This window comes from Tissierella sp. (assembly GCF_031460495.1).
Classification (GTDB): Bacteria; Bacillota; Clostridia; order Tissierellales; family Tissierellaceae; genus JAVKTS01.
Genome location: NZ_JAVKTS010000007.1, coordinates 57,672 through 115,342 on the forward strand (window position 1 = coordinate 57,672; position 57,671 = coordinate 115,342).

The window sequence follows — 57,671 nt, forward strand, 5'->3', positions numbered from 1 at the left end:
ATGGGCTCAGAAGATATGTCCTACTATTTCCAACATGCTAAAGGTGTTTTTGCATGGCTTGGATCGGGAAATAAGGAAAAAGACTGTATATATTTCCCACACCATGAGAAATTTAAAATTGATGAAGATTGCTTAAAGTACGGAACAGCATTATATACACAATTTGCTATAGATTTCTTAAATGACAAATAGAACAAAACAAAAGCTGTAACAATAATAGATTGTTATAGCTTTTGTTTTGTTCTAAAAAAATTGTGGTATAATATTAATATTAAATATAGGCTGGTGATATGATGGGTTTGACTATTAGAGAAATGCTGAAGGCTGAGTTTTTTAAGGATTTTAATGTTGTAGCAGGCCATGAAGGCTTAGATAAACAGTTGCAAGGAATCGCAATTCTAGATGCTCCAGATGGATATAAGTGGACAAGAGGCAGAGAATTTGTCATATCTTCAGGCTATATATTTAAACAACATCCAGAACTATTTGAAGAGTATGTAAAAACGGATACTTTTAAAGAGATATCTGGAATGGGATTAAAAATAGATAGATATATAAAGATAATTCCAGAGCATATTATAAATATATTTAATGAATACAATATTCCCTTAATAAATATTCCAGTAGGTCCATCCTGGATGGACATCATGAATCAGCTTAATGTATTGGTAATGAATAAAAACATTAGGCAATTTAGAATAGGGACTATTAATCCAAGGAGTTTTTCCAAATTAAGCTATCAAGCAAGAAAGATAAATAAGATATTATCCCAAATTGAAGGTGAAATGAATTTTCCTGCTATGTTATATGACTTATCATCTGAAAAACCTTATTATAGCTCAAATGCATTTATGGAGCTTATTGGAGATTTGAAGATAGAAGATTTTTGGAATCCACCCTTTGATTATACACAAGAAGTATTATGCGATAATTTAAGTATGATAAGATATAGATTTATAGATGATAAATATGATAGACCTTATAGCTGGATTACTGTGCCTATTACAGTTGGAGATAAGATAAAAGGATATTTTGTAGTCTTGGAAGCTACAGGTCTTATAGATTACTTTGATCAATTCGCCCTACGAATAGGATTTCTACTTCTTCAATCCCTATATGAGCAAATATTAGTAGCTCAAAGCATTGGAGATGTAGGTTTTGAAAAATTTACTTCTGATATCATAGTAGGAAATCTAGTAGGTGATGAAGCTATATCTAAAAAAGCAGATAATTTAGGCTTGGATATAAACATAAACTATTATCTGATTTTAATGAAACCAGAAAAGGAAAATACTCATCTACTAAGCTATAAGGATGAACTTAGAGAGGTTGTAAATAGTAGTATATCTCAGACGGAGGCTAGAATGGCCATGATAGACGATAGTAGTTGTATCTTTTTGATCCCTGTAGATAATAAGATTTCAGAAAAAGAGAATCTAGAACTAATAAAAAAGGCTTCTAATTCTTTTAAAAAGAGAATAGAGTCAAAGATAGAGAATATAAATATAGTTTTTGGAGTTTCCGATAATGGAAGTACAATACTTGATCTAAGAAAAAATTATGTAAGATGTAATCAAGCCATAAGAATTGGCCAGTTATTATATCCAAATGAATCTTATTTAAAATATTCTGATTTAGGAGTTTTTGCTTGGATGAATATGAAGGAAGATGAATTGGGAATAATATCAAAGGATATTAAGACTTTAATTGAAAATCCTGAACATAAAGAACTCATAGAAATACTAAGGGCTTATTTAGAATGTAAAATGAATTATAGTCTTACAGCAAAGCAACTTTTCTTACATATAAACACTGTTAGAAAAAGGGTAGAGGAGATAAAAGATCTCATAGATCTAGATTTAGAAGACCCTATGAGCAGATTAAAGCTTGAGATTTTATTAAAGTTGATTAATTAAAGAAGTTATGACTAATCACGATTTTATTAATCTAGACATGGTCTTAGATTTGGTATAAAATAATAATAACTATAAATATGAAGGAGGTAATTTGATGAACCCAATGACAGCAGAAAATTTAAGATCCGCTTTTGGTGGTGAATCTCAAGCTCATATGAGATATAGAATTTGGGGAGATAAAGCAAAGAAAGATGGATTCCAAACAGTCTACAGATTATTCATGGCTACATCAGATGCTGAAGAAGTGCATGCAACATTACATTTCAAAGCATTAAAAGACATGTCAGGTGATTTCTTAGTAGCATCAGGGGGAGGATTTGGATTAGGCACTACTTCTGATAATCTTCAAGGAGCAATCAATGGAGAATTACATGAAGTTAATCAAATGTATCCAGCATATATAGCGGTAGCAGAGATGCAAGGAGAAAAAACAGCTATATCAGCTATGAAATTTGCTATTGATGCTGAAAGAGTACACGCAGAGTTGTTCACTAAAGCAAAAGAAGCTGTAGATGCTGGTAAGGATTTAGAAGCAAAAGTTGTGGAACTTTGTCCAGTTTGTGGATTTATCACATTAACAGGCGAAGAAGACAAATGTCCATTATGTAATGCTAAGAAAGAACTATTTGTTGCATATTAATAGTTTTGCTGTGATGCTAGACACAAATGTGTCTAGCTTTCTACTTTATGATTAAACAACTTCAGTTTATTTGAAGTTTACAATAATTTTCAATTGTGAATTGTGAAAATGAGGTGTTTTACCATGGTAATTGAAACTATGACATTATCTTTGCTACTCGGGAAACTTGCAGGTGGTAAGATAAGAAATTTAGAATATTTATATATAAAAGGATGGTATCTATTCGCTATATCTTTTCTAGTAGAAATTGCTTCTTTGTTAATAGTTTCTAAAAGTATTGGAAACTTAAGTATTATTATTGAAGATAAATTTTATTATATCCATATATTTATCTATCTTCTATTAATTATTGGATTATCTATGAATTTTGATGAAAATGGATTTAAGATAGTACTATTAGGTTCTATATCAAATTTTATACCTCTTGTTTTAAACAACGGAAGAATGCCAGTTTCAGTTAATGCTCTTAAATATTCAAAGCTATATAATCAATTGTCTTTATTAGAAGAAGGGCGAATATTAACTCATACATTAACTAGTGAAACTACTAAGTTCTTATATTTATGTGATATAATTCCAATTCCAGATCCATATATTTTTCCCAAAATAATAAGCATAGGAGATATATTCATAGCTCTAGGACTTTTTGTTTTGATTTTTTCTTATATGAAAAGAAAATATAAAAATCATGAAATAACCATAGATTACTATAAATCCTAATATTGTTAGGGTTTATTTTTTTATATCTTGGTAAACTAAATGAAAAGACATAAGGAGGTAATTTTTTGGAACTTAGACTTTTCATTATCGCCATAATACCTGCAGCTATAATTATCCTAGGTATTTATTTATCTGATAGACATGATAAGGAACCTATGAAGGTTTTGTTGTTTACTTACATCTTAGGTGCATTATCTGTGATTCCAGCTATTTTAGTTGAAGAAGTCTTGATAAGATTTAATATATTTACTGGAGTATTAGGTGCATTTTACAATGCATTTATAGTAGCAGGTTTGACAGAGGAATATCTCAAGCGATTAGTCGTATTAAAATATCCTTATAAAACAAAGTATTTTAATGAGAAACTAGATGGTATCGTATACTCAGTATTTTCTACCATGGGTTTTGCTACAGTGGAAAATATAATATATGTTGCCTATAGATATACTAACAATCCCTTTATTGGGCTATATAGAGGATTATTCTCTGTACCTGCCCATGCAGTATTTGGTATCACCATGGGATACTATCTATCTCTAGCAAAATTTGATACAAATTTGGAAAGAAGAAGAATGAACTTAAGAAAATCTTTATATATGCCTGTTATAATGCATGGAATGTTTGATTTCATACTTATGGCCAATATACCACAATTGACTTTAATCTTTGTACCATATGTATTGTTATTATGGGTTTTAAATCAAAGAAAATTAGCAAGCTATATGTATGATTCAAAGAATAGACTAATTGGATTAAAAAGAAAAGAATAATTCTTATTGTATAAACAATTAAGAAAGTATAATATAGGAGATAGAGGAAACTCTATCTTTTATCTTTAGTACAAGCATAGTTCTATTAAGGGGGAAAACAATGAAAAAAAGGTCATATATTTTAGTATTGTTTTTAGTTATATCAATAGGTTTATTGGGATTTACCATAGGTAAAAATACACTTAATATGGAAAGAACTACAGTAGAAGAAGATTTTGATGCACATGAAGAAATCGTAAAAGAAGTAGTATCTGAAGAAATTATTGAAACAATAGAAGAACCAAAGATAATTGCAATCAACTTGCTAGCAGCAGGAGATATTATGTTTCACTCTCCCCAATACAAAGCTGCATACATAAAAGAAAGTGATTCTTATGATTTTATACCAACATTCCAGCATATAAAAAGATATGTTGAAGATGCGGATATAGCCTTAGCAAATTTTGAAACTGTCACAGCGGGTAAAGAAATTGGATATAAAAGCTATCCAAGATTTAATACACCAAAAGAATCTATTTTAGCAATTAAGGAGACAGGCTTTGATATTTTGTCTACTGCAAACAATCATAGCTTAGATCATGGCAAAAAAGGAATTATATCCACCATAGATAATATAAATGAATATGGTATGAAAAACATTGGTACATATAAGGAAGCTAATACACCTATACTCATAGAAGACATCAAGGGTATCAATATAGGATTTCTCTCCTATACCTACGGATTAAATGGTTTAGATTCACTTCTAAATGAAGAAGAACTATCATATATGGTAAATAGAATAGACGAAGATAAGATAAAAAAGGATATTATAAAGACCAAAGACTTGGGTGTAGATATGACAGTGGTATTTGTTCACTGGGGAAATGAATATCAAAGAGATCCTTCTCCTTATCAAATAGAACTAGGTGAAAAAATGGTTGAATGGGGAGCAAATATTATATTAGGAAGTCACCCCCATGTAATCCAAAATTCTCAAATAGTTGATAAAGATGGTAAGGATAATTTTATTATTTATTCCATGGGTAATTTTTTATCAAACCAGAGAAAAGAGACTCTAAATAATTCCTATACAGAAGATGGGGTTATGATAAATTTAGAAATAGAAAAGAACTTTTCCACTGAAGAAACTATAATAAAAAATATATCTTATATACCCACATGGGTTCACAAATATAGGGAAAATGATAAATTGCATTATGAAATATTACCTGTAAAAGAAATCCTAGGAGGAAGTTTAGACATAATGGTATCAGATACTGTAAAATCAAGACTTGAAAAATCCCTTGCAGATACAATGGACAAGATGGTGGAAAATTAAGTATTATCAGAATTATATTATATTTCATATCTCAAAAGAATTAGTTCAATTAAATTCTCATATGTTATATAATATAAATAATAAGAAAAATACGATAAAAGGCGTGGTATACCTTGGAATTTATAAGTAGATTATTTTCGGATATTAGGATAGGAGACATAGTTGATATTCTTATTGTATCAGCAGTTTTTTACAAGTTATTTACTCTAATTAGGGAAACTAGGGCAGAGCAGCTGACAAAGGGGATTTTTGCTTTATTTGTTTTTGCTAAGCTTAGTGGTTTTCTAAAACTCTATACCATTAACTGGATATTAGAAAATGCAATGACTGTGGGAGTTATAGCCATTCTAATTGTATTTCAACCTGAGCTTAGGCGCGGATTGGAATATATAGGAAGGTCTAGATTCTTTACCAAGTCTTTTTTAGAAATAAAAGGTGAAAGCTTATCAAAGACAGTAGAAGAAATAGTAGAGGCTTGTGCATCTTTATCTAGACAAAAAATAGGAGCATTAATAGTTTTAGAAAGAGAAACAGGACTTAATGAAGTTGCTGATACAGGAACAAAAATAAATGGCTTAGTATCTAGTAATTTGCTTATCAATATCTTCATTCCCAATACTCCATTACATGATGGAGCAGTAATTATAAAAGATGATGTGGTTAAAGCCGCAGCTTGTTTTTTACCCCTTACAGAAAATACCAATGTGAGTAAGGAACTAGGCACTAGACATAGAGCAGCACTAGGTATCTCTGAGAAATCCGACAGTTTATCCATAATAGTTTCAGAGGAGACTGGTTCTATTTCCATTGCAGAGAATGGAACCATAGCAAGACATTTAGATAGTAAGACATTAAAGCAGATATTAACAGATATGTATAAGCCAAAGGATTCAGCAGAATCATTTATAGTAAAATGGAGGCGAAAAGATGAAAAAGATGAAAAATGACTTAGTTTTGAAAATCTTAGCCTTTGTTATAGCTATAGTTTTATGGGCTTATGTTATGGATGAAGTAAATCCAGAATGGCCTACAGAATACAAAAATATTAAAGTAACATTTAGTAATACAGATGCCCTAGATAAGCAAGGACTTGTTGTTATGGAGCCAAATGAAGTTACCATATCCGTAAAAGTTACAGGTAGAAGATCCGATATGGGAAATTTCTCACCGGAATCAATCAAAGCACAAGTAGATTTATCTGGATATAAGGAAGGACAAGTAAAAGTTCCCATAGATGTTTGGTTAGAGCAAACAAGCAATGTAAGAGTAGATAAATATGAACCAAAGGAAATACTATTTAATTTTGACAAAATAATATCAAAAGAAAAAACGGTAACTATAAGAACTAGTGGAGACCTTGCTTCAAATTATGTGTTGGGAGATATAGTAACCAAAACCCCATCAGTTTTCTTAAAAGGGCCTCGAACATGGGTTAATGAAGTTGCAGAAATTGTAGGGGAAATAAAGTTAGATGGTAGAAAAGAAGATATTAATATTAGCGTACCTCTAAAAATCCTTGATGATCAAGGCAATGATGTTATGGGAGTTGTAAATGAACCTAGTGTAATTGATGTAAGGATACCAGTTTATAGAACCGTTACCTTACCTATTGAACTACAATATACAAATACACTACCTGAAAATTATGAGATCACTGCAATTAATATTATGCCAAATCAAATTGGCTTGAAAGGTAAGGATAATATTGTTAACTTATCATCCATTCTAACTAAGCCAATAGATATAAATGCATTAATGGAAGGAAATGAGGTTGAAGTAGAACTTGATCTCCCACGAAATGTTTCACTTCTAAATCCAGATGAAAAAGTTAAGGTGTCATTAAATATTGAAGAAGCTTTTACGAAAACCTTTGAATACAATTTATCAGAAATAGATATTAGAAATTTATCTGAAGATTTAGCTTTAAGTGAAGAAGATTATTCTAAAAACATTGTGATAACATTAAAGGGAAGCAAAGAAATTATTGAAAGTTTAACTAAGGAAGATTTAGTGGTTTATTTGGATTTAGGTTTATTTAAAGAAGGCACTTGGAATGCATATATAGGATTTACTGTAGTTGATGGTCTTACAGTCAAAGATATAACACCGCAGCCTATTGAGTTAAATATAATTAATCACTAAGGGGGAACAGAATGGAAAGGAAATATGTATTAGCAATAAACCCGGGATCCACTTCTACTAAGGTCTCTATATTTGAGGGAGAAAATGAAATAAATACCGTCAAAATAGACCATAACAAAGAGGAACTAAAAAGCTACAAGCGTGTGTCTGAACAATATGATTATAGGCTGAGTCTGATACAAAATTGGTTAGAAAAAGAAGGGCTAACTCCTAATGATTTTATTGCAGTGGTTGGTAGAGGTGGGCTATTAAGACCTATGCCGGGAGGAACTTATATTGTTACTGATGTAATGATTGAAGACCTGAAAATAGGAATATCAGGTGAACATGCATCTAATTTAGGTGGGATGCTGGCTAAGGGCCTGGCAGATGTGGGAGCTATCGCTGCTTATATAGTAGACCCAGTAGCTGTAGATGAATTTACTGAAGTAGCTAGGATATCAGGGTTAAAAGAAATTCCTAGAAAATCTTTGATTCATGCATTAAATATAAAAGCTGTATCCCATAGAAGGGCTAATGAGATAAACAAGGACTTGAAGGATCTAAATCTAATAGTAGCTCATCTAGGTGGTGGAATATCAATTGCTCCAGTAGAAGGTGGAAAATTAATTGATGTAAATAATGCAAAAGAGATGGGACCTTTATCACCAGACAGAACAGGTAGTTTACCTATAGGTGACCTTGTTAAAATGTCCTTTTCAGGAGATTATTCTTTGGATGAGATGAAGACAAAAATCAGTGGTGAAGGCGGATTATTTTCCTATTTAGGAACTATGGATGGTAGAGAAATCCAGGAGAGAATAGATAATGGGGATAAGTATGCAGAGCTTATATATTATGCTATGGCTTATCAAATTGGTAAAGAAATAGGCTCCTATGCTACAGTCTTGAAAGGGAAAGTTGATAATATAATACTTACTGGTGGACTAGCTTACTCTAGTTATCTAGTAGATAGAATAAAAGAAATGATTAGCTTTATCTCTGAAGTAATAGTATATCCTGGTGAGGATGAAATGGACGCCCTGAACAAGGGTGCTTTAAGAGTAATAAAGGGAGAAGAAAAAGCTAAAATTTATGAAGATGAGGTGGTTATAAATGGCTAAGTCTTTTAAAGCATTACTTGAATTAGCTCAAAAAAAGGGACCAAAGAAAGTAGCAGTAGCTGTTGCACAAGATAGAGATGTTCTTTCAGCAATAAAAAATGCAACTGATTTAAATATTGCAATACCAGTATTAGTTGGAGATAAAGATCAAATATTAGCTGTAGCAAATGAGCTTAGCTTTGATTTAACCAATATAGAGGTGATCCACGAAGTAGATACTACTATGGCTTGTAGAATTGCAACAGAGCTGGTAAGTAGTGGCAAAGCTGATGTGTTAATGAAAGGCCTTATAGATACTTCTGTAATAATGAAACAAGTACTGGATGGGGAAATTGGTCTTAGGACTGGAAATGTAATATCTCATGTTGCTGTATTTGATGTTCCTACTTATCACAAGGTGTTTATTGTAACAGATGCAGCTATGAACATATCCCCTGATCTTAAGCAAAAGAAAGAAATAATTGAAAATGCTGTAGTCTTGGCAAAATCCTTAGATATAGAAACACCAAAAGTAGCAGTTTTAGCAGCAAAGGAAAAAGTATCACCTAAGATGGAGGCAACAGTTCACGCTAAAGAATTAGCTGATATGAACAGAAGAGGAGAAATCACAGGCTGTTTAGTAGATGGGCCTCTTGCATTGGATAATGCTGTATCAAAGGAATCAGCTATATTAAAAGGCATAGATAGTGAAGTTGCAGGAGATGCAGATATATTACTTACACCAGATATTGATGCTGGTAATGTTTTATACAAAGCTTTGACATTCTTAGGTAATGCAAAGTCCGCGGGACTTATTGTAGGTACAACAGCTCCTATAGTTCTTACTTCTAGAGCTGACAATGAAGAAGCTAAATTAAATTCAATTGCCCTAGCAGTATTAATGGCATCTAGATAGGAGGACAAGAATGGAAAATATTAGATTGTTAATAATAAACCCAGGTTCTACATCAACTAAGATAGCAGTATTTGACAATGAAAAGATTACATTTGAAGAAACTCTTCGTCATACGGTTGAAGAATTATCAGTTTTTTCAAGGATATACGATCAATTTGAGTTTAGAAAAAATATTATTGTAGATGCTCTTCAAAAGAATAATATATCTCTTGATTCCCTTAATGGGGTAATAGGAAGGGGAGGACTTCTCAATCCTATAGAAGGCGGTACTTATGAAGTAAATGATAAAATGATAGATGATTTAAAAGCTGCAAATAGAGGAGAGCATGCCTCAAATCTAGGTGGTATATTGGCTCATGAAATAGCAAAGGAAATAGGAAAAAGGTCATTTATAGTAGATCCAGTGGTAGTAGATGAACTTTCAGATGTTGCTAGGATCTCAGGAATGAAGGAAATAGAAAGAATATCTATCTTCCATGCTTTAAATCAAAAAGCAGTGGCTAGAAGATATGCAAATAGTATAAATAAATCATATGAAGACTTAAATCTAATAGTTGTTCACTTAGGTGGAGGAATATCAGTAGGTGCCCATGAAAAGGGAAGAGTAATAGATGTACCAAATGCTTTAAATGGAGAGGGAGCTTTTTCTCCAGAAAGAGCGGGAGGCCTTCCTGTTGGAGACTTGGTAAAACTTTGTTATTCTGGCAAATATACAGAAGATGAAATAAAGAAGATGATAACAGGAAAAGGTGGAATTGTCTCATATCTAGGGACTAATGATGCTAGAGAAGTGGAAAATAGAATAAAAAATGGAGATAAGTATGCTGAATTAATATACTATGCCATGGCTTATCAAGTAGCAAAGGATATTGGAGCAGCAGCTGCAGTTTTAAAGGGCAATGTAGATAGAATAATTGTAACTGGTGGTATTGCCTACGATAAGCTATTTACATCATGGATAGACGAAAGAGTTAAGTTTATTGCTGATGTAACTATATATCCAGGTGAAGATGAACTTACAGCCTTAGCTGAAGGTGGACTTCGTGTACTAAGAGGAGAAGAGGAAGCGAAACTATATAAATAGGATTTGGTGATTATGATTAATGACAAAAGAATTAGGGTTATAATAGGACATTATGGATCTGGAAAATCTGAATTTAGTGTTAATTATGCTGTTAAATTAGCAAACATGGGCAAAAAAGTAGCCCTAGCTGATTTAGATATAGTGAATATGTATTTTAGATCTAGAGAAAAGGCAAAGGAAATGGAAGCACTAGGAATAAGAGTAATTGGCAGTCAAATCAATGCCCCTGCAGTAGAGGTGCCATCTATATCAGCAGAGGTATATGCACCATTACAGGATGAATCATATGATCTTGTATTAGATGTAGGTGGAGATCCAGTAGGAGCTAGAGCTTTGGGTAGATATGTTGAGTATTTCAAAGAAGGTAAATATGATATGTTCTTTGTATTAAACGCTAATCGCCCTGAAACTCAAACTCTAGACAAGGTTCTTGAATATATGACTAAAATTCAAGATGTTTCTAGAGCTAAGATAACCGGTATTGTAAACAATACCCATTTACTTAAGAGTACAACTGCTGAAGATGTACTAAGAGGTCAAGAATTGGCCTTAGAGGTGGCAGCAAGAACCAATATAAAGCTAAGATACATTTCCGTATTAAAAGAAGTAGTCCCAAGCCTTCCTAAGGATTTAGAAGGCGAAATATTCCCTCTAGAGATGTTTATGAGGGATGAATGGATGCTATAACAGAATAAGGAGGGGTAAAGAATGGCTAAAGGTAAAGTAACATTTAAAGAAGACATTTGTAAAGGATGCACTCTTTGTACTACTGTATGTCCTGTGAAAATAATCACTATGGACAAGACTAAGATAAACGCAAAAGGATATCATCCTGCCACAACTACAGAACTAGAAAAATGTATTGGATGCGCCAACTGTGCAACTATTTGTCCAGATTCAGTTATTACTGTAGAAAGATTCTAATTAATTATTAAAGGAGGGTTCAATTATGGCAAAGGTTCTCATGAAAGGGAATGAAGCTATAGGAGCAGCAGCAATTGCAGCTGGTTGTAAATATTTCTTTGGATATCCTATAACTCCCCAATCAGAATTACCAGAATATATGTCAAGAGAGTTACCAAAAGCAGGAGGGGTGTTTTTACAAGCTGAATCAGAAGTAGCAGCCATTAACATGGTTTATGGTGCAGCAGGTGCAGGTGCAAGAGTAATGACTTCATCCTCAAGCCCTGGAATGTCACTAAAACAAGAAGGAATATCTTACCTTGCAGGTGCTGAATTACCTTGTCTTTTAGTTAATATTATGAGAGGTGGACCAGGATTAGGTAGTATTCAACCATCACAAACAGACTATTTCCAAGCTACTAGAGGTGGTGGAAATGGAGACTATAGAATGGTAGTATTTGCTCCATCCAATGTTCAAGAATTAGTAGATTTAATAATTGAAGGTTTTGATATAGCAGATCAATACAGAAATCCAGTTATGATTCTTGGAGACGGTATGATTGGTCAAATGATGGAGCCAATAGAATTTAAAGCTCCAATTAAAAGAGAATTACCAGTGAAGGACTGGGCTACAGTAGGTACTGGAGGAAAAAGAAAGCCAAATATTATAAACTCTTTATATATAGCAGCAGAAGCTTTAGAAGAACACAATATTAAACTCCAAGCAAAATATAAAACAATGAATGAAACTGAACAAAGAGTAGAGTCCTATAATATAGAAGATGCAGATGTAGTTATTGCAGCTTATGGAACTACATCAAGGATTGCAAAAACAGCCATAGCAAAATTAGAAAAAGAAGGATATAAAGTAGGATTAATTAGACCAATTACATTATGGCCTTATCCATATAATGAATTTAAAAAAATAAATCCAAATTGCAAAGGCATACTTACTGTTGAAATGAACAATGGACAAATGATAGATGATGTGAAAATTGCAGTAGAAGGCAAATTCCCTGTTTCATTCTATGGAAGAACAGGTGGAATGATTCCTACTCCAGATGAAATAGTAGAAAATGTAAAGAAAATCTATGGAGGTGAAAAATAATGACTGTAGTATTTGAAAAGACAAAAGGCTTAACAGATGTGCAAACTCACTACTGTCCTGGATGTACCCATGGTATAATTCATAGATTAGTAGGAGAAGTGTTAGAAGAATTAGGAATACTAGACAATGCTATTGGAGTTGCACCAGTAGGATGTTCAGTATTTGCTTACAACTATTTTAACTGTGATATGCAACAAGCAGCTCACGGTAGAGCACCTGCAGTAGCTACAGGAATTAAAAGAGTACATCCAGAGAACTTTGTATTTACTTATCAAGGTGATGGCGATTTAGCTTCTATTGGTACAGCTGAAATCGTTCATGTTGCACATAGGGGAGAAAAAATATCTACAATATTTGTTAATAATGCTATCTACGGAATGACAGGTGGACAAATGGCTCCAACCACATTAATTGGACAAAAAGCAACAACAGCTCCTTTTGGAAGAACTGAAGAACATAGTGGTAGACCAATAAAGATCAGTGAAATGTTATCTACAATACATGGCGCTGCATTTGTTGAAAGAGTAGCAGTTAATACACCTGCAAATATTAGAAAAGCAAAGAAAGCTATAAAAGAATGCTTCCAAATACAACTTGATGGCAAGGGATTTGGAATAGTAGAAGTATTGTCTACATGTCCTACTAACTGGGGGTTAACAGCTCCAGAATCAATGAAATGGTTAGAGGAAAATATGATTCCTTATTATCCTCTTGGAAACTTTAGAAGACCAGGGGAGGATGAATAAAATGGAAGAAAGAATAGTAATTGCTGGTTTTGGTGGACAGGGAGTAATGGCTCTAGGTCAACTTCTCACATATTCAGGAATGATAGAAGATAAATCTGTATCATGGTTGCCTTCATATGGACCAGAAATGAGGGGAGGAACTGCCAACTGTAATGTTATTATATCTTCAGAAGCAGTAGGTTCTCCAGTAGTTGTAGAGTCAACTGCAGCTATAGTAATGAATAGACCTTCCTTAGATAAATTTGAAAAAACAGTAGTACCAGGAGGAAGACTTTTCATCAATTCATCATTAGTAGATAGAAAATGTACTAGAGAAGATATAGAAGTATATTATATCCCAGCTAATGAGATTGCAAATGATTTAGGTAACCCAAGGATAGCTAATATGGTGCTACTAGGAGCATTCCTTGAAGTTACAAAAGCAGTTACAATTGATTCTATACTAAACAAAGCTTTCACTGCAGTATTTGGTGAAAACAGAGCCCATTTAATGCCAATAAACAAAGAAGCATTAGAAAAAGGTGTAGAATTAGCGAAAGAGCAAAAGGAATAAATATTTGATATAAAAATAAAGCCAGACTTTTGTCTGGCTTTATATTGCATTTTAACTATTAATATTAATATTAATATTAATATTAATCTTCATTTTCATTTTCATCTGCTGTATAGCAAGGTGGGCTAATTGTGCCTCCAATGGATGGAATTTCAACCTGTCTGTTTTGTAAAACTTTAAGTGTAAGTTCTATAACCATTTTTTCTTCCACCTTTTTAAAGAATTTTTCTTCAAAAGGAAGTTCAGCATCGTGAGGACGCTCTCGATTAATGAATTCATCGAATTCAAAAATTCTTGCCCTAACTAGTTCACAGAACGGAAGTTCGTTGAAATTTTCTGTCATGAATTGATTAATTTCTGATAAATCTCCTGATAATAGGTCATCTTTTTCAGCAAAATGTTTATTTGGTAAATCGCTTACTTTAAAAAACTCAAACTCTGACTTAGAATTCACAGCAAGAGTTGCAGGTGGTGTGAAAAAACTAACCGGTGTTGAACATTCAAAAGGAACATCTACAGTACAATGGCGAAGGTCACCACATACTCCTTTCCAGTTTGAACATTCTCCTGTAGAATAGTCTATATTTTTACGAACAAAGCCTTTGATAAATAGAATGTTTGTAGGTTGAAGCAGCGTACATTGGGTAATCTTTAGTCTTTTTTTAATATCTTTAATCTCAAGTGCTGGCTCAGGTAAACGAATAAATGCATTAACATTAAATCGAATGGTTAACTCAGCTAATACTACAGGTATTTTTACAATAACACCCGTTCTTATACCACCTGGTGTTACTGGGGTATTTGCACAATTATCTAAAACGGTACTATCAACATCAACACAAAACTTGTCATGTGGTGAACTAACGTTACACTGTTTAGCAGGGCTTTGTGTGTTTTTTTTAGATTGTCCATAACTACTATCTATTAGACGTACATTACTAACATTTAATCCTTCTACATGGTGATTCATACTATATTCCTCCTCGATATATTTTTGATGAATAGTTTTTTATGTCATGTCCATACTATAATATATTCTTGAGATTGAATTAGGTGAAAACATATTTTGTCATAAAGTGAAATAAATTGTATAAATATTCTTTGGCAAATAATTTTGTAAAAATACGGATAATATGGTATAATGTATCTAGTCTAACAAAAGAATAATCGCTGAATTCATTTGAAGCGGGGGAACCAATATTTTGGGGTGAATCCTTTATAGGACGGGCAAAACCCTTTAGCCCGAACCCGACAGCTAACCTCGTAAGCGTATTAAAGGGGGCGTGAAATTGTACTGATTTCAGGACTATGGAACCCCATAGTTTTTTTTGTCCCTCAAAACTGGTTGACATAAAGTATATAAAACTATATTTGAGAGGAGAGATGTTATGAGAAGAGATTTAAAATTTAGCATCATTGGAGCAGGAAACGGTGGTATGGCCATGGCTGCATATTTGGCAATGATTGGGTATGAGGTAAATTTATATAATAGAACCTTAGAAAATATATTCTCATTGATTAAAAGTCCTATAGTATCATTGACAGGAGAAAAAGAAGGGTTTGGAGTATTGAACAGAGTAACAAACATAATGAAAGAAGCTATAGAAGGTGTAGATATCATAATGGTTACAGTCCCAGCAATGGGTCATTATCAGATGACGATGGAAATGGCACCTTATCTAGAAGACGGTCAGGTAATAGTACTAAATCCAGGACGAACAGGAGGAGCTTTAGAAGTATATGAAACCCTCAGAAAGCAAAATTGTGAAAAGCAAGTAATAGTAGCAGAAGCTCAGTCTTTTATTTATGCTTGCAGATCTACATCAACTAATAGTGCCCATATATTTAAGATGAAGAAGGAAGTTACAATAGCAGCAATTCCATCATATAAAACAGATTATGTAATTAACCTACTAAAGCATGCATATCCACAATTTATTCCAGCAAAAGATGTACTTGAAACAAGCATCAACAATTATGGAGCAATATTCCATCCTGCACCAACATTATTAAATAGCGGACATATTGAAAGAGGCGCACCTTTTGAATATTATACAGAGGGGATTACTCCTTCCATAGGAGAATTCCTAGAAAAGATGGATAATGAGAGAATGGAGATTGGAAAGATTTTAAAGGTAGAGACTTTGTCAGCCAAGGATTGGCTATATGAAACATATGGAGCTAGTGGAAGTAATTTATATGAAACAGTGCAAAATAATCCGGCATATAAAGGTTTACAGGCGCCAAAGGGGTTATCCATCAGATACATATATGAGGATGTGCCATATAGCTTAGTACCTATGTCTTCATTAGCTAGGGAATTAGGGATTAAAACTCCAGCTATTAACTCAATAATTAATGTGGCAGAACTCATGACTGGTCGGAACTTTTTTGAGGAAGGTAGAACTATCGAGAGATTAGGACTAGACGGTTTATCTATATATGAAATGCATAGAATTGCACAGGTAGGCAAGTTAGATAAGAAGGAAGAGGAGGTAGTTGCCTAGTGAAAAAAATTATTGCAGGAACTTTAGGTAATTGCGTTCATGTAGCAGGGACTATGAATTATCTAAACTTAGCAGAAAAAGAAAATTATGCTACTGAGTTTATAGGCATAGGTAAATCTGTGGATGAATTAATAGAGTTTATACATGAAAAGAAGCCAGATATAGTGGCCTTATCATATAGATTAACACCTGAACCACTGAATAAAATATTAGAGGAATTAAAGATTAAGATAGAAAACAATAAAATAACAGGTATCACTTGGTTATTTGGTGGAACAGAGCCTACAGCCATAGTTGCAGGAAAATATAAAATATTTGACAAGATATTTTATGGAACAGAAGATATTGATGAAGTTATTGCATATTTAAAGGGTAAAGACTACTCCAATGAAGAATCCTATCCAAAGGAAATAATATCAAGAATAAAATCTAAGTATCCATATCCAATATTAAGACATCATTTAGGATTACCTACCATAGAGGAAACAGTTGAAGCAATAGAAAAGGTTGCAGATGCAAAGGTAATAGATATTATATCAGTTGCACCTGACCAAAATGCACAAGAATTCTTCTTTGATCAAGAGAATATGGATGAGAGATTAAATGGAGCAGGGGGAGTACCCCTTAGAAGTAAAGAAGACTTTAAGAAACTTTATACAGCAGCTCAAAGAGGTAATTATCCATTATTACGATCCTATAGTGGAACAAAAAATATAATAGAATTTGCAGAAGTATTAAATGAAAGCATAGACAATGCTTGGTGTGCAGTTCCCTTATTTTGGTATAGTGAATTAGATAAAAGAGGGCCAAGGGAATTGAAAGATGCCATAGCTGAAAACCAACAGGTCATGAAATGGCATGGAGAAAGAAATATTCCAGTGGAAGTCAACGACCCACATCATTGGAGTTTAAGAGATGCCCATGATGCCATATCTGTGGCAGTAGCATATATAGCAGCATACAATGCAAAAAAAATGGGTGTAAAGGATTATATAGCACAATATATGTTCAATGTCCCAGCAACTATATCACCTGAGATGGATTTGGGCAAGATGTTGGCAAAGATAGAGTTAATAGAAAGCCTTGTGGATAAGGATTTTAATGTATATCGTCAAGCTAGAGCAGGTCTTGCAAGCTTCCCAACCAATTTATATCAAGCTAAAGGCCAATTAGCAGCATCTGCATATCTATCTATGGCAATAAAACCACATATATACCATGTAGTAGGATTCTGCGAAGCTCATCATGCAGCAAAAGCAGATGACATAATTGAATCTGCTATGATAGTAAGGGGAATAATTAAGAATGAATTCCTAGGATCTGTAGATATGGCAAAAGATAAGAATGTCTTAGAAAGAAAAAATGTATTAATCAAAGAAGCTAAGATTATTATAGATGCAATTAAATCACTAAATCTAAAAGTAGAAGATCCATTATCAGACCCAGAGACTTTAACAGAAGCAGTAAGAGTAGGGATATTAGATGCCCCTCAATTAATAGGCTCTAAAGTGGCCAAAGGACAATTAAAGACCAGAATAGTTAGTGGTGGCTTATACTGCTATGATGAAAAACAAGGTAAGATAATCACAGAAAAGGAAAGAATAGATATACTTACTAAAGAAACCTTAAACAGATAATAAGAAAGACAAGGGGACGCTCCGGTTGTCGTAAAAGACAACCGAAGCGTCCCCTTGCCTTGTTATTCGAGTTTGTTCAATAAATATGGCAAAAACAATTGAGATAATAACCCTTATTTGATATAATCAACATAATGAAAAAACTAATGATTAATACATCTTTGAAGATGTACAAACTAAGAGGGGGGAGAATGGTTTGTCAGAATTACTTGATTGTTTTGTAAAAATTGCTCCATATATTAATAGTCTAACAATAGATGACATTGGTGTTACTGTCTCAGATACGAAAAAATACTTAACTTTTGTTAAGGGTGAACATGTACCACAGCTAGTTGAAGCAGGTCAATCTATTCCGGAAAGTACAGTTGTAGCAAAGTGTATGAAAGCAGGAAAAAAGGTAATTGATAAGGTAGGTGCAGAAGTATTTGGATTTCCATATATTGCCTGTGGTATTCCGATAAGGGAAGATAATAATATAGTAGGTGCTGTTTCTTTCGTTATTTCAATAGAAAAACAAGAGAAATTATTATCTTTAGCAGAAGAACTATCAGGTGGACTTGAGGAACTGACTAGTATATCTCAATTAATTGATGAAGACTCTGATAAACTCTTTAATATTTCAAGTGAATTACTAATTAAATCAAATGAATCTAAACTTCATATAGATGAAACTGATGGGGTTTTAAGATTTATTCAAAACATAGCTAAACAAACAAATCTACTAGGGCTAAACGCTTCAATTGAAGCATCAAGGGTTGGTCAAGAAGGAAGAGGATTTGGTGTAGTTGCACAGGAAATTAGAAAGCTTGCAATTAATAGCTCAGACTCAATTCAAAAAATAGAGGAAATTTTAAAGGGAATTAAAGAAACCTCAAGGGAGCAGGATAGTATAATTACTGAAATTAGTTCTATTACAAAGAATCAAGCAGAAGCCATAAAAAGTATTAACGGAAGTATACAACAATTATATGCCTCGATTAATATATTAGTTGAAGACGCTAAAAATTTGACTAATTAGCAAATAAATGAAGAAAGACAAAGGGACGCTTTGGTTGTCTTAACAACCCAAGTGTCCCTTTGTCCTGTTATTCAATAGCAAATAAAAATTCTCCTTCACAGGCAAGCTCATCTTCTACATAGGCTTTTCCTTCACCAACTCCTATAGAACCTCTTATCCTAGTCAATACTACTTCCATCCTAAGAGTATCTCCTGGTACTACTTTTCTCTTAAATCTCACCTTGTTTATTCCAGCAAAATAAGGAGTTTTTCCTTTATACTTTTCATCAGATAAAAGTATTACTGCTCCAACTTGAGCCATAGACTCAACAATCAAAACTCCTGGCATTACGGGCATCCCTGGAAAATGACCTTGAAAATACGGCTCATTCATGGTTACATTTTTATATCCGATACCCCTTACCCCTATTTCTTCTATCAAAACTTTATCTATAAGGAGAAAAGGATATCTATGAGGAATAATCTCCATTATATCTTCTATATTCAACAATTTATTCATTAAACCACTCCTATTTAAAATAATATAACCAAATTTTAATGATTGATTATTTGTTTATATTCATATATACTAATTCATAAAGTTCTATTCACAGTATATTAATAATAATATAAAGAAAGTTATTTTGCAAACAATTTTAAAGGGGGTGGTAAATGATTAAGTAAGGCGAAAGTCACAACTAAATATGGAGGTGGAAAATGAAAGATATTTATGTAGGAATTTCTGGTGTAGGTAGTTATTTACCCGAAAAGGTTCTTACAAACCACGACTTATCCAAAATAGTAGATACATCTAATGAGTGGATAGTGGAAAGAACAGGGATACATGAGAGACGAATAGTGGAAGATAATATAGCAAACTCTCATATTGCAACTATGGCAGCCAGAAATGCCTTGGAAGATGGAAAAATTAACCCAGAGGATATTGACTTAATAATAGTAGCAACTGTAACAGGAGACCATGCTTTTCCATCAACTGCGTGTATTGTGCAGAAAAACATTGGTGCAACAAAAGCAGCTGCCTTCGATATAAATGCAGGGTGCTCAGGATTTCTTTATGGATTGACTATGGGAGAATCTTTTATTAAATCTGGAATGTATGAGAAGGTATTAGTAATAGGTGCTGAAACCTTATCTAAAATACTTGATTGGCAGGACAGAAATACTTGCGTACTCTTTGGAGATGGTGCAGGTGCTTGCATTCTAGAAAGATGCGAAGAAGGATTTGGAATACTATCATCGGATTTAGGTGCTGATGGTAGCAATGGTCAAGTTTTAACAATTCCAGCAGGAGGTTCAAAATTGCCAACCAGTTTAGAAACAGTGGAGAATAGGCTTCATTTCATACAAATGGATGGTAAAGAGGTATTCAAATTTGCAGTAAGAGTGATGGAAAAAGCATCTATAAATGCTCTAGAAAAAGCTAATTTAGAATTAGATGATTTGGATTTCTTAATTCCTCACCAAGCAAATATGAGAATAATAGATGCTGCAGCGAAAAAATTAAAACTTGATAGAGATAAGGTATATGTAAACTTAAATAAATATGGAAATATGTCTTCAGCCTCAATCCCAGTAGCCCTTCATGAAGCAGTGAAGGATAAGAAGATAAAAAAAGGGGATAATGTACTTTTAGTAGCATTTGGAGCTGGTCTTACTTGGGCTTCAACAACTATAAAGTGGAATAGGAGGGAAGATATATGATATGGAATACCAGAATAACTGATATACTAAATATCAAATACCCCATATTGCAAGGAGGCATGGCTTGGGTAGCTACCCATGAATTAGCAGCAGCTGTATCAGAAGCAGGTGGTCTTGGAATAATCGGAGCAGGAAATGCACCACCAGAATTTGTTAAGGAAGAAATAAGAAAGCTAAAGGAATTGACGGATAAGCCATTTGGTGTAAATATTATGATGCTGTCACCTTTTGCTGAGGATATTGTAGGTATAGTATGTGATGAGGGAGTTCCTGTTGTAACTACAGGTGCAGGAAGTCCGGGGAAGTATATAAAAAAATTAAAAGAACATAATGTAAAAATCATACCTGTAGTACCTACTGTGTCTTTAGCGGTGAGATTAGAAAGAGAAGGTGTAGATGCCTTAATCGTTGAAGGAACTGAAGCAGGTGGGCATATTGGAGAGCTGACCACTATGGCTTTAGTACCTCAAGTAGTTGATGCAGTTAAGATTCCTGTTATAGCAGCAGGAGGAATAGGAGACGGAAGAGGATTTTTAGCAGCTTTGACTTTAGGGGCAGAGGGAGTGCAGATAGGCACTAGATTTGTGTGCTCTACTGAAGCCAAAGTCCACATAAACTATAAAGAAGCCATTGTAAAGTCAAAGGATAGGGATGCACAAGTAACTGGCAGAAGTACTGGTCATCCTGTTAGAGCATTAAAAAATAAATTTACAAAAGAATTTTTGGAACTTGAAAAAAACAATACTCCTTTTGAGGAACTAGAGCTATTGGGTTCGGGAAGATTAAAACTAGCTGTAGTAGAAGGGGATATGGACAAAGGCTCATTAATGTCTGGTCAAATAGCAGGTCTAATAAAAGATATTAAGCCATGCAGAGAAATAATTGAGGAAATAGTTTTTTCAGCAGAGAAAAGACTTTATTCGTTGAGCTCACAAAAGGACGGTGATATCAATGGATAAAATAGCTTTTATATTTCCCGGGCAAGGATCCCAATATGTAGGAATGGGCAAAGATTTCTATGAGAACTTTGAAGAATCAAGGAAAATATTTGATGAGGCAAATGAAGTTTTAAATATGAACTTAAAAGAAATCTGCTTCAATGGTAGTGAAGAAGATTTAAGAAAAACGGAAAATACTCAACCAGCCATATTGACTACAAGTATAGCAATCTTAAAAGCTTTGGAATCTATGGGCATAGACTGTGAATACACGGCAGGTCTTAGCTTAGGTGAATACAGTTCCTTAGTTATGAGTGGAAGCTTAGAATTTAAAGATGCTATACAGCTAGTAAAAGAGAGAGGCAAATTCATGCAAGAAGCTGTACCCCTAGGTCTAGGAGGAATGGCTGCAATACTCGGATTAGATAGAGAAAAGATACCAGCAATTATAGAAAATACTAAGCAATATGGAATAGTGGAAGTAGCAAATTATAATAGTCCGGAACAAATAGTTTTATCAGGAGAATTAAAAGCTATTGAAGCAGCATGTGATGAGGCAGTTAAAGCAGGAGCAAAAAAGGCAGTTCCATTATCTGTATCAGCACCCTTTCATTCTTCTTTACTCCTTTCTGCTGGAGAAAGATTAGAAAATGAATTATCTAAAATTAAGATAAAGGATGCTAAAAAGAAATTTATTTCCAATGTAGATGCTAAGCTCATATCTTGTAAACATGAAATAAAACATAAGCTAGTTAATCAAGTTAGTAATTCAGTCTTATGGCAGCAATCAGTAGAGCTTATGATAAATGATGGTGTAGTTACATTTATAGAATTAGGACCGGGTAAATCCCTCTCAGGCTTTGTAAAACGCATTGGTAAATCCATGGGGAAAGAAGTAAAGGCCTATAGTATAAATGATATAGATTCTTTTGAAGAAACCCTTAGTCGAGTAAAAGCCTTTGCTCCAATTGGAGAAGATCATAATTTAGAATTACGAAAAAATCTAGGTAAATCTAAACAAGCAATTGAGAAAGGAAGGAAACCACGATGGGCTTAAACAATAAAGTAGCCTTGATCACAGGAGGCTCAAGAGGAATAGGCAAAGAAATAGCCTTAGAATTAGCAAGAAATGGAGTTCATATAGCTATTTCTTATGTGAACAACATTGCAAAAGCTAACGAGGTAGTAGGAGAGATAAAGTCTCATGGAGTAAAAGCAATTGCTATTGGCGCAAATGTATCAGTAGAAGAAGATGTGACAGAAATGATAAAGGTCATAGAGGAAAGTCTTGGTACAATCGATATTTTAGTGAATAATGCTGGGGTTACAAAGGATAACTTACTCATTAGAATGAAATCAGAAGATTGGGATGAGGTAATGGATGTTAACCTGAAAGGAACTTTCCTTTGTACAAAAGCAGTATCTAGAATAATGATGAAGAAGAAATACGGAAAAATAATAAACATTACTTCTGTAGTAGGAATAATAGGAAATGCAGGTCAAGGAAATTACTCTGCTTCAAAGGCTGGTGTCATAGGATTTACAAAATCCATGGCAAGAGAACTAGCCAGTCGTGGCATCAGAGTCAATGGAATAGCACCAGGTTTTATATCTACAGACATGACAGAAGTATTGAAAGATGAAATTAAAGATACTATGTTAAAAGCCATACCTTTAAATTCCTTTGGGAATCCAAGAGATATTGCAAATTTAGTAGTATTTTTATCAAGCGAAAAATCAGACTATATAACAGGCCAGATAATAAATGTAGACGGCGGAATGGCTATGTAGGCAGATAAACTACAAAAATATAAGAGATAAATTAAAAAATAAGACTCGACTGTGAAGGATTTGCCACACATTCCAAGGAAATTTTAAAATTGCTTTGGAAATCAGGGTTTTTAGCGTAGCATTCCATTGATTTCCTATTTTAAAATGACTTGTAGAAGGTATCAAATAATGAACTGGAGACTCGTTTTTATAATTTATCTAAGATAAGCATAATAATTTAAAATTGGGAGGAATAAAAATGATATTTGATAAAGTAAAAGCAATTATAGCAGAACAATTAGGTGTAGATGATGTGGAGAGTATTACAGGAGAAACTTCTTTAATGAAAGATCTAGAAGCAGATTCATTAGATGCAGTAGAAATTATGATGGCTTTAGAAGATGAATTTGGAATAACTATACCAGATGAAGATGCAGAAAAATTTACAAACATTGGTGATATAGTAACCTATGTACAAGGAAAAGTTGAATAATACCTTAATAGTGGAGGTAAAAAAATTGAGAAGAGTCGTAATCACAGGATTAGGTGCTATAACACCTATAGGAATAGGTAAGGAAAACTTCTGGAACTCTTTAATACAAGGAGAATCTGGAGTTGGGTATATAACTAGATTTGATGCATCTGAATTTGATACAAAAATAGGTGCAGAAGTAAAGGAATTCAATCCATCCGATTTTATGGATAAAAAGGAATCAAGAAGGATGGATAGATTTACACAGTTTGCAGTAGCTGGTACAAAATTAGCTTTAGATGATGGAAAAATTGACTTAAGTCAGTTAAATTTAGATAAAGTTGGTGTTGTAATCGGAGTTGGAATCGGTGGTATGGAAACCATGGAAACTGAGTATGGAAAACTAAAGGATAGAGGACCAAGTAGAGTCAGCCCATTGTTTATACCTATGATGATATCCAATATGGCACCAGGACAAATATCCATGGCCTTTGGATTTAGAGGTCCAACAATGACAATAACCACAGCATGTGCTTCTAGCACCCACGCTGTAGGAGAATCCTTTAGAATGATAAAATCAGGAAATGTGGATATGATAGTTGCAGGTGGAGCAGATGCGTCTATAACACCTATTTCAGTAGCAGGTTTTTGTTCAATGAAAGCTCTTTCAACAAGAAATAATGACCCTACAAAAGCATCTCGCCCTTTTGATAAGGAAAGAGATGGATTTGTAATGGGAGAAGGAGCAGGTATATTGATATTAGAAGAGCTAGATCATGCACTAGCTAGGGGAGCAAATATATATGGTGAAATTGTAGGATATGGATCTACTTCAGATGCCTTCCATATAACACAACCAGATCCAGAAGCCAAGGGAGCATCTAAGGCAATGGAATTGGCATTGGAAGAAGCAAGGGCTGATTACAATGAAGTAGGATATATAAATGCCCATGGAACATCAACATATTTTAATGATAAACTAGAAACCCTAGCAATAAAAAATGTTTTTAAGGATCATGCAAAAGACATAAATATTAGCTCAACAAAATCAATGACTGGTCATTTACTAGGAGCTGCTGGTGGAATAGAGGCTATAGCAGCCTTAATGGCAATAAAGGAAGGAGTAATCCCTCCAACCATTAACTATGACAATCCAGATGAGGAATGTGACTTAAACTACACACCTAATGTAGCAGTAAATAGGGATGTAAAATATGCCCTATCAAATTCACTAGGATTTGGTGGACATAATGCAACGATATTGTTTAAAAAATATATAGACTAAGGTAAAAGGCTTTGGAGTATTAATCCAAGGCCTTTACTTGTATAAAAAAACTTGTCTATCACAAATACTATGTTATACTAAAACTAGAAATACACTGGAGTGATAATATGGTATTTAATATTCCAAAATATGTTAAGAAGATTATAGAGAAAATTGAAGATAAAGGCTATAGTGCATATATAGTAGGTGGGTCTGTTAGAGATATATTAATAGGTAAAGACCCATCTGATTATGATGTAAATACAGATGCTTTACCTGAAGATATTGAAGAAATATTTAAAGAATATAGAACATTGGAAGTAGGGAGAAAGTTTGGTACAGTAGTTGTAGTTCAAGATGAAGGGATAGTCGAAGTAACTACATTTAGATCAGACGGAGAGTACATAGATGGTCGGAGACCAGAAGAAGTATATTTTTCTAAAAATCTTTTTGATGATTTATCTCGCAGGGATTTCACAATTAATGCAATGGCATATAATGAAAAGACGGGTGTAATAGATTATTTTAATGGTATAAATGATTTAAAGAAAAAAACCATTACAACTGTTGGAGAACCATGGGATAGATTTAAAGAAGATTATTTGAGGATTATGAGGGCCATAAGGTTTGCCACTCAATTAGAATTTTCCATTGATAATAAAACTAAAGATGCCTGTAGATTATATGGTGAATATATTTCTAATATTAGCATAGAAAGAATTAGGGAAGAATTTTTTAAGATTCTATTAACTAAAAAACCTTCCTATGGAATTAGGTTATTGGGAGATATAAATGTCTTAGCTATAATATTACCAGAACTAATAGAAGCAATAGGCTTCAATCAACATAATCCAAATCATGATAAAGATGTATATGAGCATACATTATCAGTATTGGATAATACATCAGCAATTTTACATCTAAGACTTGCAGCTCTATTGCACGATATTGGAAAACCTAAGACTTTTACTAGGGATGATAATGGAGTTGGACATTTCTACGGTCATGATAAACTAGGTGCTAATATGGCGAAAGATGTATTACAAAGATGGAAATCATCCAATGAACTAATAGAAAAAGTGACAATATTAATAGATAAACATATGTCACAGCATGATGATATTGGAGAAAAAGGATTAAAGAGACTCATATCTAAAGTGGGAAAAGAAGATATATTTATTCTATTGGAATTACAGAAATCTGACAGACTTTCCTCTAATATGAATGCTAATATAGAGGATCTACTAGAAAGAGAAAAGAAAATAAAAGAGATAATACAAAATAAAGAAGTATACGAAAAAAATCAGTTAGCCATTAATGGTAATGATGTGGTAGAATTAGGGTATAAACAAGGCAAGATAATAGGAGAAATATTGGACTATTTATTGGAAGAAGTATTAGAAAACCCTGATTTAAATGAAAGAGATAAGTTAATAGAACTAGTAAAAGAGAAATTTAAAATTAAAGATTAAGATCATCATTTCATTCAGGATGATATAGCTTTTGTCAATCAAGAAAAGACACCCGAATCATCCCCGTGTCTTCTAAAGGAGTGTAGATTAAAATGGGTAAATTATTTGGTACAGATGGTATTAGAGGAATTGCGAATAAGGATTTAACCCCAGAACTAGCCTTCAAGGTGGGTAGAGCAGGAGCATACATATTAGCCAAAGATGGTTATGGTAAGGTAATTGTGGGTAAAGATACAAGGATATCTGGAGATATGCTAGAAGCTGCACTAACAGCAGGTATTTGTTCCATGGGTTTAGATGTTGTATCATTAGGAATCATTCCAACTCCAGCAGTTGCATATCTAACTAGAAAGTATAAGGCTTTGGCAGGAGTTGTTATATCAGCTTCCCATAATCCTGGAGAATATAATGGTATAAAGTTTTTTGATTCTAAGGGATTAAAATTACCTGACGAAACTGAAGAGAAAATTGAAGATATTATATTAAATAACAAAGGGCTAGACATTTGGCCTATTGGAGAAAAAATTGGTAAAGTCATCATAGAAGAAAATGGCTCTAAGGATTATATAGACTACTTAGTATCCATTGCAAATATAGATTTAAAAGGAATAAAAATAGCTATAGACTGTGGACATGGTGCATTGTATAAAATTGCTTCTGAAGCAATTACAAGACTTGGTGGAGAAGCCATAGTTATAAACATAAATCCAACAGGAATGAATATAAATGATAATTGTGGATCTACTAACCCTAGTATGATTCAAGAATTAGTAGTTAAGGAAAAAGCAGACATAGGAATATCATTTGATGGTGATGGAGATAGGATTATTGCAGTAGATGAATTTGGCAATGTATTAGATGGAGACCATATATTAGCTATATGCGGTACTTATCTTCATGAGCAAGGAAAGTTGAAAAACAACACTGTAGTAGGTACTATTATGACAAATATGGGACTAGATGTTTATCTAAAAGAAAATAATATGAATATAGTCAAGACAACCGTTGGGGATAGATATATTTTAGAAGAAATGATAAAATCGGGATATGTCCTAGGAGGAGAACAATCAGGTCATATAATATTCTTGGATTACAACACCACTGGAGATGGACTAGCCACTGCACTTCATCTTCTTGAGGTAATGAAGTCAACCGGAAAAACCATGTCAGAATTAAATAATTTGATGACAAATTTTCCACAGATATTAGTCAATGCTAAGGTTAAAAATGAATTAAAATATAAATATAATGAAAATCCTGAAATAGCTAAGGAAATAAAGAGAATAGAAGATATTTTTCATGGTGAAGGTAGGGTTGTCATTAGACCTTCAGGGACAGAGCCTTTAGTTCGAGTAATGATTGAAGCAAAAAAAGGTGATGACATAGAAAAGATAGCTTCTGATTTGGCAAAGTTTATTGAAGATAGAATTGGAATCAATTGTTAAACTAAATTATAGATGAGGTGATAGTATGAGTTATAAAATTGTAGCTGATAGTAGCTGTGATCTAAACGAGGAACTAAAAGAAAAGTTAAATATTAGCTTAGTGCCTTTTAAGATAGATGTAGAGGATAGAACATTTATCGACGATGAAAACCTTGATACAATGGAATTAATAAATGCTATGAAGGATAGTCCAAATCCAATTAGAACATCATGTCCTTCTCCAGGCGATTTTGTAGATGAGTACAAGAAAGCAGATGATATTTTTGCAATTACAATATCTAGTCAATTAAGTGGCACTTACAATTCAGCCATATTGGCAAAGGATATAGTTAAGAATGAACATCCGGAAAAATTCATACATGTATTTGACTCTAAGTCAGCAAGTATTGGAGAAACTTTAATTGCAATAAAGATACAAGAGCTAATAGACAAAAAACTAGGTAATCTAGAGATTGTGGAAAAAGTAGAAGATTATATAAAATCTTGTACAACTTATTTTATATTAGAGTCTTTGGATAATTTAATTAAAAATGGTAGGATATCCAAGGCAAAAGGGTTGATCGCTAATGTTTTAAATTTAAAACCTATTATGGGCTCTACTGAGAATGGAGAAATAAAACTTGTTGAAAATGCAAGGGGAACAAAGAAAGCCTTTAGAAGACTAGTTGAAATAATGGGAGAAACCGGAGCGAAATTTGAAGAAAAAGTATTAGCTATTTCCCATACAAATGCCTTAGAAAGGGCTGAAGAACTAAAAAGAGAAATCCAAAGCAGATATAAATTCAAGGATATCATTTTAGTTAAGACAGCTGGACTTAGTAGTGGCTATGCTAGTGACGGAGGTATAATATTAGTGTTTTAAATAGATATAAAGCAAGCATATAGAATCTATTAAAAAATATAAAAAAATATTGACAAGTACAAATATCGTGTTATAATTATATGGTAGGTGATTTTACATCATATATGCGGGAGTGGCGGAATTGGCAGACGCGCTAGACTTAGGATCTAGTGTCATTGACGTGGGGGTTCAAGTCCTCTTTCCCGCACCATATTAGAACCAGTGGATTTGTACCATTGGTTTTTTTACTATGTTTTTTTAATTTATTATGTTGGATAATATTATTTGTTATGTTATAATTTTATGATATAATGAGTAAGTTAAAAATGGATGAATATATCGTTTAAGGAGGAAAATGTAGATGAAGGCAGTATTAGGGAACAAAGAAAACAATACAGTTAATTTTACCATTGAAATAGCAGAGGGTAATTTTGAGGGAGCATTACAAAAAGCATATCTAAAAAATAGAGCTAGATTTAACATACCAGGTTTTAGAAAAGGTAAAGTTCCAAGAAAAATAATTGAAATGAACTATGGACAAGAGGTTTTCTATGAAGACGCAATAAATGTACTATTACCAGAAGCTTATGACAAAGCAATAGAAGAATTAAATCTTGAGCCAGTAGATTCACCAGAAGTTGATATTGAAGAAATTGAAAAAGATAAACCAATTATAATTAAGGTTTCTGTAACTGTAAAGCCAGAAGTAGTATTAGGTGAATACAAAGATGTAGAAATTGAAAAAGCAGAGTATATCGTAACTGATGAACTTGTTGAAAATGAATTAAAATCAGCACAAGATATGAATGGAAGAATAATTGATGCTGGAGATAGAGCCGTAAAAACAGGTGATATACTTACTATTGACTATGCTGGATATGTTGATGGAGCACAGTTTGATGGTGGAACAGCTGAAGGTCAAACATTGGAAATTGGATCAAATAGATTTATTCCAGGTTTTGAAGAGCAACTAGTGGGTAAAAATAAAAATGAAGAAGTTAATGTAGTTGTAACTTTCCCAGAAGAATATCATGAAGAAAGCCTACAAGCTAAAGAAGCTACATTCAAAGTAACTATTCATGAAATAAAAGAGAAAGAGTTACCAGAATTGGATGATGAATTTGCAAAAGATGTATCTGAATTTGACACTCTAGAGGAATATAAAGCAAGCATTAGAGAAAAGCTAGAACAAGACTTCAAAAATAGAGAAGAAATTGAAAATGAAAACAACTTAATTGAAAAAGTTATAGAGTCTTGTGAAATAGATATTCCAGAGTCTATGATTGATTCTCAATTAGAAAATGAAGTTGGAGAATTTGATTACCGAATGAGATCACAAGGTCTAAATTTAGAGCAATATCTACAAATTACAAATTCAACAGAAGCAGATTTAAAAGAACAACTAAGACCTACAGCTACAAAAAGAGTTAAAGGCGATTTAGTTCTTGAAGCTATTGGTAAAGCTGAAAACATAGAAGTAACTGAAGAAGATATAGATAAAGAATTAGAAAAAATGGCTGCTTCTTATAAGCAAGATAATGTAGAAAAGTTTATTAAAGATATGAAAAGAGGAGATTTAGGTTTCCTAAAAACTGCTATAACCAATCAAAAAGTAATTGATTTACTTATGGCAAATGTTAAATTCAAATAAATGTTAGGAGGGTTCTAAATGACTTTAATACCTATGGTCGTGGAGCAAACAAGTAAAGGTGAAAGATCCTATGATATTTATTCAAGATTATTAAAAGAAAGAATAATTTTTCTAGGTAGTGAAATAAATGATGTAACTGCAAGTCTAGCAGTAGCTCAATTATTATTTCTAGAAGCTGAAGATCCAGATAAAGATATTCAAATATATATAAACAGCCCGGGTGGTTCAGTAAGTGCTGGATTTGCCATATATGATACTATGCAATATATTAAACCAGATGTATCAACAATATGTATGGGTATGGCGGCGTCTATGGGTGCATTTTTACTTGCAGCTGGTACAAAAGGCAAGAGATTTGCATTACCAAATGCAGATGTTATGATACATCAACCTCTAGGTGGTACTCAAGGTCAAGCAGAGGATATTAGAATACATGCAGAAAGAATCTTGAAAATGAGAGATAAAATCAATGAAATCCTTTCCGAAAGAACTGGTCAACCGTTAGAAAAGGTAGCTAGAGATACAGATAGGGATTATTATATGTCAGCTGAAGAAGCTAAAGCATATGGTATAATAGATGAAGTAATTGAAAGAAAATAAATTAAAATTAAGAGAGGTGTCACCGTGGCAAAATTTGATGAAAAACAGCTTCGATGCTCTTTTTGTGGAAAGCCACAGGAACAGGTAAGAAGGCTTATTGCAGGACCAAATGTATATATATGTAATGAGTGTATAGAGCTATGTCAAGAGATAATCGAAGAAGAATTTGTAGATAACTTTGATTATGATATGCAAGATCTTCCAAAGCCTGCCATCATTAAAGAAACCCTTGATGATTATGTAATAAAACAAGAAAGGGCGAAAAAGGCTTTAGCTGTAGCAGTATATAACCATTACAAAAGGATAAACAGAAAACCAACTAAGAATAACGATATAGAATTACAAAAGAGTAATATAGTTATGTTAGGGCCAACAGGCTCAGGTAAAACTTTATTAGCTCAAACCTTAGCTAAGATTCTGAATGTTCCTTTTGCCATAGCTGATGCTACTTCATTAACAGAAGCTGGATATGTAGGAGAAGATGTTGAGAATATAATATTGAAACTTATTCAAGCAGCAGACTATGATATTGAAAGAGCCGAAAAAGGTATAATATATATAGATGAAATAGATAAGGTTGCTAGAAAAACTGAAAACCCATCAATCACTAGAGATGTAAGTGGAGAGGGTGTACAGCAGGCACTACTTAAAATTCTTGAAGGTACAGTAGCAAATGTGCCACCTCAAGGTGGAAGGAAGCATCCTCATCAAGAATTTATACAAGTAGATACAACCAACATATTATTCATAGTTGGTGGTGCTTTTGATGGTCTAGATAAGATAATCCAAAATAGAGTAGGAAAAAAATCCATGGGTTTTGGAGCAGAAATAACATCACAAAACAATCTAAAAGTAGGAGAGCTGCTAAAACATTTACAGCCTGAAGATCTTCTTAAATTTGGATTAATACCAGAATTTGTGGGAAGACTACCTGTTATGGTTACTCTAGAAGAATTAGATGAAGAATCCTTGGTTAAGATCCTAACTGAACCAAAGAACGCTTTAGTAAAACAATATAAAGAATTACTTTCAATGGATGGAGTAGAGCTTGAGTTTGAAGAAGAAGGACTTAATTTAATAGCAAAAAAAGCTATTGAAAGAAAGACTGGAGCTAGAGGACTTAGAAGCATAATAGAAGAAACAATTCTAGACATTATGTATGAGATCCCTTCTAGAGATGATATAGAAAAATGTATTATAACTAAAGAAACAATAGAAAACAAGGTAGAGCCTACTTTAGTGCTTTCAGATAGAAAAAAGAAAAGTAGGTCTAAGAAAACAGGTAATAACGAATCTGCATCTTAAAGGCTCACATTTGTGAGCTTTTCCTTGTATATAGAGATTACTTGTTGAAATATGGAGGGATAACTAAAATGAATCAGTATACAATTCAAAATAAAGTCCTACCACTAATACCTCTAAGAGGAATGTCAGTGTTTCCTCATATGGTTGTTCACTTTGATGTCGGGAGAGAGAAGTCTATTAATGCTTTGGAAAAAGCTATGTTAGATGATTCTTCTATACTACTTTGCACCCAAAAAGAAACTAAGGTCAATGAACCAACAATAGATGATTTCTACCATGTAGGTACGATAGCAAAGGTAAAACAAATGCTAAAGTTACCTGGAGGTAGCATAAGAGTATTAGTAGAAGGAATGAATAGAGGTAAGATAACAAAGATAACACAAGAAGAACCTCATTTTGTAGCGGATGTAGAAGAACTAGTCTATGATGAACTAGAGATTGAAAAAGATATGAATACAGAAGCAGCTATGAGACTTGTGACAAATGATTTAGAAGAATATATTTCTCTAAATGAGAGAATTTCTCCTGAAGTATTAGTTACAATATCCGATATAGAAGATCCAGGAAGACTTGCAGATATTATAGTTTCCTATATATATCTAAAATTAGAAGACAATCAAAGAGTATTAGAGTGTTTTGATTTCTATGAAAGATTGGAGCTTCTTCATATTATATTACAAGAAGAGATTGAAGTACTAAAGATTGAGGACAAGATTAATCAGAGAGTTAAGAAACAGATTAACAAAGTTCAAAAAGAATATTATTTAAAGGAACAGATTAAAGCAATTCAAAAAGAACTAGGTCAAGATGATGATGTAATGGCTGAAGTAGAAGAATATGAGGAAAAAATAGAAAAAATTAAAATGCCTAAAGAAGTTAAAGAAAAGGCATTGAAAGAAGTAGAGAGACTTACAAAGCTTTCACCTCATTCTCCTGAGACAGGGGTGATTAGAACCTACCTTGACTGGATAATTGATTTACCTTGGGATAAGGAGTCAAAGGATAAAATAGATATAAAGAAATCAAGGGACATACTAAATGAAGACCACTGTGGATTAGAGGATGTAAAAGAAAGAATATTAGAATTTATTGCCATTAGAAAATTAACTAACAGCATGAAAGGGCCTATAATTTGTTTAGTAGGACCACCTGGAGTAGGGAAAACTTCCATTGCTAAATCCATAGCCAAATCACTTAATAGAAAATTTGTTAGGATGTCTTTAGGTGGAGTAAGAGACGAAGCTGAGATAAGAGGTCATAGAAGGACATATATAGGGGCGATGCCAGGAAGTATAATTAACTCTATGAAAAAAGCAAAATCTAAAAATCCAGTATTTCTATTTGATGAAATTGATAAATTAAGTAGTGATTATAGGGGAGACCCATCAAGTGCTCTATTAGAAGTCTTAGATCCAGAGCAAAATACTACTTTTACGGATCATTATTTAGATATTCCATTTGATCTATCAAAGGTACTATTTATTACTACAGCAAATACTACCGCATCAATACCTGCACCTCTATTGGATAGAATGGAAGTAATTAGAATATCTGGGTATACAGAGGAAGAAAAACTAGACATTGCTACAAGCCATTTACTACCTAAGCAATTAAAAGACCATGGATTAAATGAAAACATGCTTATAGTATCTAGTTCTGCCATCAGAAGTATAATAAATAATTATACAAGAGAAGCAGGAGTTAGAAATCTAGAAAGAAATATTGCAAATCTATGCAGAAAAGCAGCAAAGAAAATTGTAGAAGAAAAATTAGCATCTGTTCGAATAAACACTGGCAACCTTTCGAACTATTTAGGTGGAGAAAAATATAGATTTGATACATTAGGAGAAGAAAATCAAATAGGTGTAGCCAATGGATTAGCTTGGACATCTGTAGGTGGAGAGACACTTTCAGTGGAAGTTAACACTATGAAAGGTACTGGCAAAATCCAACTGACTGGAAAGCTTGGAGAAGTAATGAAAGAATCTGCCATGGCAGGGATTTCTTACATCAGAGCCAACTCAGCTTTGTTAGGAATTGAATCTGATTTTCACAAGGAGATGGATATACATATCCATGTGCCAGAAGGAGCAATACCTAAGGATGGACCATCAGCTGGGATTACAATTGCAACTGCTGTTATTTCAGCATTGTCTAATACACCAATTAGAAGAGAACTTGCAATGACAGGAGAAATAACTCTAAGGGGAAGAGTATTACCCGTGGGAGGAATTAAAGAAAAGGTACTGGCTGCCAATAGAATGGGTATAGAAAAAATACTATTACCTATTGAGAATAAAAAAGATTTAGAAGATATACCAGATAAAATAAGAAAAAAAATCACTTTTGTCTTGGTTAAATCCATGGAAGAAGTGTTGGAAAACGCCTTATTAAAGAGGAGTAATACTGATGAAAATAATTAAATCAGACTTACATGCAATTGCTGTAGGACCCAAACAATATCCAGAAGATGAACTCTTAGAAATTGCATTTGCTGGTAGATCCAATGTAGGAAAATCATCATTTATCAATTCTATGATAAATAGATCAAATTTAGCTAGGACTTCTGGTAAACCAGGGAAAACTAGAACAATTAATTTCTATATTATCAATGACAGCTTTAGATTTGTAGACTTACCTGGTTATGGATATGCTCAAGTATCCAAGGTGGAGAAAGAAAAATGGGGACAAATAATAGAAAGATATCTAAAGGATAGACAGAATTTAAGAGAGATAGTCTTAATTGTAGATATAAGGCATGAACCTACTGAGCAAGATTTAATAATGTACCAATGGATTAAATCCTTTGGATTCTCTGGTATAGTAATAGCAACTAAGGCAGATAAAATATCAAAGGGAAATTGGCAAAAGCATATAAAGATTATCAAAAACAAATTAGAGATAAAAGATACTAATCTAATTATCCCTTATTCATCTGAGAAGAAAATTAATGTAGAAGAAGTATGGAAGTTGTTTGAAGGCATATTAAACATAGGTAAAGACCAGTAGCTAAAAGCTACTGGTCTTTATGTAGGGGAAGACATATTTGTCTTACCGTCTATTCTTTTGAAAATTGGTCTTTATCTGCTCCACAAACTGGGCAAACCCAATCTTCTGGTATATCAGCGAAAGATGTTCCTGGAGCTACACCATTATCAGGGTCTCCTTCAGCTGGGTCATACACATATCCACATGGGTCACATACATATCTATCCATTTGCATTCTCCTTTCAATCTTTAATCATATAGATAATACCCAAATTATGAATTATTAAACGATAAAAATTATCTAAACTAAATATAAAATTCAAAAATATATAATAAAAACACTAAAGAAAATGCATAAAGAGGTTAGACTAATGGATAAGTGGGTAAAATAGTTATATATAATAAACAATAATATTTGGATGGAAGTGATGACATTGAATTTTAAATACAATGGTACTGTATGCAGTGATTTAGAGATGATAAGAAACTTTGTAGATGAAATTATTAATAAACTTAATTATATTATAGTTGATAAAGATGTAATGTTTGACATAAGATTAATATTGAACGAATTAGTTATCAATGGAGTCTTACACGGTAACGATTGTATGGAATCAAAATGCGTCAAACTATCATTGGAGGTGAATAGAGACAAAGTAACAATTCAAGTAGAAGATGAGGGTGAAGGCATAGATTTTGACTATAAAACCTATGATCCTACAGATTTAAAATGCTGTGGAAGAGGATTAGTAATAGTAAACGGACTTTCAGATGAATTTTATATACAGAAAAACAAAGTTACAGCAGTAAAGAACATTAATTAGGGGGTTGGATTGTGAAGAAATTATTGAGCGTTTTATTAACTGTCATTATTCTTATAGTGGGGATAACTCCTTCAATGGCCATTGCAGAAAATGGTTATGACAAGAAATTAGAAGAAGCTATAGTAAAAGTAAAAAAACTCTTTAATATCTCAGATGATTATGATAAGTTTACATCTGATGTAAATTCATATGACGGGAAAACTGATTTTTATCTGAATTGGGTAGATTCAAGAGGAAAGTTAGATAATATTAATGTGAATGTAGATATAGACGGCAATATTAATTCTTACGGCATATATTCATCAATATATAAAGAACCTAGCTCAAAATTGCCCACCTATACAAAGAATGAGGCAGAAAAACTTGCAATGGACTTTGTAGCTAAGATTGACCCTACAATTGCAAAATCCATTAAACTAATCCCAAATGAATATCCTATTAGCTCAATGGATACACAATACTATTTTGATTATAGTCGATATGTAAATGGTATACAATATTCACAAAATACTGTAGGAATAAGTGTAGATAAATTTTCAGGAGAAGTAGTGAATTATTATACAAATTGGGAAAGAGATGCAATATTTCCTTCTCCAGAGAAAGCTATAAACTTAGATAATGGAAAAGAGTCATTTAAGACAGAAATTGGGATAAAGCCAATATATAAAGCAAATAATTATTATAGACCTGTAGATACGAACAGTGAAGACAAGAATAATTATTATCTGGCATATTCAACAATCGGAGCTAACAAGGGAATAGATGCTTTTACAGGAAAAGCGGTGAATATAAACTACTATGGACCTTTTTATGGTATAACAGCAAATGAAAAGGCTATGGATGCAGGATACTCTGAAGGAATTACTCCAGAAGAACAAAAGTCTATAGATAAGTTGTCAGGTCTATTAGATGAAAAAACAGCTGAAAAAAAAGCAAGAGAAATATTAAAAATTGATGAAACATATAAACTTAGAAGCAAAAACCTAAATAGCAATTATAAAAACCAAGGTGAATACAATTGGTATATGTATTTTAGCAGAGAAGAATCAGATAAGGATTACTCCAACATAGATATAGGGTTAGATGCAAGGACTGGTGAACTCCTAAATTTTTATAGGATGATTAATTATAAAGCAGATGCCAAATCAAAAATAAATAGAGAAGAAGCCATAAAGATCGCCCAAGAGTATATTAAGAAAATCCAAGCAGATAAGGCAAATCAAGTGGAGTTAAATGAGGATCAATTTTCAGAAGATAACCAACTAAGCTATTACTTCACATTTAATAGAAAATCAGACAATATCTATGTTGAAAATGATGGAATCTATATTGGTATAGATGGAGTTGGTGGTGAAGTAACATCATATACTTTAGATTGGTTCAAAGGCAAACTTCCAGCAAAGGATAAACTTATACCCATAGATAAGGCATATGAAGTATTATGGAATGAAATTGGTCTACAATTAATGTATGTAAAGACCTATGATTATACAAAACCAGAAGGCCAAAATAATGAAATAAAGCTAGTATATTCAACAAATCCAATAAAACCCGTCATAATATCTGGATTAACAGGAGAGTTGCTAGATTACTCAGGGCAGCCATATCGAGAGACAAAGAGAATATCATATAATGATATAGAAAATTCCTATGCTAAAGATAAGATAAAGACACTAGCTGAATATGGGATAGGCTTCGAAGGAGAAGAGTTCAAGCCAAAGGAAAAAATCAAACAAAAAGACTTTGTTTATCTTCTTTGGAAGTCAATGAACCAATATAGGACAGATGCTGTATCAGAGGATGATATATATAATCAAATGATATCTATGGGGTATATGAAAGAAACTGAAAAAAGTCCAGATAAGGTAGTAACAAAAGAAGAAGCAGTAAAATATATAATTAGATTAATGAAACTAGACAAAGTAGCAGAACTTGACGGTATTTACAAAGACATCTTCAATGATCAAAAAGATATATCAAAGGAACTAAATGGATATATGAACATAGCCTATGGACTAAAGATAGTATCAGGAGATGAAAAGGGAAACATTAAAGCAAAATATGAGTTAAAAAGAGAAGATGCAGCTAATATGATTTACAATTATTTGTTTAATTAATAGGATAAAGATGATAAGATGCAATGGAGTTAGTTACCATTGCATCTTTTTACGTGAAACATCATATTGATCTACATAGTGAGTTAAAGTTTTGTTGAATAGACAGATAATGACTCTTTTGATACAATGAGTAGTGAGATGAAAAAAATGGAAAATATTTTAAATTAAAAAATTTCAGATAAGGATTTGGAGAATATGCCATGAAAAAAGGAATAATTTTAATAATGTTCATTTTTAGTTCAATTTTGCTACTAAGTTGTGAAAAACAAGACTATAAAAGAATAATAGTTGAAGATAATATAGGAGTAGAAAGCAAATCCCCTCTAGAGGCATCCAGTTTTGGACAAATATATCTAGAGGTAGACAGTAGTGACTATTTTTATCCATCCTTCTATCATAAGGGAGAGATATATGGATATCTAAAAAAGAGAAATGGTAATGATCCAAATAGTAGAAAATACTTATATAAATTAGATATAAACAATAGATTAACGGAAACATTAAAGGAAAATATGAATTTTAAACTAGGGTCTAAGAATTTTGTGTTTCTGAAGGAACAGGTTTATTTTATAGATTATACTAAGAGAAGTAGAGCAACTCCAATACCTGAATTGTCAAAAATAATTAGTGAACTTAGACAAAAGAGAAAGGAGAGTCAATATAAAATAGCCTATGCTTCTGGAAGTGATATATACTTAATTATATATGAAATATCTTTGGATGGAAAAATAACAGATGTTTTCTTATATGATTTAGAATTAAAAAATCTATATAGAGACATAAATAATAGTGGATATGGTGATATATGCTATGTTCATGAGTTAAACTCATTAATATGGATAGACCAAATGGATTTTAAAATGTATAAGGTCCAGCTTGAAAATAATTATTATACCCTAAAAGAGTATATTGATTTAGGAGTAAATGAAGATATAGATAAAGTAAGAGGAATTATGAAAAATGGTTATGAACTAATTCTTCTCCATGATGTAATATTAGGGAATAAAGATGATTGGAATTTAAAAGAGACATCTGCTATTACGAGTTTTAATTTTAAAACAAATCAATATGACCATTTATTTAGTAAGCCTCTTGATAAAAACTTGTATATGGAGTATTTAGGACAAGGTATCTTCATAGCAGAAAGCTTTGATATATTTGGGGAGTATATTGAAATAACTGAAAGAAGTATATACTATCAAAATTATAATGAACTTATCCAAGTTTATAATGAAAGTTTTCAAGATACATCACAACAATTTTATCCAGAGATGAATGTAGTAGTTGATGAGACTGGGAATGAAATATTTTCCACTAGGGAGATAAATAAGATAATTGGTGGTATTCCAGTTACTAAAAGTATTATTTACCAGAGAATTAATATAGTACTTCCAAATATGAACCTGAAACCAAACTAGAGAAATAGGAGGGAAAAAATGGTCAAAAAAATTTTAGTAGTGGAAGATGAGTATTCAATTAATGATATATTGACAATAACCTTGTTAAATGAAGGATATAATGTGGAAAATGTTTTTGATGGTAAAACAGCATTGGAAAGGATAAAAGCATTTAAACCAGACCTGGTACTTTTAGATTTAATGCTCCCTGATATAGATGGTTTTGAAATCTGTAAGAAAATATCTATAGACCATTTAGTTATTATGATTACAGCTAGGGATAGTATTTTCGACAAGATCATAGGATTAGAGTTGGGAGCAGATGATTACATAATTAAACCATTTGAAATAAAGGAAGTAATAGTTAGAGTAAAAGCATTATTTAGAAGTATTAAAAAAGAAAAACAGATTTTATTAGAAGAGTTTGTTGAACTAGACGAGGGTATAAAAGTGGATTTGCTTGGGGAACGAGTATTTAAAAATGGTGAGGGAATTCAATTAAAAAGACAAGAATCTGCCTTGTTTTTCTTTCTATTAGAAAACAGAAATAGAGTATTTACCAGAGCTGAACTTTTAGACAGTGTATGGGGATATGATTATTACGGAGATTCTAGAACAGTTGATGTTCATATTAGACGAATTAGAGCTAAACTAGAAGCACCTACCATTATAGAAACTATTTTTGGTAAAGGCTATGTAATGAGGTAGAGCAATGCTAAATACTATTAGAGGCAAGATAACCACAGGAATTATTTTAATTAGTTTCATAATCTTAATAATAATAAACTTTACCATATGGAAAATATTTGAAGGCAATTTACAAACATCTATATTAAATGATATGAAGAGAATTATGTCAATAATTCATCATGACATTCAAAGACAAACGCTAAATACAACAGGACATATAAATTTGTACAATAGGAACAATTTATGGACAATTATGAATACGATAAATCTTCAATATGATATATATTTATCAATAAAGTATGATAAAGATAATTATATACAGTTTGCAGGTGAAATTATTGATAAAAACAGTATACAAGAGATAATAGAGTCTAGTACTAAAAAATCCTCATTACTATACATTCACAATGAAGATACAAGATATTTTGTTACTTATTCATACCCATTATATATAAAGAATGAATATGCAGGTATATTTGTATTTCAAAAGGATTATTTGGTTCAATATGCTAATTATAAGGACCTAATGACAAGAATATTAGGTATTCAAATTATTTTATTTACAGTGATGATATTAACAAACTTTATTTGGTTAAAAAAGTCAACTAACTCACTAAATACATTGTTAAAAGGAATAAGATCTATAGGTGAAGGGGAATTCTCCAATAGGCTAGAAGCGAGAAGCAATGATGAAGTGGCCATACTTATTCACCATTTCAATAAAATGCAAGATAAAATAGTATCACAAATGGAATATCTACAACAGGAAAAAACTAAGATTGAGAAACTGGAAAAGTCCTCCAGAGATTTTTTCAACTATGCAACCCATGAGATGAAAACTCCGATTACTTCTATTACAGGATATGCACAGCTATTAAAGGAAGGGAAGATAGATGAAATAATAAAAGATAGAGCATATGAAAGAATTATAACAGAATCTGATAGAATGAATAAAATGGTTCAGAACATGCTGATTATAGCCAAAGGAAAAGAGATTGAAAAAGAGCATAATGGCTACTTTAACTTAAATGAACTGCTGGTGCAAATAACTAAAGAATATGAGTTAATACTTAATAGAGGAAAGATAGATCTTAATCTACAAAATGAAAGTATTCTTATCTTTGCCAGTGAAGAAGAAATACGGGCAGTTATTTTAAATCTCTTTGATAATGCTATAAAATATAGTACGGATGGACACATAAAAATCAGATCATATTTAGGGAATCATGCATACATCTCTATAGAGAACAATACATTACCTATACCTGAAGGAATAAGAAATATACTATTTGATCCATTTGTTAAATATAATCATGGTGACCAAAAACAAGCTAGCTCTGGACTAGGACTTTATATATGTAGAGAATTAATTGAAAATAATAAAGGTAAAATAAATTATAACTTAAATGGGGATATAATTAATTTTACAATTGCATTACCCAAATTGACCAATTAATGTAGATGTGGACTTAAAAATCCACATCTATTTTTATTTTTGTATATATTTAACAATTTGGAAACATCTAGGTCCTATTTGGAAAAGATTTGTTGATATAATTTACTTTGAGATATCTTATATTTCACACTAACTTTTTCAAAGGGAGGGTAAAAAATGAGTTTATTAAAATTAGAGAATATTAGCAAGACTTATGTAACAGGGGAGTTAGTAGTAGAGGCTTTAAAATCAGTTAATTTAGAAATTGATCAAGGATATTTCTATGCAATAATTGGCAAATCAGGCTCTGGGAAATCAACTTTACTACATATATTAGGAGCCCTAGACAGACCTACTGAAGGGAAGTTATTTCTGGAGGGTGAAAGTGTATTTGAAAAAAATGATAAAGACATTACAATACTAAGACGAAGAAGAATTGGCTTTGTATTTCAATCCTACAACTTACTTCCAGAACACACTGTATTGGAGAACATACTAATGCCAGCACATCTAGATGGTAAAAAACCAGAGATGGATAGATTAAAGGAAATTATATCTTCATTAGATATAGAAGACAAACTTTCCTATTATCCAGATGAACTATCTGGTGGAGAAAGACAAAGGGTAGCTATAGCTAGAGCATTAATTACCAATCCAGCTATTCTCCTAGCAGATGAGCCAACGGGAAATCTTGATGAAAATACAGGTCAAGAGGTAATAGATTTACTTAAGAAATCAGCAGAGCAATTCCATCAAACTATCATATTAGTAACTCATGATATGGATATAGCAAGACAAGCAGACCATATAATTCAAATAGTAGATGGGCAAATAGTTTCTTACCAGGGGGAAATAGAGTAAACAGGAGGCGTAATTTATGCTAAGAAAAATAGCTTTATCTAGTATGAAGGGAAGGAAGAAGGATACTCTTGTTTTATCATCTGTAATTATTTTATCATTTATATTTATTGTAATAACTACAATATTTCATGCTAGTGCTGAAATGACCAAATATGAACAAAAAGTTGCAATGTTTGGGAAGTGGGATTTTGCATATTATAATGGTAATCAAGATATTCAAAAAAGTCTATTAGAATTGGAAGATGTAAATAAGTTAGGTATAAGTAGAATCATTGGAAAATCATCTACCTGTGGAAATATAGGAACAATAAATCAAGATCTTATAGACTTGGGAGCTTTCCATTTGTATGAGGGGAAGTTACCTGAAAGAGACGATGAAATTGCTTTAGAATTAAATCAACTAAAAGAATTTCCCAGTGATATAAAAGTTGGAGATACCATTCCTATAAGAATAGATTTTCCAGTTTCAAAAAGAGATTATGATACAGTAGTTATCGAACAAGATAGTATAGTAATGCAAGAAATTGAAGAACTTCAAGAACAGGGGATTGCAAACCATATTGACTCTGAGGAGGTATACATCAAACATGTGTATCACCTTAATAGAAATGTTCAATCTTTGGAGAGTTTTAATGGAACAGAAATTGGTGCATATACGAATTACTTATATAGGTTTTTAAGATTAGATGAAGAAAGTATTTATAATCCCAATGATTATTTACAAGATGTTCCTAAATATGGTTCTATTTTAAGTCAAAAACATTATATAACTAGAAATATGGTTGTAACAGGAATTGTGCAAACTTACAGCAATATATGGGATAAAGGCTATCATCCAGTTGCTAATGCCTTTATAACAGAAGATACAGGAAAGCTTCTTATTGAAGATGGATATTTTTTAAGTGAGGTAGTAGACAATAGCAGTTATAAGACTCCATATAATTTATTTATAGATACAAAACTAGTACCAGAGAATTTTTCTAATAAGTATATAGATGAATTTGAAAAACTTATGCTAAACTCCTATTTACACTCAGATACAGAAGATTCTACAGAAGTCACAATGACCTATGGCATTTTATTAGCAGTATTTATAGCTACAATTATTTCCGTATTTTTAATATACTTCACGCAAATCAGGAGAAGAGCTAGAAGAATTGCTTTATTAAAATCCATTGGTGCAACTAATGGTCAAATAGTCAAGCTAATATTATGGGAAGTATGTAATCTACTTATTATACTAATTCCCATAGGTGTAGCTGCTGGAATGGAATTAGGTAAATTGGTATTAGGTATGACGAATAAACACGGAAGAACTGAGTTGAATTTTCATGTTGATTACAGACTAATGACTTTAGGTGTATTGGTTGGATGTATAGCAATATTTATTGGCATTTTGGCCCCCATGATAATTTCCTTGAAGATTCCATTAATAGGGACCATATCTGAGCTTCCTAGACGAAAAAAGACTTTAAAAATCAAACCAATGAAAATTTTCTATAATAATCAAGTTAATAGAGTTAGTAAGAAGAATAAAGAAGTAAATTTTGATATGAAGGTACAATCCTTCGGTAGGATTTCATTAAAAAACATTAAATATAACATAAAAAATTATTTAATGGTATTAGGATTATATACAATTACTATATCTGTACTATTAGGTTCTATTTTTCTTGGCTATTTGTCCTTTAGTTTTTATATTGACAATATAGTAGTTACAGGTAAACCTTCCTATGGATATGAAGTAAATTATGGATTACCTCGGGAGGATATAGATAACTATAGAGAAGAGCTTAAATCAATTGAGGGTGTGACCAATATTAATGTATCCAAAGGCGGAGATGGTGCATTACTTTGGTATGAAGGAATTGAGCAAAATAGATTATATTCTGAATTTCAATCTATATTACCTTCAAATTTAATATCAAAACATTTCGGTGCAAAAAACACTGAATTTATTAATTTATATTCAGAGTATCTAGTGGAGGATGCTATAGTTGCTAATATTTATGGTATTGATGTAAATACAGATATCTACGAGGAATTGAGGAATGCAATAACTAAGGGTGCATTAGATAAAGAGCGATTTGAAGCTGGAAAAGAAGTAATTGTATTGTCTCCTATTTATGAAAGTATAGTAGGGGACATAGAAGAAACTCATAATGATGATATGAACATTTTATTAGATACAGAGCAAAGAAATAGAATGAAGGCATTACTACGATATAATAACCTCTATGATATAACCTACGATTTCCGAAAAAGCGAGAATTATTCACATGATAGTAGCGTAGAAATTGGAGACAGCATATATCTTACAATACTAAATGAATCTACAATAAATACCTTCAAAAGTTATGATGTAAAAGTTGGAGCAATTATTCATTATTTTCCAGATAAGGGTATATGGCCTTTTTCAGAGACTATTGAAAATCCAGTAGTAATAGGTTCCTATAGTTTTACTGAAAGATTATACCCTGCCACTATTAAAAGTAGATATATTAAGAGTAATATCAATTTATCATCTATGCTTAAGAATAAGATACCTGCAAAATATGGGAAGTCATGGATTTTTATTGAAACTGATAATGATTCCTTTAAGCCTCAATCATTGATTAGTTTGCAAGATATAGCAAGGGAAAGAGGATTTAAGTTGCATGAATACAAGGAAGTTAATGATATTGCATTTAAAAAGGCATTTAATTCCGCTACTATCCCAGTTGTCCTAGGAATTGCTGTTGCAATAATTAATAGTATTATACTTTATAATATATCTTTATCAAAACTGGAACAAGAAAGAGATAGAATTGGTACTTTCCAGGCATTAGGGGTTATGAAAGGAGAATTTAAAAAACAATATTTAATAGTGGGATTTGTCTATGGCTTAATTTCATTAATAATATTCCATATACTATTTGCTTTAACTATATCTTTTACATCCATAGGAAAGGTTAGTTTTATGTCTATGAATATAGAAAAATATATTAATTATATTGTAAGTAAACAGCTTTGGCTATATCCATGGGGAATCCATATAATAATATGTATAATTTTCTTCGTAGCTACTATATTGACTTACTATTTACCACTAAGAAAGATAATAGATAATCAACCTATGGATAATATCAGAAGCTTGGGAAGATAGAGGGATCTATAAACAGATAGCAAAGGAGCGTGGGTTATATGAGGAAAGTAACTTTAATGATTTTTCTATGTCTTTTCTTAATAGGTTGTAATTCTTCAAAGGGAAATGAAAGTAAGATTGAGTTACCAGTAGATTCACCAAAAATAAATGAGGTATTTTATAAGGTAGAAGATAAAATAGGAAATAATGGTGAATTTAATAAGGGATCAAAGATAGATGAAATTAGTCTTACTGATAATAATATTGACAATCTATATTTGCTGGGGAAAGTCTGGGGATTTTTGAAATATTATCATCCTTATGTTGCAAAAGGAGAATATAACTGGGATTATGAATTATTTAGAGTTCTACCTAGGATTATAGAAGTGGAAAATACAGATGAGAGAGATGAAATGTTATGTAATTGGATAGAAAGCTTGGGAGACTATGAGGCTGGTAGATATCCTTTAGAAAATGAGTGGGATATAAAAGTGAATATAGATTTGAATTGGATTGAAAATTCTAATTTGAAACAAGGATTGATATTACAACTTACAGATATTAAGAAAGCTAGGAGGAGATTAAATAGTAAGTATGCTGATGTAAGTAAATATATGATAAATCCAGATTTTAAAAATGAAAAACCATATTCGCAAATGACCTATCCAGATGCTGGATATCGCCTATTATCTCTATACAGATATTGGAATATAATTGAATATTACTTTCCTTATAAGTATTTGATTGAAGAGGATTGGAACAATGTATTAAAGGAGTTTATCCCTAAATTTTTAGATGCTTCAGATGAATTAGAGTATAACCTTGTAGTCTTAGAGTTAATTACTAGAATAAATGATTCACATGCTGTGGTTGAAAAGTCTAAAATTTTGGACCAATACTGGGGGATAAATTATTCTCCTATAAAAGTTGCTTTTATTGAAGATAAACTAGTTGTAATAGATTATTATAATAAAGAATTGGTGCAACAGTCAGGGCTTAAGATAGGAGATATAATTACAAATATTAATAATAAGACTGTAGAAGATATAGTTATTGAAATGGAACCCTATGTTCCTGCATCAAATCATCCCACTAAATTAAGAAATATTTCAAGGGACATTCTGAGAACCAATGAGGAATCTTTAAGAATTGATTACATCTCTAATGATGAAATCAATTGGACGGAAGTAAAGTGCTATCCAAAAGAAGTATTAAATAGTGATATATCGGAGTTTAATAGATTAGTTAAAAATAATAATGCAGATACTTATTATAAAGTTATTGATTCTGATATTGGGTACATTTATCCAGGATTATTTAAGGCTGAATATGAGAAGGAGCTCCTTGCAAATATTAAAGATACAAAAGGATTAATAATCGATTTTAGATCTTATCCTATGGAGCCTATTATGCCTGTATTAGGAAATTATTTATTTCCAGAAAGCATTCAATTTGCTAAGTTTACTAAAGGAAGTCTAGAAGAACCGGGTTCATTTAGTTTTCAACATAATTCAGAAATAGGAATGACAAATGATTATTATTATAAAGGCAAAATTGTAATAATCATTAATGAAATCTCACAGAGTCAATCAGAGTTTACTACTATGGCTTTTAGAAAAGCACCTAATGCAATAGTAATTGGTAGCAATTCAGCAGGTGCAGATGGAGATGTATCTTTTTTCTATCTTCCTGGAAACATCTACACAAGAATAACAGCTGCAGGAGTATATTATCCTGATGGTGGAGAAACACAGAGAATAGGCATAATACCAGATATAGAAGTAAACCCAACTATTGAAGGTATTAAAGCTGGTAGAGATGAGTTGATTGAGAAGGCAATTCAGATCATTAAAGAAGATGAAAGATAATTTTTACTATTTATCGTACCAGATTGATAAATAGTTTCTTACTAGGGGGAAATAGAGTAAACAGGGGGTGTGGATATGCTAAGAAAAATAGCCTTATCTAGTATGAAAGGAAGAAAGAAGGATACTTTTATACTATCATCTGTAATCATATTATCATTTATATTTATTGTAATAACCACAGTCTTTCATGCTAGCTCTGAAAAGACTAAGTATGAACAAAAATCTGCAATGTTTGGGAAATGGGATTTAGTATATTATAATGGGCATTTAGATATACAAAATAGTTTATTAGAATTAGAAGATGTGGAAAAACTAGGAGTTAGTAGAATCATAGGGAGATCATTAACCTGTGGAATCGTGGGGACTATTAATCAAGAATTGGTAGATTTAGGGTCGTTCCACATATATGAAGGAAGGATGCCAGAAGGTGATGATGAAATTGCCCTGGAATTAAATCAGCTTAAGCAATTTCCAAGTGATATTAAAGTTGGGGATGTTATCCCTGTAAGGATAGATATTCCAATTTTTGAAGGTGATGAAATAAACGCTATGAAGGAACAAATGGCACGAATACTCCCAACCCTTCAAGAAATAGAAGCTAATCAAGAACCCAAGGGAGCATTAAATATAGTTGAGATTTATGATAAATATGCTATTAAAAACATAAGGAACACTCAATCCTTGGAAGCCTTTGATGGAACAGAAGTTGGGGTAAAAACAGGATTTGCATATATGTATACAAGATTGGATGAAGATGAACTAGTAGATGACCCAGAAGCAACTAAGGAAAATACAACAAAGTATGGAACTATGATAAATCAAAAAGCTTATATAGTTAGATTTATGACCGTAACAGGAATATTTCAAACATATAGCAATCTTTGGGATAGCGGTCAATATTCTGTTGCCAATGCTTTTATAACAGAGCATACAGGGAGGCAACTTATTGAAAAGGGCTACTTTTTAACTAAGGAATTAGATACTAGCAATTATGAAACGGCCTACCATTTATTTATAAATACTAAGCTCTCGCCAGAAAAATTTTATAATACATATAGTGATGACTTTGAGAAACTGAGGGTAAATTCTTATCTCCATTCAGATATTGAAGGATCCACAGAAAATATACTAGTATATGGCATTTTATTATCAGTATTTGTAGCGACAATTTTTATAGTGTTTTTAATATACTTTACTCAAATGAAAAGGCGGACTAGGAGAATTGCTTTATTAAAATCCATTGGAGCAACTAATGACCAAATAGGAAAGCTTTTATTATGGGAAGTATTATATATATTAATCATGACCATTCCCATAGGTGTAGCTGGTGGAATAGGAGTAGGGAGAATAGTTTTGCTTATCACCAATAAATATGGCAAAACTCAGTTGAATTTTCATGTTGATTATGGTCTAACACTTTTAGGTGTATTAATAGGTATTTTGGCTATATTTATCAGTATGATAGCACCTATGATAATGTCTATGAAAATACCACTAACTGGAACCATTTCAGAACCCCCTAGAAGGAAAAGTATCTTAATGAAATTTAAGAATGATAAATCTAAGTCAAAAGATTTAAATCCTAAGAAATCAGCAGTAAAAGCAAATGGTAAGATAAAGCCAGTAAATTTTCATATGAAGATACAGACCTTTGGAAAAATATCCTTGAAAAACATCAAACATAATAAGGGAAAACACCTATTGACATTGGGACTATATACTATCACCATAACTGTATTATTAGGATGTGTCTTTCTAAGCTTTCTATTTTTTGGAGATTACATCAACAATATTATTATTACTGGTAAGCCATCTTATGGTTTTGAAGTAAATTATGGATTAACTAGGGATGAAATAATGAATTTTACAGAGGACATTAACTCAATCGAAGGCGTGACCAATGTTGATTTATTTAAAGGAGGAGAGCATGCATTTCTATGGTATGAAGGCATTGAAAATAATGTGATACACAATGGATTTAGAAATATATTACCATCCTATCTATCAAAAGAACATTTTGGACTAAATAGTACTGACTATAGTAATTTGAACAAAGACAATGATTATCTGGTCAAAGAGGCAATAGTTACAAATATATATGGTATTGATGTAAATGAAAGCATATATAATGAATTTAAAGATTCAATAACTGAGGGAAGCCTAAATAAAGCAGAATTTGAAGCAGGAGAAGAAGTAATTTTAATGTTACCCATTTATGGTGAGTTAGGAAGTGATTTAGAAGAGGTTGATCAGTATTATGAAAAAGACATACTATCTAATACAGAACAAAAAAATAGGGTTAGAAAATTACTCGAATATAAGAATCTCTATGGCATGACTTATGATTTCCGCAAGAGCAATTATTATTTACAGGAAAGTAGCATTGAAATCGGAGATTCCATATATTTAACAATACCTACTGAAAAAGAGATTAATGATGTTACATTTAATGATGTAAAAATAGCAGCATTGATTTATTATTTTCCAGAGAAAGGTATATGGCCTTTTTCAGATACTATAGAGAGCCCAGTAGTCATAGGTTCTTATAATTTAATTGAAAGATTATATCCTACAACTATCACAGGTAAGGGAAGGCTAGATGCTAGAAATTTATATGACAGGATAAAGACTTTAACTCCTACAAGATACGGTAAAACATGGATCTTTGTAGAAACTAATAGTAAATCATTTGAAGCTCAATTACAAACTAGCTTACAAAAAAGAGCAAGGGATTGGGAATTTAAATTACATGACTATAAGGAAACTAACGATATTGTATATAGAAAGGCATTCAATTTCACATTAATCATAGCAATTCTAGGAATTGCAGTTGCGATAATCAATAGTATTATACTTTATAATACATCTTTATCAAAACTAGAACAAGAAAGAGATAGAATTGGTATTTTCCAGGCATTAGGAGTTACAAAGGAACAGTTTCAAAAACAATATCTAATAATGGGATTTTCCTATGGCCTAATCTCTTTATTGATATCACATATAGTGTTAATTATAGCTGTAATGTTTACATCCATAGGAAATAGTAGACCTATGCTAATGAATATTAGCCAATATATTGATTATGTTATAAAAGGCCAACTATGGTTATATCCATGGATTATTCATATATCAATATGTATTGTATTCTTTATAGCTGCTATACTAACATACTATTTACCACTAAAGAAGATATTGGATAATCAACCAATAGATAATATTAGAAGTTTAGGAAGGTAGGTATATTTGATTTACCCAGTAAATAAGAACAATTAATTGATAAACAGGGGGTGCTATATATGTTAAGAAAAATTGCTTTATCTAGTATGAAGGGAAGGAAAAAAGATACAATTATACTTTCATCAGTAATTATCTTATCATTTCTCTTTATTGCAATAACGACAATTTTACATTCCAGTTCTGAAGTAACCAAGTATGAGCAAAAAGTTGCCATGTTTGGAGAATGGGATTTTTCATATTACAATACAGACCAGGATATAGAAACAAGCTTATTAGAATTAGATGATGTTGATAAACTAGGAGTTAGTAGAATAATAGGGAAAACAGCTAACTGTGGGGTTTTAGGCACCATAAATGAAGAACTCATAGATATAGGAGCTTTTCAATTACATGAGGGAAGGATGCCAGAAGCAGTTGACGAAATTGCCCTAGAATTCAGTCAGCTGAAGGAATTTCCAGAGGATATTAAAGTTGGAGATACAATTCGGGTAAGAATAGATTTTCCCTTTATAGAAAGGGATAGACAGACAGTAACTACAGGACAAAATGATAGAATTCTAGCTGAGATAGAAGAACTCATTGAAGATAGAATAATAAAAGTTACTAATATAGAAAAGATATTTGCTAATAATGTATATCAAATTGAAAGAAATATTCAATCCTTGGAGAGTTATAATGGAACTGAAATTAGTAGCTTAACCTCTTATATATATAAATTTTTAAGATTAAATGAAAATGAGGAATATGATCCTACTGCATATTTTGACGATGTTCCAAGATACGGTGGTATATTAAACAGAAGATATTCTATAAGTAGAAATATGGTTATTACAGGGATTATCCAAACTTATAGTGACTTATGGGATAGAAACAATAATACTCTTCCTAACTCTTTTATAACAGAAGAGACAGGAAGAAAATTTATTGAAGATGGATATCTTATGAGCAAGGTAATAAAAACTGGTATGTATAAAACTCCATATAATTTATTTATAGATACAAAGTTAAAAGTAGAGAATTTTTCTAATAAGTATCTAGATAAATTTGAAAACCTTAGGATAAACACCTATTTACATTCAGATACAGAAGATTCCACAGAGGGAACATTGACCTATAGTATATTATTAGGAATATTTATAGCTACAGTCATTTCAGTATTTTTAATATACTTAATTCAAATCAGAAGAAGATCTAGAAGGATTGCCTTATTAAAGGCTATTGGTGCAACTAATAATCAAATAGCAAAACTCATATTATGGGAAGTAATTAATCTGCTTATTATAATAATTCCTATAGGTATAGTTGCTGGAATGGGATTAGGAAAAGTTGCCCTAGGAATAGTGAACAAATACGGAAAGACTGAGTTAAACTATCATATTGATTATATATTAATGTTTCTAGGTATATTGGTCGGGTGTATAGCAGTACTTATAGGTATCTTAGCTCCAATGATACTATCTATGAAGATTCCACTAACAGGGACTATAGCACAACCACCTAAGAGAAAAAAGACTTTAAAAGCTAGACTAGAGAAAATTTTTAATAAGAAGAAAATCAATAGAGTAAGGAAAGAAGCAGACTTAAATATACAGATACAAAGTTTTACAAGGATTTCATTAAAGAACATTAAGTATAATAAGCGTAAATATTTAATGGCACTTGGCTTATATACCATTACTATATCTGTCTTATTAGGCTCTCTTTTTAGTTCCTATTTATCCTTTGCTTTTTATAGAGATAATATAATAGTTACTGGGAAACCATCTTATGGATTTGAAGTGAATTATGGGTTGCCTCAAGAAGATATAGATAAGTATACAAAAGAGCTTAAGTTAATAGATGGAGTAACTAATGTTGATACTTACAAGGGTGGAGTAGGTGCTTACTTGTGGTATGAAGGAATTGAACAAAATAGACTTCATTATATATTTAAGTTTTTATTACCTTCTCATTTGACTAGGGAGCATTACGGGAGAAAAAATTCTATATATAAAAGTTATAATGCAGAATATCTTATGGATGAAGGAGTTGTAAGTAATATATATGGAATTGATGTAGATACTGAAATCTATAGGAAATTTGAAAAGGCTATAACTAAAGGAAGTTTAGATAAAGATAGATTTGAAGCTGGAAAAGAAGTCCTTATATTATCTCCAATTTATAATAGGATAGTAGAAAATTCTAATAAAGGCAATTCTAATAAAGACAATTCTAATAAAGACAATAATGATGAGACCATTCTGATGGATACAAAGCAAAGTAATAGAATGAAGATACTACTAAAGCATAATAAGCTTTATGATATTAGCTATGATTTCCGAAAAAGCGAGGGTTATTCACAGGACAATAGTATAGGAATTGCTGACACCATATATATTACAATACCATATGAATCAATTGGAGAATCTATTTCAAGTAAATATGTCGAAAGTTTTGATCTAAAAGTAGGGGCAATTATTCACTACTTTCCAGAAGAGGGTATATGGCCTTTTTCAGAGACTATTGAAAATCCAGTAGTAGTGGGTTCCTATAAACTAATAGAGAGATTATACCCATCTACTATTAAAAGTAGGTATGCAAAGAGTAAAATTAGTATGTTAGATTTAATACAGTGGAGGATGCCTACTATGTATGGGAAGTCATGGGTTTTTATTGAAACCGATAAAAGTTCATTTAAAACTGAATCATTGACGATTATGAATGAAATGGCGAAGGAAGGTGGATTTAAGTTACATGAATATAAAGAGGGTAATGATTTTGCATTAAAAACTGCCCTTAATTCAGCCACTATCCCACTAATGCTAGGACTTGTAGTTGCATTGATTAATATCATCATACTTTACAATACATCCAAATCAAAACTGGAACAGGAAAGAGATAGGATTGGTATTTTGCAGGCATTGGGAGTTACAAAGGAAGAATTTAAGAAACTATATTTAATACTAGGAGCTCTCTATGGTTTAATCTCATTGATAGTATTCCATATGGCCTTAGCTTTTACTATATCATTTACTTCCATAGGAAAGAGTGCTTTTATATCCATGAGTCTAGGAAAATATATTAACTATATTTTAAGTAAGGCCATTTGGCTATATCCTTGGCCAATTCATATAATAATATGTATTATATTCTTTGCAACAACTACATTGACTTACTATTTGCCACTTAGAAAAATAATAGATAATCAAGCTATAGAGAATATCAGAAGTTTAGTAAGATAGAGGGCCTATAGATATCAGGAAAAGGAGAGTAAGTTTTATGAGAAAAATAATATTAATAATTGCTTTAAGTCTTTTCTTAGTAGCTTGTAATTCTACAAATCTAGAGCAAAGCGTGATTGAATCATCAGAAGAGGAAATTATAAGTGATTATATTTTCTATAAGGTTGAAGATAAAGTTGCAAATGATAATGAATTTAATGCTGGGTCAAAAATAGATGAATTAAATCTTACAGACGATAATATAGAAAATCTAAAGATTATAGGTAAGATTTGGGGTTTTTTGAAGTACTATCATCCTTATGTGGCTAAGGGAGAATATAACTGGGATTATGAATTGTTTAGGGTATTGCCTATGATTCTAGAAGTGGAAAAGCCAGAAGAGAGAGATAGTATATTATTATCTTGGATAGCTAGCCTAGGAGAATATGAAGCTGGTAATTTCCCATTAAAAAATGAGTCAGAAATAAAAAAAGATGTAGATTTTAAATGGATTGAGGATTTTAATCTAAGTCAAGAATTAGTATCACAGCTTACGCATATAAAGAATGCTAGAAGGAGATTAAATAACAAATATGTCAATATAAATAGTCAGAATCTAGTTCCAATTTTTTCAAATGAAAAATCCTATGCAATTATGAGATATCCAGATACTGGATACCGTCTATTATCCTTGTATCGATATTGGAATATAATTGAATACTACTATCCTTATAAGTATTTGATAGAAGAGGACTGGAACAATGTATTAGAAGAATTCATACCTAAGTTCATAAAGGCTTCAGACGAATTAGACTATCAACTTGTTTCTTTAGAGTTAATTACTAGAATAAATGATTCAAATGCTGGGATAGAAGATAGTAAGGCATTGGAAAATCATTTGGGAGTAAATTACCCACCTATAAAAGTTACTTTTGTAGAAGGTAACTTAATAGTAACAGGTTATTATGACAAAGAACTGGGTGAAGAGTCTGGACTTAAACTTGGAGATATAATAAGTAAAATAAGTAACAAGACTGTAGAAGAAATAGTTGTTGAAATGGAGCCCTATATTCCTGCATCAAATTATCCTAGTAAACTTTCAAAAATATCAAAAGATATTTTAAGAACTAATGAGGACTCTTTAAGTATTGAATTTATTCGTGATGATGAAAATTATCTACTGGAATTGGCTTGTTATAAACAGGGAAGTATAAATAGTAAAAAATCTGACTATATTGGATATTCAGATTCCTATTATAAAGATATAGATTCTGATATTGGATACATGAACATTGGCTTGTTTAGAAGTCAAAATGAAGGAGAGTTTATATATAGAACATATAATAAAAAGGGAATAATAGTTGACTTAAGATCTTATTCTTTGGCCTCATATAATGAGATCTTAGGTAGTTATTTCTTGGAAGAAAGCACAGAATATGCTAACTTTACGAAAACTAGCCTTGAAGACCCTGGTGTCTTCAGTTTCCAAGATGTTAATGAAAGAATAAGAGTTACTAGTAGAACTCATTATCAAGGGAAGCTTGTTCTAATTATTAATGAAGAAACTCAAGGTCAATTTGAACTTGCTACTATGCTTTTTAAAACATCTCCTAATACAATAGTAATTGGTAGCAATTCAGCCGGTTCAAATGGTGAGATAAGTAGTCTATATCTTCCAGGGTATATCAGAACGCAAATACCTGGCCTTGGAGTATATTATCTTGACGGTGGTGAAATACAGAGAATAGGTATAGAGCCTGATATAGTCATACATCCAACCATTGAAGCTATAAAAGAAGGTAGAGATGAATTGCTTGAAAAGGCTATCGAGATCATTCATCAGGGGGAATAAATATGCTAGAAAAAATTGCTTTATCTAACTAGATAATCAACCAATTGATAATATTAGAAGTCTAGGAAGATAGGACTTAAAATAAAACTGGTATACCTTTAATTAGGCTATACCAGTTTTTTCTAAAATATAAAACATATTAATTTGATTTATAAGGAAAGTATGATAAAATGAATTCTGTTAAAGATATATGTAAGAATCTTTAATATGTAAGAATTTGAAAAATGAAAGGATTTGTTGTATGAAGACCATAAGAGAAGATATTAGAAACATTGCAATTATTGCCCACGTAGACCACGGAAAGACCACTTTAGTGGATAGTTTATTAAAGCAATCAGGAGTCTTTAGAGCTAACCAAGTAGTAGAGGATAGAGTAATGGATTCCAATGATATAGAGAAAGAAAGAGGCATTACAATCCTAGCAAAGAACACTGCTGTATATTATAAGGATGTTAAAATTAATATAATAGATACACCAGGTCATGCTGATTTTGGTGGAGAAGTAGAGCGTGTGCTTAAAATGGTAAATGGTGTAGTACTAGTAGTGGATGCATTTGAGGGACCAATGCCTCAAACAAAATTTGTTTTGAAAAAGGCTTTTGAATTAGATTTACCAGTTATAGTATGTATCAATAAAGTTGATAGACCAGAAGCAAGACCTAATGAAGTAATAGATGAAGTATTGGATTTGTTTATTGAATTAGGAGCAAATGAAAAGAATTTAGATTGTCCATTTGTATTTGCATCAGCAAAGAGAGGAACTGCTTCTGTAGATATGGACAGTGATGTAGAAGATATGGATGAATTATTCCAAACTATAGTTGAAAACACACCAGCACCAGAGGGAGACACAGAAGGACCACTTCAAGTTCTAATATCAACTATAGATTATAATGAATATGTTGGTAGAATAGGTATTGGTAAAATTGAAAGAGGTAGAATATCTACTAACCAGGATGCGGTAATTGTAAATATGCTTAATCCCGGAAAACAAGAAAAAGTTAAGATTAATAAAGTATTTGAATTTGAAGGATTAAATAGAGTAGAAGTACAATCTGCTACAGTAGGTAGTATAATAGCTATAACAGGTGTAGAAAACATTCATATTGGAGATACAATATGTGATTCTAATACAGTTGAAGCATTACCATTTGTGAAGATATCTGAACCAACTATAGCCATGACTTTTTCAGTGAATAATAGTCCTTTTGCAGGTAGAGAAGGAAAATTTGTTACTTCTAGACAAGTTAGAAACAGGCTTTTCAAAGAATTACAAACGGATGTGGGATTAAGGGTAGAAGAAACTGAGTCTACAGATGCATTTAAAGTGTCAGGCAGAGGGGAGCTTCATTTATCTGTTCTAATAGAAAACATGAGAAGGGAAGGCTACGAATTTCAAGTATCTAAGCCAGAGGTACTCTTCAAAGAGGAAAATGGCAAGAAGATGGAACCTATTGAAAAGGTCACAATTGATGTGTCTAATGAATTTATGGGTGCAATAATTGAAAAATTAGGCCAAAGAAAAGGTGAGTTAATTACTATGTCTGAATCAAACG

General features: G+C 32.0%; 48 protein-coding genes, 1 tRNA gene and 1 riboswitch (2 of these 50 cut by a window edge). Of the genes, 46 read left to right on the forward strand and 3 right to left on the reverse strand.

What is annotated here, in order from left to right; translation table 11 throughout:
• The 16 genes from RIN63_RS14045 to RIN63_RS14120 form a co-directional block, all read left to right on the forward strand.
• A protein-coding gene (locus RIN63_RS14045; RefSeq protein WP_310445377.1) for an amidohydrolase crosses the window boundary here: on the forward strand, nt 1–192 show its end. It extends 978 nt beyond the left edge of the window; 192 of the gene's 1,170 nt are visible here — the last part of the coding sequence; the start codon falls outside the window, past its left edge; it ends in the stop codon at nt 190–192.
• 98 nt (nt 193–290) lie between these two features.
• On the forward strand, nt 291–1,916 hold the full coding sequence (locus RIN63_RS14050) for a PucR family transcriptional regulator ligand-binding domain-containing protein (RefSeq protein WP_310445378.1): 1,626 nt from the start codon (nt 291–293) through the stop codon (nt 1,914–1,916).
• A 94-nt stretch (nt 1,917–2,010) separates the two neighbouring features.
• Complete coding sequence (locus RIN63_RS14055; RefSeq protein WP_310445379.1) at nt 2,011–2,556, forward strand: ferritin family protein; 546 nt, start codon at nt 2,011–2,013, stop codon at nt 2,554–2,556.
• Nucleotides 2,557–2,679: 123 nt separating this feature from the next.
• Nucleotides 2,680–3,276 carry a DUF5317 domain-containing protein gene (locus RIN63_RS14060; RefSeq protein WP_310445380.1) on the forward strand — a complete coding sequence of 199 codons (597 nt, stop codon included), beginning with the start codon at nt 2,680–2,682 and terminating at the stop codon, nt 3,274–3,276.
• A gap of 65 nt (nt 3,277–3,341) precedes the next feature.
• On the forward strand, nt 3,342–4,046 hold the full coding sequence (locus RIN63_RS14065) for a PrsW family glutamic-type intramembrane protease (protein WP_310445381.1): 705 nt from the start codon (nt 3,342–3,344) through the stop codon (nt 4,044–4,046).
• A 100-nt stretch (nt 4,047–4,146) separates the two neighbouring features.
• Nucleotides 4,147–5,367: a CapA family protein gene (locus tag RIN63_RS14070; protein ID WP_310445382.1), complete on the forward strand. Its 1,221-nt coding sequence runs from the start codon at nt 4,147–4,149 to the stop codon at nt 5,365–5,367.
• Between the two features lie 113 nt (nt 5,368–5,480).
• Nucleotides 5,481–6,314: a diadenylate cyclase CdaA gene (gene cdaA / locus RIN63_RS14075; RefSeq protein ID WP_310445383.1), complete on the forward strand. Its 834-nt coding sequence runs from the start codon at nt 5,481–5,483 to the stop codon at nt 6,312–6,314.
• Nucleotides 6,295–7,509, forward strand: a complete 1,215-nt coding sequence (locus RIN63_RS14080; protein ID WP_310445384.1) for a CdaR family protein — start codon at nt 6,295–6,297, stop codon at nt 7,507–7,509. Before cdaA ends, RIN63_RS14080 begins: the two co-directional genes overlap by 20 nt.
• A gap of 11 nt (nt 7,510–7,520) precedes the next feature.
• The gene (gene buk / locus RIN63_RS14085) at nt 7,521–8,612 is read left to right on the forward strand and encodes a butyrate kinase (protein WP_310445385.1); all 1,092 of its coding nucleotides are present in this window, start codon (nt 7,521–7,523) and stop codon (nt 8,610–8,612) included.
• Complete coding sequence (locus RIN63_RS14090; RefSeq protein WP_310445386.1) at nt 8,605–9,507, forward strand: phosphate butyryltransferase; 903 nt, start codon at nt 8,605–8,607, stop codon at nt 9,505–9,507. The genes buk (RIN63_RS14085) and RIN63_RS14090 overlap by 8 nt, the downstream gene beginning before the upstream one ends.
• Before the next feature lie 10 nt (nt 9,508–9,517).
• Nucleotides 9,518–10,591, forward strand: a complete 1,074-nt coding sequence (gene buk / locus RIN63_RS14095; protein WP_310445387.1) for a butyrate kinase — start codon at nt 9,518–9,520, stop codon at nt 10,589–10,591.
• A gap of 12 nt (nt 10,592–10,603) precedes the next feature.
• On the forward strand, nt 10,604–11,278 hold the full coding sequence (locus RIN63_RS14100) for an ATP-binding protein (RefSeq protein ID WP_310445388.1): 675 nt from the start codon (nt 10,604–10,606) through the stop codon (nt 11,276–11,278).
• A gap of 21 nt (nt 11,279–11,299) precedes the next feature.
• Nucleotides 11,300–11,515 (forward strand): 4Fe-4S binding protein, encoded by a 216-nt coding sequence (locus RIN63_RS14105; RefSeq protein ID WP_310445389.1) that lies wholly within the window; start codon nt 11,300–11,302, stop codon nt 11,513–11,515.
• A 25-nt stretch (nt 11,516–11,540) separates the two neighbouring features.
• Nucleotides 11,541–12,602: a 3-methyl-2-oxobutanoate dehydrogenase subunit VorB gene (locus RIN63_RS14110; RefSeq protein ID WP_310445390.1), complete on the forward strand. Its 1,062-nt coding sequence runs from the start codon at nt 11,541–11,543 to the stop codon at nt 12,600–12,602.
• On the forward strand, nt 12,602–13,348 hold the full coding sequence (locus tag RIN63_RS14115) for a thiamine pyrophosphate-dependent enzyme (RefSeq protein ID WP_310445391.1): 747 nt from the start codon (nt 12,602–12,604) through the stop codon (nt 13,346–13,348). Before RIN63_RS14110 ends, RIN63_RS14115 begins: the two co-directional genes overlap by 1 nt.
• A 1-nt stretch (nt 13,349) precedes the next feature.
• Nucleotides 13,350–13,901 carry a 2-oxoacid:acceptor oxidoreductase family protein gene (locus tag RIN63_RS14120; protein WP_310445392.1) on the forward strand — a complete coding sequence of 184 codons (552 nt, stop codon included), beginning with the start codon at nt 13,350–13,352 and terminating at the stop codon, nt 13,899–13,901.
• Between the two features lie 82 nt (nt 13,902–13,983).
• On the opposite strand, the gene RIN63_RS14125 is transcribed toward RIN63_RS14120, so the two are convergent.
• The gene (locus RIN63_RS14125; RefSeq protein WP_310445393.1) at nt 13,984–14,871 is read right to left on the reverse strand and encodes a CsxC family protein; all 888 of its coding nucleotides are present in this window, start codon (nt 14,869–14,871) and stop codon (nt 13,984–13,986) included.
• Between the two features lie 188 nt (nt 14,872–15,059).
• Nucleotides 15,060–15,186, forward strand: a riboswitch (cyclic di-AMP (ydaO/yuaA leader).
• A 103-nt stretch (nt 15,187–15,289) separates the two neighbouring features.
• Between RIN63_RS14125 and RIN63_RS14130 the strand changes: the two genes are divergently transcribed.
• The 3 genes from RIN63_RS14130 to RIN63_RS14140 all read left to right on the forward strand — a co-directional run bounded on the left by RIN63_RS14130 (nt 15,290) and on the right by RIN63_RS14140 (nt 19,063).
• Nucleotides 15,290–16,408, forward strand: coding sequence for an NAD/NADP octopine/nopaline dehydrogenase family protein (locus tag RIN63_RS14130; protein ID WP_310445394.1), 1,119 nt, complete (start codon nt 15,290–15,292; stop codon nt 16,406–16,408).
• Nucleotides 16,408–18,045 carry a methionine synthase gene (locus RIN63_RS14135; RefSeq protein ID WP_310445395.1) on the forward strand — a complete coding sequence of 546 codons (1,638 nt, stop codon included), beginning with the start codon at nt 16,408–16,410 and terminating at the stop codon, nt 18,043–18,045. Before RIN63_RS14130 ends, RIN63_RS14135 begins: the two co-directional genes overlap by 1 nt.
• Before the next feature lie 196 nt (nt 18,046–18,241).
• On the forward strand, nt 18,242–19,063 hold the full coding sequence (locus RIN63_RS14140) for a methyl-accepting chemotaxis protein (RefSeq protein ID WP_310445396.1): 822 nt from the start codon (nt 18,242–18,244) through the stop codon (nt 19,061–19,063).
• Nucleotides 19,064–19,130: 67 nt separating this feature from the next.
• Here RIN63_RS14140 and fabZ read toward each other — a convergent pair whose 3' ends face one another.
• On the reverse strand, nt 19,131–19,562 hold the full coding sequence (gene fabZ, locus RIN63_RS14145; RefSeq protein WP_399324983.1) for a 3-hydroxyacyl-ACP dehydratase FabZ: 432 nt from the start codon (nt 19,560–19,562) through the stop codon (nt 19,131–19,133).
• A 197-nt stretch (nt 19,563–19,759) separates the two neighbouring features.
• Between fabZ and RIN63_RS14150 the strand changes: the two genes are divergently transcribed.
• The 15 genes from RIN63_RS14150 to yihA all read left to right on the forward strand — a co-directional run bounded on the left by RIN63_RS14150 (nt 19,760) and on the right by yihA (nt 35,531).
• On the forward strand, nt 19,760–20,764 hold the full coding sequence (locus tag RIN63_RS14150; protein WP_310445397.1) for a beta-ketoacyl-ACP synthase III: 1,005 nt from the start codon (nt 19,760–19,762) through the stop codon (nt 20,762–20,764).
• Complete coding sequence (gene fabK, locus RIN63_RS14155) at nt 20,761–21,723, forward strand: enoyl-[acyl-carrier-protein] reductase FabK (RefSeq protein ID WP_310445398.1); 963 nt, start codon at nt 20,761–20,763, stop codon at nt 21,721–21,723. Before RIN63_RS14150 ends, fabK begins: the two co-directional genes overlap by 4 nt.
• Nucleotides 21,716–22,759: an ACP S-malonyltransferase gene (gene fabD / locus RIN63_RS14160; RefSeq protein ID WP_310445399.1), complete on the forward strand. Its 1,044-nt coding sequence runs from the start codon at nt 21,716–21,718 to the stop codon at nt 22,757–22,759. The genes fabK and fabD overlap by 8 nt, the downstream gene beginning before the upstream one ends.
• Nucleotides 22,750–23,493, forward strand: coding sequence for a 3-oxoacyl-[acyl-carrier-protein] reductase (gene fabG / locus RIN63_RS14165; protein ID WP_310445400.1), 744 nt, complete (start codon nt 22,750–22,752; stop codon nt 23,491–23,493). Before fabD ends, fabG begins: the two co-directional genes overlap by 10 nt.
• Before the next feature lie 238 nt (nt 23,494–23,731).
• A complete protein-coding gene (gene acpP / locus RIN63_RS14170) occupies nt 23,732–23,965 on the forward strand; it encodes an acyl carrier protein (RefSeq protein WP_399324987.1) in 234 nt (77 codons plus the stop codon).
• Nucleotides 23,966–23,990: 25 nt separating this feature from the next.
• The gene (gene fabF, locus RIN63_RS14175; protein ID WP_310445401.1) at nt 23,991–25,229 is read left to right on the forward strand and encodes a beta-ketoacyl-ACP synthase II; all 1,239 of its coding nucleotides are present in this window, start codon (nt 23,991–23,993) and stop codon (nt 25,227–25,229) included.
• Between the two features lie 107 nt (nt 25,230–25,336).
• Nucleotides 25,337–26,680, forward strand: coding sequence for an HD domain-containing protein (locus tag RIN63_RS14180; RefSeq protein WP_310445402.1), 1,344 nt, complete (start codon nt 25,337–25,339; stop codon nt 26,678–26,680).
• Nucleotides 26,681–26,772: 92 nt separating this feature from the next.
• Nucleotides 26,773–28,125, forward strand: a complete 1,353-nt coding sequence (gene glmM / locus RIN63_RS14185) for a phosphoglucosamine mutase (protein WP_310445403.1) — start codon at nt 26,773–26,775, stop codon at nt 28,123–28,125.
• A gap of 25 nt (nt 28,126–28,150) precedes the next feature.
• Nucleotides 28,151–28,987, forward strand: a complete 837-nt coding sequence (locus RIN63_RS14190) for a DegV family protein (RefSeq protein WP_310445404.1) — start codon at nt 28,151–28,153, stop codon at nt 28,985–28,987.
• 106 nt (nt 28,988–29,093) lie between these two features.
• Nucleotides 29,094–29,177: transfer RNA gene (locus RIN63_RS14195), tRNA-Leu, on the forward strand.
• Between the two features lie 150 nt (nt 29,178–29,327).
• On the forward strand, nt 29,328–30,617 hold the full coding sequence (gene tig / locus RIN63_RS14200) for a trigger factor (protein WP_310445405.1): 1,290 nt from the start codon (nt 29,328–29,330) through the stop codon (nt 30,615–30,617).
• A gap of 18 nt (nt 30,618–30,635) precedes the next feature.
• On the forward strand, nt 30,636–31,217 hold the full coding sequence (gene clpP, locus RIN63_RS14205) for an ATP-dependent Clp endopeptidase proteolytic subunit ClpP (protein ID WP_310445406.1): 582 nt from the start codon (nt 30,636–30,638) through the stop codon (nt 31,215–31,217).
• Nucleotides 31,218–31,241: 24 nt separating this feature from the next.
• The gene (gene clpX, locus RIN63_RS14210) at nt 31,242–32,522 is read left to right on the forward strand and encodes an ATP-dependent Clp protease ATP-binding subunit ClpX (RefSeq protein WP_310445407.1); all 1,281 of its coding nucleotides are present in this window, start codon (nt 31,242–31,244) and stop codon (nt 32,520–32,522) included.
• 68 nt (nt 32,523–32,590) lie between these two features.
• Nucleotides 32,591–34,945: an endopeptidase La gene (lon, locus tag RIN63_RS14215; RefSeq protein WP_310445408.1), complete on the forward strand. Its 2,355-nt coding sequence runs from the start codon at nt 32,591–32,593 to the stop codon at nt 34,943–34,945.
• Nucleotides 34,932–35,531: a ribosome biogenesis GTP-binding protein YihA/YsxC gene (yihA, locus tag RIN63_RS14220; protein ID WP_310445409.1), complete on the forward strand. Its 600-nt coding sequence runs from the start codon at nt 34,932–34,934 to the stop codon at nt 35,529–35,531. The genes lon and yihA overlap by 14 nt, the downstream gene beginning before the upstream one ends.
• Nucleotides 35,532–35,580: 49 nt before the next feature.
• Here the strand turns inward: yihA and rd are convergent, their stop codons facing one another.
• Nucleotides 35,581–35,739, reverse strand: coding sequence for a rubredoxin (rd, locus tag RIN63_RS14225; protein WP_310445410.1), 159 nt, complete (start codon nt 35,737–35,739; stop codon nt 35,581–35,583).
• 199 nt (nt 35,740–35,938) lie between these two features.
• Here rd and RIN63_RS14230 point away from each other — a divergent pair, with 199 nt between their 5' ends.
• The 12 genes from RIN63_RS14230 to typA form a co-directional block, all read left to right on the forward strand.
• Entirely contained in the window at nt 35,939–36,334 is a 396-nt protein-coding gene (locus RIN63_RS14230; protein ID WP_310445411.1) for an ATP-binding protein, read from the forward strand.
• A gap of 11 nt (nt 36,335–36,345) precedes the next feature.
• The gene (locus RIN63_RS14235) at nt 36,346–38,451 is read left to right on the forward strand and encodes a YcdB/YcdC domain-containing protein (protein WP_310445412.1); all 2,106 of its coding nucleotides are present in this window, start codon (nt 36,346–36,348) and stop codon (nt 38,449–38,451) included.
• Nucleotides 38,452–38,651: 200 nt separating this feature from the next.
• The gene (locus RIN63_RS14240; protein ID WP_310445413.1) at nt 38,652–39,869 is read left to right on the forward strand and encodes a hypothetical protein; all 1,218 of its coding nucleotides are present in this window, start codon (nt 38,652–38,654) and stop codon (nt 39,867–39,869) included.
• 18 nt (nt 39,870–39,887) lie between these two features.
• Complete coding sequence (locus tag RIN63_RS14245; RefSeq protein ID WP_310445414.1) at nt 39,888–40,556, forward strand: response regulator transcription factor; 669 nt, start codon at nt 39,888–39,890, stop codon at nt 40,554–40,556.
• 4 nt (nt 40,557–40,560) lie between these two features.
• On the forward strand, nt 40,561–41,994 hold the full coding sequence (locus RIN63_RS14250; RefSeq protein WP_310445415.1) for a HAMP domain-containing sensor histidine kinase: 1,434 nt from the start codon (nt 40,561–40,563) through the stop codon (nt 41,992–41,994).
• 156 nt (nt 41,995–42,150) lie between these two features.
• On the forward strand, nt 42,151–42,834 hold the full coding sequence (locus RIN63_RS14255) for an ABC transporter ATP-binding protein (protein WP_310445416.1): 684 nt from the start codon (nt 42,151–42,153) through the stop codon (nt 42,832–42,834).
• A 16-nt stretch (nt 42,835–42,850) separates the two neighbouring features.
• Nucleotides 42,851–45,979: an ABC transporter permease gene (locus RIN63_RS14260; RefSeq protein WP_310445417.1), complete on the forward strand. Its 3,129-nt coding sequence runs from the start codon at nt 42,851–42,853 to the stop codon at nt 45,977–45,979.
• A gap of 38 nt (nt 45,980–46,017) precedes the next feature.
• Entirely contained in the window at nt 46,018–47,826 is a 1,809-nt protein-coding gene (locus tag RIN63_RS14265) for a S41 family peptidase (protein ID WP_310445418.1), read from the forward strand.
• Between the two features lie 75 nt (nt 47,827–47,901).
• Nucleotides 47,902–51,063 (forward strand): ABC transporter permease, encoded by a 3,162-nt coding sequence (locus RIN63_RS14270; RefSeq protein ID WP_310445419.1) that lies wholly within the window; start codon nt 47,902–47,904, stop codon nt 51,061–51,063.
• A gap of 59 nt (nt 51,064–51,122) precedes the next feature.
• Nucleotides 51,123–54,284, forward strand: a complete 3,162-nt coding sequence (locus RIN63_RS14275; protein WP_310445420.1) for an ABC transporter permease — start codon at nt 51,123–51,125, stop codon at nt 54,282–54,284.
• 37 nt (nt 54,285–54,321) lie between these two features.
• Entirely contained in the window at nt 54,322–56,115 is a 1,794-nt protein-coding gene (locus tag RIN63_RS14280; RefSeq protein ID WP_310445421.1) for a S41 family peptidase, read from the forward strand.
• Between the two features lie 241 nt (nt 56,116–56,356).
• Nucleotides 56,357–57,671, forward strand: partial view of a translational GTPase TypA gene (gene typA, locus RIN63_RS14285; protein WP_310445422.1) — the 5' portion only. Its footprint extends 512 nt past the window's final position; 1,315 of the gene's 1,827 nt are visible here — the first part of the coding sequence; its start codon is at nt 56,357–56,359; its stop codon lies off the right edge, out of view.

Excerpts from the sequence above, each read along its gene's own strand:
- lon (WP_310445408.1), top strand. The coding sequence starts at position 32,591 with ATGAATCAGTATACAATTCAAAATAAAGTCCTACCACTAATACCTCTA.
- acpP (WP_399324987.1), top strand. The coding sequence starts at position 23,732 with ATGATATTTGATAAAGTAAAAGCAATTATAGCAGAACAATTAGGTGTA.
- yihA (WP_310445409.1), top strand. The coding sequence starts at position 34,932 with ATGAAAATAATTAAATCAGACTTACATGCAATTGCTGTAGGACCCAAA.
- RIN63_RS14055 (WP_310445379.1), top strand. The coding sequence starts at position 2,011 with ATGAACCCAATGACAGCAGAAAATTTAAGATCCGCTTTTGGTGGTGAA.
- buk (WP_310445387.1), top strand. The coding sequence starts at position 9,518 with ATGGAAAATATTAGATTGTTAATAATAAACCCAGGTTCTACATCAACT.
- fabZ (WP_399324983.1), bottom strand. The coding sequence starts at position 19,562 with ATGAATAAATTGTTGAATATAGAAGATATAATGGAGATTATTCCTCAT.
- RIN63_RS14255 (WP_310445416.1), top strand. The coding sequence starts at position 42,151 with ATGAGTTTATTAAAATTAGAGAATATTAGCAAGACTTATGTAACAGGG.
- fabG (WP_310445400.1), top strand. The coding sequence starts at position 22,750 with ATGGGCTTAAACAATAAAGTAGCCTTGATCACAGGAGGCTCAAGAGGA.
- RIN63_RS14270 (WP_310445419.1), top strand. The coding sequence starts at position 47,902 with ATGCTAAGAAAAATAGCCTTATCTAGTATGAAAGGAAGAAAGAAGGAT.
- RIN63_RS14240 (WP_310445413.1), top strand. The coding sequence starts at position 38,652 with ATGAAAAAAGGAATAATTTTAATAATGTTCATTTTTAGTTCAATTTTG.
- RIN63_RS14245 (WP_310445414.1), top strand. The coding sequence starts at position 39,888 with ATGGTCAAAAAAATTTTAGTAGTGGAAGATGAGTATTCAATTAATGAT.
- glmM (WP_310445403.1), top strand. The coding sequence starts at position 26,773 with ATGGGTAAATTATTTGGTACAGATGGTATTAGAGGAATTGCGAATAAG.
- RIN63_RS14280 (WP_310445421.1), top strand. The coding sequence starts at position 54,322 with ATGAGAAAAATAATATTAATAATTGCTTTAAGTCTTTTCTTAGTAGCT.
- clpP (WP_310445406.1), top strand. The coding sequence starts at position 30,636 with ATGACTTTAATACCTATGGTCGTGGAGCAAACAAGTAAAGGTGAAAGA.
- RIN63_RS14130 (WP_310445394.1), top strand. The coding sequence starts at position 15,290 with ATGAGAAGAGATTTAAAATTTAGCATCATTGGAGCAGGAAACGGTGGT.
- RIN63_RS14230 (WP_310445411.1), top strand. The coding sequence starts at position 35,939 with ATGACATTGAATTTTAAATACAATGGTACTGTATGCAGTGATTTAGAG.
- RIN63_RS14060 (WP_310445380.1), top strand. The coding sequence starts at position 2,680 with ATGGTAATTGAAACTATGACATTATCTTTGCTACTCGGGAAACTTGCA.
- RIN63_RS14100 (WP_310445388.1), top strand. The coding sequence starts at position 10,604 with ATGATTAATGACAAAAGAATTAGGGTTATAATAGGACATTATGGATCT.
- fabK (WP_310445398.1), top strand. The coding sequence starts at position 20,761 with ATGATATGGAATACCAGAATAACTGATATACTAAATATCAAATACCCC.
- RIN63_RS14070 (WP_310445382.1), top strand. The coding sequence starts at position 4,147 with ATGAAAAAAAGGTCATATATTTTAGTATTGTTTTTAGTTATATCAATA.
- buk (WP_310445385.1), top strand. The coding sequence starts at position 7,521 with ATGGAAAGGAAATATGTATTAGCAATAAACCCGGGATCCACTTCTACT.
- RIN63_RS14110 (WP_310445390.1), top strand. The coding sequence starts at position 11,541 with ATGGCAAAGGTTCTCATGAAAGGGAATGAAGCTATAGGAGCAGCAGCA.
- RIN63_RS14150 (WP_310445397.1), top strand. The coding sequence starts at position 19,760 with ATGAAAGATATTTATGTAGGAATTTCTGGTGTAGGTAGTTATTTACCC.
- RIN63_RS14050 (WP_310445378.1), top strand. The coding sequence starts at position 291 with ATGATGGGTTTGACTATTAGAGAAATGCTGAAGGCTGAGTTTTTTAAG.
- RIN63_RS14080 (WP_310445384.1), top strand. The coding sequence starts at position 6,295 with ATGAAAAAGATGAAAAATGACTTAGTTTTGAAAATCTTAGCCTTTGTT.
- RIN63_RS14260 (WP_310445417.1), top strand. The coding sequence starts at position 42,851 with ATGCTAAGAAAAATAGCTTTATCTAGTATGAAGGGAAGGAAGAAGGAT.
- rd (WP_310445410.1), bottom strand. The coding sequence starts at position 35,739 with ATGGATAGATATGTATGTGACCCATGTGGATATGTGTATGACCCAGCT.
- RIN63_RS14250 (WP_310445415.1), top strand. The coding sequence starts at position 40,561 with ATGCTAAATACTATTAGAGGCAAGATAACCACAGGAATTATTTTAATT.
- tig (WP_310445405.1), top strand. The coding sequence starts at position 29,328 with ATGAAGGCAGTATTAGGGAACAAAGAAAACAATACAGTTAATTTTACC.
- RIN63_RS14090 (WP_310445386.1), top strand. The coding sequence starts at position 8,605 with ATGGCTAAGTCTTTTAAAGCATTACTTGAATTAGCTCAAAAAAAGGGA.
- fabD (WP_310445399.1), top strand. The coding sequence starts at position 21,716 with ATGGATAAAATAGCTTTTATATTTCCCGGGCAAGGATCCCAATATGTA.
- RIN63_RS14180 (WP_310445402.1), top strand. The coding sequence starts at position 25,337 with ATGGTATTTAATATTCCAAAATATGTTAAGAAGATTATAGAGAAAATT.
- RIN63_RS14115 (WP_310445391.1), top strand. The coding sequence starts at position 12,602 with ATGACTGTAGTATTTGAAAAGACAAAAGGCTTAACAGATGTGCAAACT.
- RIN63_RS14125 (WP_310445393.1), bottom strand. The coding sequence starts at position 14,871 with ATGAATCACCATGTAGAAGGATTAAATGTTAGTAATGTACGTCTAATA.
- RIN63_RS14275 (WP_310445420.1), top strand. The coding sequence starts at position 51,123 with ATGTTAAGAAAAATTGCTTTATCTAGTATGAAGGGAAGGAAAAAAGAT.
- RIN63_RS14190 (WP_310445404.1), top strand. The coding sequence starts at position 28,151 with ATGAGTTATAAAATTGTAGCTGATAGTAGCTGTGATCTAAACGAGGAA.
- RIN63_RS14105 (WP_310445389.1), top strand. The coding sequence starts at position 11,300 with ATGGCTAAAGGTAAAGTAACATTTAAAGAAGACATTTGTAAAGGATGC.
- RIN63_RS14265 (WP_310445418.1), top strand. The coding sequence starts at position 46,018 with ATGAGGAAAGTAACTTTAATGATTTTTCTATGTCTTTTCTTAATAGGT.
- RIN63_RS14120 (WP_310445392.1), top strand. The coding sequence starts at position 13,350 with ATGGAAGAAAGAATAGTAATTGCTGGTTTTGGTGGACAGGGAGTAATG.